Annotated in this window: 46 protein-coding genes and 1 pseudogene (1 of these 47 cut by a window edge); 15 read left to right on the top strand and 32 right to left on the bottom strand. The window is 67.2% G+C overall.

Features of this window, described 5'->3' with window-relative positions:
- Nucleotides 1-127 precede the first annotated feature (127 nt).
- The 11 genes from AOA12_RS22870 to AOA12_RS22360 all read right to left on the bottom strand — a co-directional run bounded on the left by AOA12_RS22870 (nucleotide 128) and on the right by AOA12_RS22360 (nucleotide 9,705).
- The gene (locus AOA12_RS22870) at nucleotides 128-526 is read right to left on the bottom strand and encodes an SOS response-associated peptidase family protein (protein WP_082406579.1); all 399 of its coding nucleotides are present in this window, start codon (nucleotides 524-526) and stop codon (nucleotides 128-130) included.
- Nucleotides 527-552: 26 nt separating this feature from the next.
- Nucleotides 553-1,215, bottom strand: a complete 663-nt coding sequence (locus AOA12_RS22400) for a hypothetical protein (protein WP_054687653.1) — start codon at nucleotides 1,213-1,215, stop codon at nucleotides 553-555.
- Complete coding sequence (locus AOA12_RS22395) at nucleotides 1,212-1,424, bottom strand: hypothetical protein (protein WP_054687650.1); 213 nt, start codon at nucleotides 1,422-1,424, stop codon at nucleotides 1,212-1,214. The genes AOA12_RS22400 and AOA12_RS22395 overlap by 4 nt, the downstream gene beginning before the upstream one ends.
- Nucleotides 1,425-1,427: 3 nt before the next feature.
- Nucleotides 1,428-2,138, bottom strand: coding sequence for a hypothetical protein (locus tag AOA12_RS22390; RefSeq protein ID WP_054687648.1), 711 nt, complete (start codon nucleotides 2,136-2,138; stop codon nucleotides 1,428-1,430).
- Nucleotides 2,128-2,307 (bottom strand): hypothetical protein, encoded by a 180-nt coding sequence (locus AOA12_RS23450; RefSeq protein ID WP_156366718.1) that lies wholly within the window; start codon nucleotides 2,305-2,307, stop codon nucleotides 2,128-2,130. The genes AOA12_RS22390 and AOA12_RS23450 overlap by 11 nt, the downstream gene beginning before the upstream one ends.
- A gap of 23 nt (nucleotides 2,308-2,330) precedes the next feature.
- A complete protein-coding gene (locus AOA12_RS22385; protein WP_054687647.1) occupies nucleotides 2,331-2,579 on the bottom strand; it encodes a hypothetical protein in 249 nt (82 codons plus the stop codon).
- A gap of 10 nt (nucleotides 2,580-2,589) precedes the next feature.
- Nucleotides 2,590-3,072 (bottom strand): helix-turn-helix transcriptional regulator, encoded by a 483-nt coding sequence (locus AOA12_RS22380; protein ID WP_054687645.1) that lies wholly within the window; start codon nucleotides 3,070-3,072, stop codon nucleotides 2,590-2,592.
- Nucleotides 3,073-3,217: 145 nt separating this feature from the next.
- Nucleotides 3,218-3,493 carry a glutaredoxin-like protein NrdH gene (gene nrdH, locus AOA12_RS22375; protein ID WP_269465077.1) on the bottom strand — a complete coding sequence of 92 codons (276 nt, stop codon included), beginning with the start codon at nucleotides 3,491-3,493 and terminating at the stop codon, nucleotides 3,218-3,220.
- Nucleotides 3,494-3,538: 45 nt separating this feature from the next.
- Nucleotides 3,539-4,198: a helix-turn-helix domain-containing protein gene (locus AOA12_RS22370; protein ID WP_054687643.1), complete on the bottom strand. Its 660-nt coding sequence runs from the start codon at nucleotides 4,196-4,198 to the stop codon at nucleotides 3,539-3,541.
- A gap of 27 nt (nucleotides 4,199-4,225) precedes the next feature.
- Nucleotides 4,226-9,244: a telomere-associated protein gene (locus AOA12_RS22365; RefSeq protein ID WP_156366717.1), complete on the bottom strand. Its 5,019-nt coding sequence runs from the start codon at nucleotides 9,242-9,244 to the stop codon at nucleotides 4,226-4,228.
- A gap of 248 nt (nucleotides 9,245-9,492) precedes the next feature.
- Nucleotides 9,493-9,705, bottom strand: coding sequence for a hypothetical protein (locus AOA12_RS22360; RefSeq protein ID WP_054687639.1), 213 nt, complete (start codon nucleotides 9,703-9,705; stop codon nucleotides 9,493-9,495).
- Nucleotides 9,706-10,258: 553 nt separating this feature from the next.
- Here AOA12_RS22360 and AOA12_RS22355 point away from each other — a divergent pair.
- Entirely contained in the window at nucleotides 10,259-11,476 is a 1,218-nt protein-coding gene (locus tag AOA12_RS22355) for a hypothetical protein (RefSeq protein ID WP_156366716.1), read from the top strand.
- Between the two features lie 32 nt (nucleotides 11,477-11,508).
- Here AOA12_RS22355 and AOA12_RS22350 read toward each other — a convergent pair whose 3' ends face one another.
- Together AOA12_RS22350 and AOA12_RS22345 are read right to left on the bottom strand one after the other, a co-directional pair.
- Nucleotides 11,509-12,078 (bottom strand): RES family NAD+ phosphorylase, encoded by a 570-nt coding sequence (locus tag AOA12_RS22350; protein WP_054687635.1) that lies wholly within the window; start codon nucleotides 12,076-12,078, stop codon nucleotides 11,509-11,511.
- Complete coding sequence (locus AOA12_RS22345) at nucleotides 12,078-12,548, bottom strand: hypothetical protein (protein ID WP_054687632.1); 471 nt, start codon at nucleotides 12,546-12,548, stop codon at nucleotides 12,078-12,080. Before AOA12_RS22345 ends, AOA12_RS22350 begins: the two co-directional genes overlap by 1 nt.
- A 337-nt stretch (nucleotides 12,549-12,885) precedes the next feature.
- On the opposite strand from AOA12_RS22345, the gene AOA12_RS22340 reads away from it, so the two are divergent.
- Complete coding sequence (locus AOA12_RS22340) at nucleotides 12,886-13,512, top strand: hypothetical protein (RefSeq protein WP_197281246.1); 627 nt, start codon at nucleotides 12,886-12,888, stop codon at nucleotides 13,510-13,512.
- Between the two features lie 16 nt (nucleotides 13,513-13,528).
- Here the strand turns inward: AOA12_RS22340 and AOA12_RS24215 are convergent.
- Both AOA12_RS24215 and AOA12_RS22335 read right to left on the bottom strand, forming a co-directional pair.
- Nucleotides 13,529-13,678: pseudogene (locus tag AOA12_RS24215) on the bottom strand (transposase); the annotation flags it as partial.
- Between the two features lie 105 nt (nucleotides 13,679-13,783).
- A complete protein-coding gene (locus AOA12_RS22335) occupies nucleotides 13,784-14,077 on the bottom strand; it encodes a hypothetical protein (RefSeq protein ID WP_005055297.1) in 294 nt (97 codons plus the stop codon).
- A gap of 471 nt (nucleotides 14,078-14,548) precedes the next feature.
- On the opposite strand from AOA12_RS22335, the gene AOA12_RS22330 reads away from it, so the two are divergent.
- The 4 genes from AOA12_RS22330 to AOA12_RS22315 are packed head-to-tail and all read left to right on the top strand — an operon-like array spanning nucleotide 14,549 to nucleotide 16,681.
- Nucleotides 14,549-15,442, top strand: a complete 894-nt coding sequence (locus tag AOA12_RS22330; protein WP_054687630.1) for an AraC family transcriptional regulator — start codon at nucleotides 14,549-14,551, stop codon at nucleotides 15,440-15,442.
- On the top strand, nucleotides 15,439-15,894 hold the full coding sequence (locus AOA12_RS22325; RefSeq protein ID WP_054687628.1) for an SRPBCC family protein: 456 nt from the start codon (nucleotides 15,439-15,441) through the stop codon (nucleotides 15,892-15,894). Before AOA12_RS22330 ends, AOA12_RS22325 begins: the two co-directional genes overlap by 4 nt.
- Nucleotides 15,894-16,298, top strand: a complete 405-nt coding sequence (locus AOA12_RS22320; protein ID WP_054687626.1) for a DUF1801 domain-containing protein — start codon at nucleotides 15,894-15,896, stop codon at nucleotides 16,296-16,298. Before AOA12_RS22325 ends, AOA12_RS22320 begins: the two co-directional genes overlap by 1 nt.
- 2 nt (nucleotides 16,299-16,300) lie before the next feature.
- Nucleotides 16,301-16,681 carry a VOC family protein gene (locus AOA12_RS22315; RefSeq protein WP_054687624.1) on the top strand — a complete coding sequence of 127 codons (381 nt, stop codon included), beginning with the start codon at nucleotides 16,301-16,303 and terminating at the stop codon, nucleotides 16,679-16,681.
- A 150-nt stretch (nucleotides 16,682-16,831) separates the two neighbouring features.
- On the opposite strand, the gene AOA12_RS22310 is transcribed toward AOA12_RS22315, so the two are convergent.
- The 17 genes from AOA12_RS22310 to AOA12_RS22240 form a co-directional block, all read right to left on the bottom strand.
- Complete coding sequence (locus AOA12_RS22310) at nucleotides 16,832-17,395, bottom strand: hypothetical protein (RefSeq protein ID WP_153002397.1); 564 nt, start codon at nucleotides 17,393-17,395, stop codon at nucleotides 16,832-16,834.
- Nucleotides 17,396-17,559: 164 nt separating this feature from the next.
- Nucleotides 17,560-18,141: a prepilin peptidase gene (locus AOA12_RS22305; protein ID WP_054687620.1), complete on the bottom strand. Its 582-nt coding sequence runs from the start codon at nucleotides 18,139-18,141 to the stop codon at nucleotides 17,560-17,562.
- 2 nt (nucleotides 18,142-18,143) lie between these two features.
- Nucleotides 18,144-21,554 carry a LysM peptidoglycan-binding domain-containing protein gene (locus AOA12_RS22300; protein ID WP_054687618.1) on the bottom strand — a complete coding sequence of 1,137 codons (3,411 nt, stop codon included), beginning with the start codon at nucleotides 21,552-21,554 and terminating at the stop codon, nucleotides 18,144-18,146.
- 16 nt (nucleotides 21,555-21,570) lie between these two features.
- Complete coding sequence (locus tag AOA12_RS23445) at nucleotides 21,571-21,888, bottom strand: hypothetical protein (RefSeq protein ID WP_156366715.1); 318 nt, start codon at nucleotides 21,886-21,888, stop codon at nucleotides 21,571-21,573.
- Nucleotides 21,889-22,532: 644 nt separating this feature from the next.
- On the bottom strand, nucleotides 22,533-23,159 hold the full coding sequence (locus AOA12_RS23440) for a hypothetical protein (protein ID WP_156366714.1): 627 nt from the start codon (nucleotides 23,157-23,159) through the stop codon (nucleotides 22,533-22,535).
- 11 nt (nucleotides 23,160-23,170) lie between these two features.
- Entirely contained in the window at nucleotides 23,171-23,587 is a 417-nt protein-coding gene (locus AOA12_RS22295; protein WP_054687617.1) for a pilus assembly protein TadG-related protein, read from the bottom strand.
- Nucleotides 23,584-24,018, bottom strand: a complete 435-nt coding sequence (locus tag AOA12_RS22290) for a TadE/TadG family type IV pilus assembly protein (protein ID WP_054687615.1) — start codon at nucleotides 24,016-24,018, stop codon at nucleotides 23,584-23,586. Before AOA12_RS22290 ends, AOA12_RS22295 begins: the two co-directional genes overlap by 4 nt.
- The gene (locus AOA12_RS22285; RefSeq protein ID WP_054687614.1) at nucleotides 24,018-24,359 is read right to left on the bottom strand and encodes a TadE/TadG family type IV pilus assembly protein; all 342 of its coding nucleotides are present in this window, start codon (nucleotides 24,357-24,359) and stop codon (nucleotides 24,018-24,020) included. The genes AOA12_RS22290 and AOA12_RS22285 overlap by 1 nt, the downstream gene beginning before the upstream one ends.
- A 90-nt stretch (nucleotides 24,360-24,449) precedes the next feature.
- Entirely contained in the window at nucleotides 24,450-24,644 is a 195-nt protein-coding gene (locus AOA12_RS22280; RefSeq protein ID WP_054687612.1) for a hypothetical protein, read from the bottom strand.
- A gap of 61 nt (nucleotides 24,645-24,705) precedes the next feature.
- Nucleotides 24,706-25,590, bottom strand: coding sequence for a type II secretion system F family protein (locus AOA12_RS22275; protein ID WP_054687611.1), 885 nt, complete (start codon nucleotides 25,588-25,590; stop codon nucleotides 24,706-24,708).
- A gap of 2 nt (nucleotides 25,591-25,592) precedes the next feature.
- Entirely contained in the window at nucleotides 25,593-26,462 is an 870-nt protein-coding gene (locus AOA12_RS22270) for a type II secretion system F family protein (protein ID WP_054687609.1), read from the bottom strand.
- Nucleotides 26,459-28,042, bottom strand: a complete 1,584-nt coding sequence (locus tag AOA12_RS22265) for a CpaF family protein (protein ID WP_054687607.1) — start codon at nucleotides 28,040-28,042, stop codon at nucleotides 26,459-26,461. Before AOA12_RS22265 ends, AOA12_RS22270 begins: the two co-directional genes overlap by 4 nt.
- Nucleotides 28,039-28,839: a hypothetical protein gene (locus AOA12_RS23770; protein WP_054687605.1), complete on the bottom strand. Its 801-nt coding sequence runs from the start codon at nucleotides 28,837-28,839 to the stop codon at nucleotides 28,039-28,041. Before AOA12_RS23770 ends, AOA12_RS22265 begins: the two co-directional genes overlap by 4 nt.
- Nucleotide 28,840: 1 nt before the next feature.
- Nucleotides 28,841-29,521, bottom strand: coding sequence for an SAF domain-containing protein (locus AOA12_RS22255; RefSeq protein WP_054687603.1), 681 nt, complete (start codon nucleotides 29,519-29,521; stop codon nucleotides 28,841-28,843).
- Nucleotides 29,522-29,536: 15 nt separating this feature from the next.
- Nucleotides 29,537-29,890, bottom strand: a complete 354-nt coding sequence (locus AOA12_RS23995) for a hypothetical protein (protein WP_054687601.1) — start codon at nucleotides 29,888-29,890, stop codon at nucleotides 29,537-29,539.
- Between the two features lie 308 nt (nucleotides 29,891-30,198).
- The gene (locus AOA12_RS22245) at nucleotides 30,199-31,149 is read right to left on the bottom strand and encodes a ParA family protein (protein WP_082406575.1); all 951 of its coding nucleotides are present in this window, start codon (nucleotides 31,147-31,149) and stop codon (nucleotides 30,199-30,201) included.
- A gap of 491 nt (nucleotides 31,150-31,640) precedes the next feature.
- Nucleotides 31,641-32,426, bottom strand: a complete 786-nt coding sequence (locus tag AOA12_RS22240; protein ID WP_156366712.1) for a hypothetical protein — start codon at nucleotides 32,424-32,426, stop codon at nucleotides 31,641-31,643.
- 275 nt (nucleotides 32,427-32,701) lie between these two features.
- Between AOA12_RS22240 and AOA12_RS22230 the strand changes: the two genes are divergently transcribed.
- From AOA12_RS22230 to AOA12_RS22190, 9 genes are all read left to right on the top strand, one after another.
- Nucleotides 32,702-32,935 (top strand): hypothetical protein, encoded by a 234-nt coding sequence (locus tag AOA12_RS22230; protein WP_058632845.1) that lies wholly within the window; start codon nucleotides 32,702-32,704, stop codon nucleotides 32,933-32,935.
- A 3-nt stretch (nucleotides 32,936-32,938) separates the two neighbouring features.
- A complete protein-coding gene (locus AOA12_RS22225; protein ID WP_054687591.1) occupies nucleotides 32,939-33,937 on the top strand; it encodes a conjugal transfer protein in 999 nt (332 codons plus the stop codon).
- An 18-nt stretch (nucleotides 33,938-33,955) separates the two neighbouring features.
- The gene (locus tag AOA12_RS22220) at nucleotides 33,956-34,216 is read left to right on the top strand and encodes a hypothetical protein (protein WP_054687590.1); all 261 of its coding nucleotides are present in this window, start codon (nucleotides 33,956-33,958) and stop codon (nucleotides 34,214-34,216) included.
- A 10-nt stretch (nucleotides 34,217-34,226) separates the two neighbouring features.
- A complete protein-coding gene (locus tag AOA12_RS22215) occupies nucleotides 34,227-34,802 on the top strand; it encodes a hypothetical protein (protein WP_054687588.1) in 576 nt (191 codons plus the stop codon).
- Between the two features lies 1 nt (nucleotide 34,803).
- Nucleotides 34,804-35,019: a hypothetical protein gene (locus tag AOA12_RS22210; RefSeq protein ID WP_054687586.1), complete on the top strand. Its 216-nt coding sequence runs from the start codon at nucleotides 34,804-34,806 to the stop codon at nucleotides 35,017-35,019.
- A gap of 14 nt (nucleotides 35,020-35,033) precedes the next feature.
- Nucleotides 35,034-37,541, top strand: a complete 2,508-nt coding sequence (locus AOA12_RS22205) for an ATP-binding protein (RefSeq protein ID WP_231637277.1) — start codon at nucleotides 35,034-35,036, stop codon at nucleotides 37,539-37,541.
- Between the two features lie 281 nt (nucleotides 37,542-37,822).
- Entirely contained in the window at nucleotides 37,823-39,556 is a 1,734-nt protein-coding gene (locus tag AOA12_RS22200; protein WP_231637276.1) for a hypothetical protein, read from the top strand.
- Nucleotides 39,557-39,565: 9 nt separating this feature from the next.
- The gene (locus AOA12_RS22195; RefSeq protein ID WP_054687579.1) at nucleotides 39,566-40,804 is read left to right on the top strand and encodes a M23 family metallopeptidase; all 1,239 of its coding nucleotides are present in this window, start codon (nucleotides 39,566-39,568) and stop codon (nucleotides 40,802-40,804) included.
- Nucleotides 40,805-40,824: 20 nt separating this feature from the next.
- A protein-coding gene (locus AOA12_RS22190; protein WP_054687578.1) for a hypothetical protein crosses the window boundary here: on the top strand, nucleotides 40,825-40,894 show its 5' portion. 236 nt of this gene lie beyond the right edge of the window; the window shows 70 of its 306 coding nt (coding positions 1-70); the start codon lies at nucleotides 40,825-40,827; the stop codon falls past the right edge of the window.

Below are 40,894 nucleotides of genomic sequence, written 5' to 3'. Positions count from 1 at the left end.
CCGTCGGGGACGGCTTACCGCTGCGCGGCCCGTCCCTGCGATGCCGGCAAGCCGGCCTCACCTCGTGGGACGGCGCCGGTACCCGGCGCCCCGTGCGGGCGAACCGATCCCAGCCTGCCAGCCGGCGCTACTGCGGCAGCGGTTCGAGGAGCTCGGGACCGTTGGCGCGGATCCCGAACGGGCTGACCGCGTCGAACTCGAGGCCGGATGCCTCGGCAACGCCGGCGTGCACGGCCTCGTCGACGAGTGCCTGGTCGCCGATAAGGGACGGGTCGAGCCAATGCAGCCATATGTGCTCGGGGAGGATGACTGGGTTGCGGTCGTGGGTGCCGGCGAGAGTCTGTACGGCATCCGATGTGACGATGGTCGCAGTGAGCACCCAGTCGCCCTTGGGATCGACGACGATGACGGGCACGCCCACCTGGTGCATTTCCTCGAGCAACACGACGGCCGCGCTGGTCTTCCCGGCGCCCTTCTTGGCCAGGATGCCGTTGGAGCTGGTGATGAGCTTGAGGGGAAGGTCCACGCCCTCGGCGACTTACAGGCCGGCGGTCATGGCGTCTCGTCCGGGTCGGGCTTGCGATAGCGGATCTCGTGGCCATCCGCGCTGAATGTGATGCCCGGCTCGAGCGGAGGCCGGAGCTCGGGGATGGGCTCGAAGTCGTGGGGCGTGAAGTTGCACTCGAGGGTGCCGGCGTCGATGCGCTGCTCGAGGTAGTGCTGCAGTCGCGCTGTGGCGGTGGGTGAGGCGTCGAGGATGCGGGTGGAGATATCGGCGAGCGGCTCGGTCCTGGACTGCGGCATGAGCCCGAAGATCCCGAAGGTGATCTCCGGGTCGTGGTTCCACAGCTGGATCGAGAGCGTCCCGGATCTGCTGAACGGACTGATGTACCAGGTAGCGACCGTGACCTGGTCGAGGCGGACGGTGGCGGTCGGCTCGGGCGCACGCAGGAACCGCTTCGTGGAGAGGGTGAGGTTGTGGTCGTCGTCGACGGTGACCGCGCCGCCGGCAGCCCAGATCGGATCCGCGCGCTGCATGATCGCGCCAGCGAGGGCGATGAGAGCTCCGAGGGCCGCGGTCGCGGCGATGACGATGCCGGGGGCCAGGAGCGCATCGAGCCACGGTGTGCCGGTGAGAGGGGCGAAGATCGCGCCGGTAGCGGCGAGCGTAGCGAGCATGGCGATGCCCATCACGAGGACCATTCGTTCGATCATGGCTGCTCCTCTCGGCCGACCGCCTCGGCTTCGACGCCGGTGGCGAGGATCCGCAGCGCGTTGGCCTGCTGCGCGGGTGTCATCGTGATCGTGGCGTCGACGACATTGTGGATGCTCAGGCTGTACTCCCCTGCCCTGTCGAGCGCGATCGTGGCCACGGCGAGCAGCTCGGGGTCCTCGGGGAGAGAGATGGGGATTTGTCCGAGCATCGGTCAGGGTCCCTTCTCGGCCGTGGTTTTGCGGACGGTGGTGTGTGACTGCTTCCGCGGCTTGGTGACGGGGATCTTCACCTGGGGGTGGTCGCGAAGATGGTCGAGGGAGGGTCTGGGTGCGTCAGCGAGCCACGCTTGCGTACGGCCCGGGTGGATCTGTCCGCTGGGGATCACGATCCTCCAGTCGCGGACGGCCTCGAGCAGCTCCCCTTTGGCGACTTGGGCGCGGAAGCGATTGCGGAAATCGAGCTGCTCGATGATGACGCCGCTGGCGGCGGTGAGGCGTTCTCCGGAGCGATCGGAGCCGGTACGGGAGATCCGGGGGACGCAGACGCCGCGGTCGCGGAGGAGAACGATCGCGAGGGTATGCGGCTTGAGCCACCCCTGCTTGACCCAGGCGGGGTTGACGGGGGCGCCTCGATCGACGATGTCCCAGAGTGATTCCCGGGCGTGGGCGAGCTCTCGTTGCTCTTGGGTGAACATAGATGCCGGCGGGAGAATGCGCTCCTGGATCTCAGGGAGCCGGCGCGCAGGGATGCCGTGGCGCACCCATCGGCGGACGGTGGAGGGCGAGACGCCGAGCTGGGCCGCGGCGCGCGTCGCGTCGACGCGGCCGCGGCGCCCGAACGCCGCATAGCTGTTGGACAGGACCGTGCCGAGTCGGCCTTCATCCCACGGCCGCTCGGGTTCAGTTGGGTGGTCAGCTCGCATCGTCGGGTGCTTCCTCTGAGTGCGCTCGAGCCAGGTCGTCGGCGGCTCGCGTGAGCAGCGCGGCGGTGATGTCGGGGTCGATGAGCTCGACGTTCTCGGCCACCTCGCGCAGCGAGAAGACGAGCTCGGCAGGCGTCAGCTGCTGCACCCGCTCAGTAAGTTCGCTCACCTTCTCCGCCCTTTCGCTTGTGGTCATGCAGACGACGGCGCCCACGCCCAGCTGTCGGGGTCGGCGCCGCGTGCGAAGTATGCCTGGCCGATCTCCTCGGCAGAGGCTGACAGCTCCAGGCCCGCGTTGTCGGTGAGCGGGTACCACTGTTGGAAGACGAAGCGGATCGCGTCGAGAGTGGATTCGTCGGCTGACACCACTCGAGGGAGTTCGCCGCTCTCGATGGCGATCGCGAGCTCGGCAATGGCTTCTCGCAGAGGCGTTCGAGGCATGGGGCTTCTCCTAGTCGACGTCGAGCTCGCCCGCGAGGGGCTCTGCCGTGAGTTCGTCCACGGTGGTGCCGAGTCGTGTGGCGAATGCCTCGAGCTCGACGCTGCGCCAGCGTGTGCGGCCGGTGAAGCGGGTTCGCAGGGCCTGATCGGATATTCCGGCGAGCTCGGTGAACTCACGGAAGGTCCCGGCCTTGCGGATGCGCTGCAGGATCTTCTTGTTGACGTCGGGAGAGACCTGGATGCGCGTGTAGCCGAGCGCCGGCGGCCGGCCGCTCTTTCCGCGCTGCGCCCGCGCTGCGCGCAGTGCGATCCACCGGTCGACGTCGTCTTCGTCGAAGCCCGGGGATCGCATCCATTCGGGTGTGGTGGGCTGCGGGAAGTCGGGATCGCTCATCTCGCCGGTGCTGGCGAGATTGTGGATGTACTTCACGCTGACGCCGAGCTTGGCCGCGATATCGCGGTAGCCGATGACGTTGATCTTCTTCGCGGTCACGCTCTCACCTCCTGGGTTACTGATCAGGCAGATCAGCATGGTCTCTACCCATCAAATATAGGATGACCTGACCCCATAAATCAACGTCCTGGGACGCGGAGAGGGGCCGCATCCGGTGTGGGATGCGGCCCCTCTCGTGGTGTGATCATGCGAGTCGCGCGGCGAGCTCGTCGATCTTGTCGGGACGGAAGCCCGACCAGTGGTCTTCGTCGGTGATGACGACGGGTGCCTGCAGGTAGCCGAGCGACTTCACGTGCTCGAGCGCCGCGGGGTCTTCGGACAGGTCGAGGATCTCGTAGTCGATGCCCTTGGCGTCCAGCGCCCGGTAGGTCGCGTTGCACTGCACGCAGCTGGGCTTGGTGTAGACCGTGATGCTTGCGGGAGTCGTCTCCTGCATCAATTCTGCGGTGGTTGCGGTCATCGGTGGTTCACCTCCTCTCGTGGTGGTCGTGGTGCTGTCGGTGGTCTAGTGGAAGGCGCGAGGGTCGCCATCGTTGTCGTGGGGTCCGACACCGTCGAAGCCCAGCCCGGTCAGATAGTCGATGTTCCAGTTCTCGACGTATTTGTCGCTCAGAACGTTTTCGAGGAAGTCGAGAGCGCCTCGGTCCCCGCCTTCCATGTAGGCGTGCTGCAGGCCCTCGTATTCCTCGGGGGTGAGCTTCTGTCCGATGTCGCGCATGCGGGAGTAGTCCTTTGGCCCCTGCATGCCGGAGACCTTCACGCGGACGCCGTTCGCGGTGGGCTTCTGGTTGGCGATCGCGCGTCGCACGGCCTGCGCGCGGCCGCGCTTGGTGGTGACTGCTTGACGGGCTTTCGTGGTGAGCTTCTTCATCACGGTTGCGGAGGGGTTGTGCTGCCCCTTGATCCACCGCTGCACGGTCCGCTGAGAGACGCCGAGCCGGCGCGCAGCCTCTTTCGTGGAGATCGAGGTGATCATCCGCTCTGCGCCGCCCTCGGCCTTTACAGAGCGTGTGGTGCTGTACAGGGACCGGAGCATCCGGACGACGCCGGGTGCGCCCTCCCCGGCGCCGGTGGGGGTCGCTTCCTGGCGGGTGAAGGCCTCGAAGACGGCGTTGCGCTGCTTGGCTGCGCGTTCTGCAGCTGTACGTGCGTCGTCAGCGTCCATCGTCGGCTCCTCTCTCGCTGGTCATCGTCAGAACACCTCGAGGTCCAGGTGGTCCTTGCCGTCGTAGCGGCCCTCACCGGTCAGGAACTGCAGGTGCTCGTTGAGGAACGCGAACCCCTCGGGCTTGTATTGACCGAGCCCTCGGCCGAAGTCGCGCGGCCGGCCGGGCCATGCCTTCTCCGGGTCGATCTCGTTGCTGGTGTAGAGGATCGTGTCCTGCTTGACGGCGACGGGCCAGCGACCCGTTTCGGTGCCGATCTGCACGATCCGGCGGATGATGTTGGCGCGGGAGCGAGCCTGGATCAGGTGGTACCGCTCGGGTGCGAATCCGGGGCGCCCCTTCATGTGCTCAAAGCTCGCCATGCGGCCCAGGCCGCGGGTGTAGGTGGGCTTGACGAGCTCGCGCACCGCCTGGTCGTCGGGGTCCGCGGTGTCGAGTGCGGCGCGGGCTTCGGCGATCCGCTCGGCCCAGCTGTCGAGGATCCGGCCGTGGTTGTCCCACACGTACGCTTCGACGATCTCGAGCTCGTAGCCGAGCTCCTGGGCGACAGTGAGGGTCGCGGTGGTCAGCCAGCTCTTCATGCCGGCGATCTCGCCGTCGCGGTTGAACGGATCGATCGGGTTCGGGTGTAGCCACTCGCGGCGCTCGGGGAGGACGACGCGCCAGTAGCCGGGCGTGGTGCTCTTGAACTCGATCCGGGAGCCTTCGGGCAGGTACCGGGGCTCGCCGATGCCGTAGTGCTGGCCGCTGACGCCGGCGAGGTAGGAGCCGCCGCGGTCGAAGGCGTGCACGTAGGTGTGCTCGAGCTCTTCACCCACCGGCTTGCGCTGCCAGTTGATGTCCGACTCGAGGGTTGCGATCTCCGCCGGCCCGACAGGCGTGTGCGGGGTGAACCGCTCGAGGCGCTTCTCCTTGCTGGGAGCGAGATCGAGCATGAGGTCGATGCCGGTGACTGCGGCGCTGACCGCGTAGGGCTTGCCGATCATCTCGGCGTATCGCTGCAGGCGGCGAGCGATCGTGGCGCTGTCCGCGTCGCCGGCGCACAGTGCGGTGAAGTCGTCCTGCAGCGCAGCCATCAACGCGAACCGTCCGCGCAGCCGGTCGTTGCCGGGCATCCACACGCGGGTCATCGGGTTGAGGGCCACCTGGGTGCCGCCGATCTCGTACCCCTCGGCGATCGCGTCGGTGAGGAACGGATGGTCGACGGTGAGCTTGTACAGCTCCTCCGTGCGCTCACGGCCTTCGTGGGAGGTCAGCTGGTCGACGGGGAGGCCGAGCTGGCGCGCCGCGGCATCCGTCACGAGCAGCTGGCCGTCCTCCGACTTCCAGGCGCCCGGGTGCCGGTAGCCGAGCCCGAGGTTGGCGATGACCTTCGCGGCGTCGCCGATGTGCCGGATGGGGAACGGGAGCGGCACGCACTGACCGTCCGGGAGCCAGACGCCGTGCTCGTCGAGCACGCCCACGACGCCGCGGAAACCCGATCCTGGAGCGATCGCTGCGCGCTTGGCGGGGGCGGAGGCCGTCGCGGCCGGTGAGGGCTGCGTCGACGGCCGCTCTGCCGGCTGCGGGTCAGAGGTCAATGGCGACGCGGCGGTCTCGGGGATCTCGAGCAGCGGTTCAGGCGCCGGGGGTGCGTCCTCAGCGGCAGTGTCGTCGAGCAGTGCCCCGAAGTTCACGGGACCGTCGAACAGCGACGGGTCCGGGGAATCGGTGCCGGGATCGGTGTCGTCGTCGCTGCCGTGCTCGCCGAACAGTGCGCTGAGGGGGAGGTCCCACACCTTCATCGGGGGGCCGCCCTGGATCGGGCGGACGGTGTGCTGAGTGCTGCTGTCGCGGTTGGTGAACTCGGGTGTGATCCAGAAGTGCGGGGCGCCGGCAAACGAGGAGCCGATCGAGGTGGTGGTGTCGCTGAATCCCATGCCGGCGCCGGCGGCGACCTTCTTGATGACCTCGAACGTGACCATCGGGAACAGGTAGAGCCGTTCAGTCCCGTCGCTGTGCACCTTGATGGTGCCGACCTTCGGGCCGTTGGGCACGAGGACGTCGTTGGGCTGCTTGCCGCGGCGGCTCCAGCCGAGCTGCTCGGCGTTGTCCGGCGCCTCGCCATCGGTGAGTGAGATGTGCGCAGCCTGGCTGGCGAGCGCTTCGCGCAGCAGTTCCATCGTGAGCAGTGCGACGTCGCCGCTGCCGGGGTCCTGCAGCCGGATCCCCTCATCGATTCCCGCCTCGGCCCAGGCGTAGAACTCGTTGGCTTCGTCGCGGGTGAGCGCCTTGTTCTCGATGAGCATGCGCAGCATCAGAGCGATCCCGTGGACGGAGACCACGGCCGCGGTGATCATGCGGCCGCGTGCACCGTCGTTGTGCGGGACATCGCGCAGGCGTCGCGTCCAGGCGAGGGTGAGGGCGCGCAGGCTGAGCGGCGAGGTGCTGTCGGGGTCGAAGTACTCGGCCTGGATCGTGTCGCGGTGAGCAGCGAGCCATTGCAGCAGCGCAGCGCCGAGGAGTGCCCTCTCCTCGCGGTGGGTCTTCTCCTCGAGCTGCATGAACGTGGCGGTGCTGTCGGGGATCTCGCCCGGGTTCAACGCGATCGTGAACAGGCGCTGGAGTGCGGAGCCGGTGATGCCGATCTGGCCGGTAGCGATGACGGACGCGTTGATGCGGCCCTGCGCGGTCACTCCCCCACGGGCCTTACCGGCGACGTGGCCGCCGCCGTCGAACAGTGCCCGGACGAGGTTCTCGAGGCGCGCCTCGGCCTTCTTCGCGTCGATGTCGACGAAGTCGTCGGCGAGGACGGGCATGTAGTCGGCGGAGCGGACGACCCGCATCAGGCCGATGCCGGACTGAGATCCGCCGGCGGCGGTGGCGGAGAGGATCGTCTTGGGCGAGCCTTCCTGCTGCACAAGGCCAGGCGCGAAGTAGTGCATGCCGAGTCGGGCGAGCGTGGACTTTCCGGATCCGGCGGCGCCGTTGAGGTAGCAGACGTGGGGCACGGGCGCGAACGGCGCCCGCCACACCAGGCCCAGCACGGGAGCCATCGCCCGGGCGGGCAGCTTCTCGCGCAGTGGGACGGTGCTTCCCTCCCACGCGGCCCGCAGAGCCTTTGCATCCGTGGTGGGCTCAGCGACCCGCAGATGCTCGATGCCGCCAACCATGCGTGTCCGCAGCGGCATCGACCCCTGCGCGGTGATCGCTCCGTCTGCGTGGACGAAGTAGCTTCCCGACTCCCCCTCACGCCACCCAGTGGTGGTGTAGACGCGCTCTCGCGCGTACGGGGCGGGGCGGGCGTTGTGCAGGGCGTCCCACGCCAGCTCGCGGCCGCGGCGGGACGTGTTCTCGAGCATCCCGACCCACGGCAGCGCGTCAGCCCACGTCCCCCGCTGCAGCTGCTCCTCATCCCAGGTGACCACCTGGGACTCGATCTTGTTGCTGCCGTTCTCTTCGTAGACCGGGTTCCCCTCCTCATCGCGGACCCAGCGGGAGAACCGGACGGTCATCTCGTGGGTGGCTCGGGTGATCTCCGACTCCTGGCCGTTGTCCTCGAACGCGACCGAGAGGATGTCGCCCCAGCCGTCGATGACGCGGTTGAACCGGCGGCGGGTCCCGTCGCCGTCGCGCTCCCACTTGATCTCGACGGTCTGCCCCTTGCGGACGGTAAACTCGCGGCCGCGGTTGGGTGTGTCGTCGTCGCCGGGGATGAACGTGTTGCCCGTGAACGCGGGCGGGTCGCCGGCCTCGTGCTCGCGGTCGCCGCCAAACTGCACTCGCCGGTCAGCGGGCTTGAGCCGCTCGGTGATGCTGGTCGGCACGCGGACACCCGTGAGGTCGTAGGCTTCCTGCGCGGTGCGGGCGGCCTGGTCGACGAGGTTCTCCGCCTCTTGCATCACGGTGCGGCTGAGGGGATCCGTGGCCCCGGTCGCCGTCACCACTTCGCCGACGCTCGCAGCGACCCGGCGATAGCGGAGCAGCGCCTCCTTCGCCCACGCAGCGATGTCCTCGTCGTGCTGCGCGGGTTCCTCGCCCGACGCGACCAGATCCTGGTGTGCGCGGATCTCCGCACTGCACACGGCGATCGCTTCGATCCCCTTCACCGTGTCAGCGATCAGCTGGAGCAGCACGGCATTGCCGACCGAGATCTCCTCCAGGTCCTCGACACCCAGGCCGGCCTCGAGGTGATCGGTGAGATCGCCCTTGTCAACATCGATCGCCGGCCGGTAGAGGGTCACCGTCGCGCCGACCTCGCCGAGCATGTGGTGCAGCTGCGCGGCCCGCTTGTAGCCGGCGCTATCCCGATCGGCGACCACGTTGACCGTGGCCCCGGTGAACACGTCGGCGAGCTCACGGGGGAACGACCCGGACCCCTGGGCGTTCGTGGTCGCGACCAGGCCGCGGGCTGCAGCGTTGTCGGCGTCCTTCTCCCCCTCGACGATCCACACAGGCTGGTCGGTGGCGATCGCACGCAGCACGTCGGCGTGCTGGTACAGGACGGGGGTGAATCCGGTCGGCTTCTTGGTGACCCAGCGGCCGGCCGCCGAGCGGAAGCGCTGACGGAACCGCTTGTGCACGGCGCCGTCGACCACGGCCTGCTCGCGGATGACCTCTTCGACCACGGTTCCGGCTGCGTCGGCGTACGGGTAGGTCGTCACCTGTTCCCATTTCGCCCCGGCGAGCTCGTCGACGTCGACGAGGCCGGTGATGCGGCGCGGCACCCGGTGCGCGGGCTCGAACTTCGGCTTGCCCTTCGCGGGCCGCGGAGCGTCCTTCTCGGGGAGAGGGGCGTCGAACAGATCGGTGGCGGACAGGCCGATCGCGCTGGCGACGTCGCGGTAGTCGGCGTGGCACGTGAAGCAGTTGAGCAGGACCGCCTCGCGGCGCCGGTCGAACTTCACACTCAGCGAGCGGTGAGTGTCGCCGTGCACCGGGCACAGCGCCATGAACTTGTCGCCCCGGATCGACTCGGGCTTGAACCCGCCGGCGTCGAGAGCGTTCCACACTCGATCGACCGCCGACCCGGCAGCCCCAACAACAGGAGAGTCAGTCAGCGTCACGTGCCCGACCCTCCCGTGAAGACCACGGGAGGAGAGACACGAGACACAGCCGCAGGCTGAAGCTGCTTCAGAAAAAGACGAACTTCGGGTACCATGACGTGCAACACCTCCTTTCGGTGCGATTCAGTTCCCTGTGGGGGCCAACCCAGGAACTACAACTTCAGATCTCGGACCACCTGCTCGCCAAAGCTTCGGGTCCGAACCAGACTCCCGAAGATCCCCGGTCGCCAAACCGGGGATCTTCCTCGTTATGCGGTGCGCGGCATCGGCAGCTCCTGTCGCGACTCGTCGGCGCGACGACGCTGTTCGGCCGCCGCAAGTTCTTCGTGGATGTACTCCGGGATCGGAAGGTCGTAGAGCTCTGCAAGCTGCATCGTGACCCAGCTGCCGAGCGGGATGCCGAGTTCCTCAGCCTTGCGCTCGTACAGGTTGTGATGGTCGATCGGCACGCGGACGAGCATCTGTGCTCGTTCCCCGCGAACTCGGCGCCCAGGCCGTGCTGCTCTTGCCGCTGACATGCGTCATTCATAGCACGGAACAGATACAGATACCGCAAGCCACACTCGGCGCGTTGGCGTGTCGGATCGGTCAGCTCGTCCATGACCGTCATAGGTGCAACTTCCGACGTTATCCGGACATCGGGTGCCGAAAGTTTTTCAGTCCTCCAGTGCCATCGCTCCTCGGAGCTTGTGCCGTTGGGGCGTTTGGGGGTTAACACGTATATGTGTTGAGTTTCCGGTAACGGTTACGGTTGCGACGCCCAAGGGGGTGATAAATCCGAGGTCAGATGGATGATTCAAGTTTTGTGAGCCTGTCTTCCGGCGCGGGATGGGTCGGTAACATCCGCGTGATTCCGGGGGTGGCGGGCGCCAGAAAATCGGTAACACGCCCCTTATTTCGCCCCAGATGGCCCGGTTGGAGGTGTCTGTCTCTGTCAGAGTGGGCGGCGTGGAGGTCGTGAGCGTCGAGGATCTGGTGCCGAGGGCACTTACCGCGCTGCGCGGATCTCCCGCCGTGGAGCGGCTCGTGGGCGCGATGATGTTCTCGTTGTGGCGGCCGTTCCCGAAGCCGATCTATCTCTACGGTGATGCGCCGGACAAGGTGATGGCGGCGTTCGCTCTCGCCGAGCTCGGAGGGCGACCGTGGAGTGAGCTGCGCGCGGACGGGATCCCGTTCGAGATGCGCAAGGGCGAGTGGTTCGTCATCGAGCACCCGATGGTGCTGGAGGATCTGGTCCCTGCTCATCGCCCGACCCTGTTGAAGAGAGAGCTGCGGAAGATCCTGGATGGCCTCGAGCTGAGCGGCGCGATGGGACGGAGTGGGGAGCTGGCGGAGGGTGTGCCGCCGGCGACGATCATCACCGGCGATCGCGCGATGCTTCCCGACTTCCGGGACCGGGTCTTCTCGCTCGAGCTCTCCCCGGACCTCGAACGGAGCCAGTACAGCGCGATCGTGTCCGGCGAGACCGCACACGCTCGCGTCGAGCTCGGCCGGAGGATCCGGGAATGGATGCGCGGTGCCGGCGCACCATCGATGGACGACTACCTCGACATGTGGGTCGGGCTGCATCGTGTACCAGAGACCGACCGGTCGTCCGTCGCCGCGTGTCGCTTCGGGCTGCGGCTGCTGGACCAGTTCCTCGACGCCCACCAGATGCCCTTCGATGCCTGGCCGTGGACTCGGGAGTCGCCGCGGCCGCCATCGACGAGCGACGCTCTCGAGACGCGCGCTCGCCCTGGCGGCCAGGTCGAACGCTCCGCGACTCGGCGGCCGGCACGGCCGACCACTACGGCAGTGGAGCGTCGCGCGAAGCCGGCGCGGGCGCCATCGCCGTCGACGACCGCCGCCGCGGATCCTCACCTGGTCGACGCGCTCGTGGGCTCCGTCCGTCATGCAATCGACGAAGGGCGCGCGCACGTGTACGACTCGCACGGCTCGTTCTCGGAGGAGAGCTCCAAGAGCGGCCGCCGGGTCGGGATTCTCACCAATGGCCGGCTACTGCTGCTGTGCGCGCCTGCGCGCACACTCCTGGCTGCAGATCTCGCCGTCGACGAGCGACCCTCCTTGCCACAGCTCTCGGCCGCCCTCGAGCTCGTCGGCCTGGTGGGAAAAGACGAAGCAGGCAAGCTGACCCGTTCCCACGTCCACGAGGGGAAGACGGTGAAGGTCTGGGATGTCGCCCCGGACGAGTTCTGGTCATACGACTCAGACGACCCGCGCGCCCACTCGTAGGGTCCTCACCCTCACCCGAGGTGTCGCTCGAGCTACGGAAGCGGCTTGCTCAGAGCGCGCGCGGCTTCGATGACCGAGATCGAGCTGAGAGTGAGCGGTTGAACGCTCTGGAGTGTGAGCGGGGCGGGTTCTGCGGGCGTCGCCCACAACATGACGTTCCGCCACGACGGGCGGTGGTACGACCACCAGCTCACGCCCGCCCACCGTCGTCTTCCGTCGTGGTGGGTCTCGGCGAACAGCGCCGCGGCCTTGCTCTGAGTGAATGCCTTGTTGCGGATGACGACCTGGCTGGGTCGCATCCCGAGGTGCTGCAGGTTCGTCGTGTCGTCGAAGTCGAAGATCGACAGGTCGTCGTCGACGGAGAACGTCGCAAGCGCGCGGCGCAGCCCGCTCGGGTGCTCGAGCATGTCAGCTGACCAGGTGGCGAGGTTGCCCAGGGTCTCCCCCACGGCGCCCTCAGCTGCTGGCGAGAGGTACCAGGCGTCGTAGAGCGCCGGGTTGTCCCATCGGCCGGCGCCTTGCGGCTTGTGCAGGTAGGTGGCGTGGCCGGACTTTCCGGGAGCAGCTGCGGGGTCGTGCAGGAAGACGCGGTGCAGCAGCATCAGGCGTAGCCGCCGGCGAGCTCCTGGTCGAGCGCGTCGATCACAGGCGCAGAGCCGGTCGTCCTGAGCACGTCGATCGGCCGCGCGCCGTCGAGGAAGGCGTTGCTGCCGTTGAGCCACGAACCGATCACGGACGGCTTCCACAGCAGACCCGCACGAGCGATGACGTGGTCGAGGTCGACGATCACTCGAGCGTTCTCCGAGTTCGGGCGCTCGGATCCGTCGATCCACCGCGTGGGCTGCGACGGGGACACCTCGAGCATCGACGCGAGTTGCGCCTTGCTTCCCAGCGCGGCCGCGACCGCGCTGGCACGGTCAGCGATCTGGATCGCGACGACGTAGTTGGACCGCTTCGCCGCCGCATCCCGCAGCGCGGCGCCGGCCTTGCTCGTGGGATTCTTGGCGATCGACTTTCCGGCAGAGATCTTGCCGGTGCCCGCCGATCGTGCAGTGAAGGTTCGCTTGGCCATACCCCCACGATACGCCCAATTCTCATATTGGGCATCGATCGAGGAATCTAGGGAAGTCTAGCGATTCACTAGATTCCGCTAGATATCGGTAGAGGTGGTGGCGTCAGCTGTAGGGATCTTTCTGAAATGTCCATTTCGCAATTGAAATGTCCACGCGATGTCCATATGGACATTTCGGACGCCGGCCGACCGTCGCGATCATGTGGGCGGCGGTTTCACAGCGCCTCAGCTTCTCTGCTGGATCGCGGCTAGCGCCCGGGTATTGTCGGCACGATGCCGTTGCCGCGTATCCGTTGTTGAAGGGGTGAGTATGTCTGCTGTTGTTGCGCGACTTGACGTGGACCTCACGGATATTGAGTGCATTGTGAAGGTCACGCGGCCACTGGTCGGAGTACCGGACTCCGTGAACTGGACGGAGTTGCCGTCGGGCGTCGCGAAGATCTCCGCTGACGCGACGTTGTACATCTTCGATGACGACGACGAGGGGGAGCCGGAGCGTCGTGTCATCGCGCGCGCTACTGCGTACACCGTCGACCTCGACCGGGTGGGTGACGTCGTTGACGTGTTCGATCAAGTAGGCGGCGAAGCATTCGAGATCACCGAGTCGATTCTCGGTGATGAGAACGTCTTCGAGTGGCTCGACTCCCGCGATCCGCTGGTTGGCGAGCAGGTGTCGCAGCTCGTGATCGTCGAGGGCGTCTTTGTGGAGCCACCGTACCGGGGTCAGCGCCTTGGTCCACGTCTGCTCACGACGCTGGTGGAGACGGTGACCGGCACGGGGAGGGAGACTCTCATCGTTCTCCGCGCGCAACCGGTGCCGTGGGAGCACCTGTCCGAGATCGAGTTTCGGCGCTCCCGAAAGAAGGTCGCTGCGTCGTACGAAAGCGTCGGGTTTGCGCACTTCCGGGACAACATCTATTGGCGTCACAACGCGTTCGTCGGGACCGAGAACCTCGAGGCGTGAGTCACGCCCCCGGTTATTTGGGAACCTTTAGGTCGACCTCCCCGGCCAGGTGGCGAGCGTCGTCGGGCGGGTCCAGTTGCGGCGGGCGGTGCGCTCCGTGGTGAGATCGTGCGGAGCGGCAACGATCCGCACGGTCGCTTCCCGCGTCGATCAGATCCGACGAGCCCTCACTGACTATCACCACGATGGCTCACCAACGTCTACGACGAAGACAACCCGGCCGGATCCTCCACCACACCAGGGGACAGGACCATCAATCAAGAAGGGTTTCTCATGCAGTCAGCGCCTCGAGGATGAGACCGCGCACGTGATCAAAGTCGAGGTCGGCCGGAAGCTGGAGCCACGCGTTCTTCTGACCCTTGTAGTGTGTCCCGACGCCGGCGTCAACGAGAGCCGCCGTGCGCATTGGGTCAAGCTTCACCACCACCTGCCCGCCGCTGGTCATGGCGCGCACGGCGCCACTGCTGCTTCCCGAGACGATGAGACTGCCGCGGTGGTTCCGTGACACACCGTCAAGCGCAGTCATCTCGTGAGCGATCGTGTCGAACACTTCATCCCCAGTCATCACGGTTCTCCCTTCATGCGCGGTCGACGACCCCAAAGCGATCCCTACAGGTGGCCCTCAGAAGAAGTGTCCCACGCAGGCTCCTTCACGCGGAAGACCACGGCGCGCAACGCTTCGGGCGCAGAGCTGCGGATCAAGGCCGCCGGGTTACCGGCTCGCAAAACGTTGGAGGACTTCGATTGGGATGCGCAGCGGAGGGCGCTCGCAGACCAGTTCTGACGACCAACAGCAGTTCATCGTCAGCCGGTTCCTACAGATGTCACGCTCCGAGTTGTCCATTTCGCAGGGGAGATGTCTACGCGATGTCCATATGGACCTTTCGGGGCATTGGGGCGAGTCGCTTCGGTGGGATTCGCAAAAAACGTCGAGACGCCGACTGACCGGCGCTCGTAGATTCGAAGCGTGTCCTCAGTCGTCCTTCCACTCACCGCTCAGCGGCATGCGGAACGTGTGAGCCGGGCACTTCACTGGATGGAGGAGCGTCTCGAGGAGCCGGTGACCCTCGCCGAGATCGCGGCGGTCGCTGGTCTTTCGCCGCATCACTTTCACCGCGTCTTCCGTGCGGTCGTGGGTGAGAACCCGAAAGCGCACCTGCGCCGGTTGCGGCTTGAGCGAGCGGTCTACCGACTCAAAGTCAGTACGGACACGGTGCTGCACATCGCGTTGGAATCCGGGTTCGCAACGCCCGAGACCTTCACACGCGCGTTCGTGCAGCGGTTCGAGATCAGTCCATCGGAGTATCGGAGGATGCTGCGCGCGTACCGCGAGCACGCGGACCTGGCGCAGCAGAGCACGACGTTTGCGGGCTTCGCAGAAGAGACGCCGCTGACACTCCGTTATGACCTCGATGCCGTCCCGGTACGGGTTGAGAGCACCCCCGAGCGGCACCTGCTCGTCCTCCGTCATCGCGGGTACAACGGCCTCGGCATCGGGCACCCATCGGTCGAGCCGTGGCAGCAGCTGAGGGCCTTCGCGATAGAGCACGGCATCGCCCACTCCTCCGACCTCCTCGTGGGCATCACCCCAGATGACCCTTACGTGGTGGACAACGAGCAGATCCGCTTCGACGCTGGCATCCCCATTGCCGCACCGATAGATCCACCCCACCCCTTCACCTACCGCCAGATGCCGGCGCAGGTGTGCGTCGCGCATCGGCACACCGGCGGTGCAGAGCAGATCGCGAAGACCTTCGCGGCTATCGGGGTGCAATGGATGCCCTCAGAAGGGTGGCGGTTGCGCTGCGCACCGCCCTTCGAGATCCATCACGTCGACCAGCGCGCGAACGACGCCGTTCGCGTCAGCTGGACAGACGCCTATGTGCCTCTTGATCACCACCCCGACCATCACCCAGGAGAAGGCCCATGATCGCTTTCGAGTTCACCGAGCACATCGACAGATCGCAACAGGAAGTGTTCGCAGTGCTGGCAGATCCCACAAGGGCGGTCGACTACGTCGACGGTGTCGTGAAGAGCGTGAAGGTGACGGATGGCCCGCTCGCTGTGGGGTCCGTCATCGAGGAGACGCGCCGAGTGAAGAGCAAGGAGGCGACGGGGCAGCTGCAGATCGTGGCTCTCGAGCCGCCCACCGCTTTTGCGGTCGCCAGCGAGGCGGAGGGCATCACCGCGACCTACGTCTACCGGCTGCACCCGGCCGGCACCGGCACGCGGATCGAGTGGACGTGCGAGCTCGCCGCCGGCGGACTGCGGCGGATGATGCTGCCCCTGGTGGCCGCGATCACAAAGAAGGAGGACGGCGACCATCTGGCCCGACTCAAGGCATACATCGAATCGCAGCGAGCAACGGAGACCGCCTCGTGATGCCTTCCGACACCAGCGTCGACGAGGCGCTGGACCGGGCAACCGGGCCACGACGCGGCGAGGTAACCGAACTCCTCGAGCTCTTCGAGCACGTTGCACAGCGCCCGCCGGTGGTGTGGGCGGAACGGATCGTCGGGTTCGGCCAATACGCCTACGCGTACGACAGCGGGCGAGAGGGCATCGCGCCTGAGATCGCCTTCGCTTCCGGGTCCAAGCACACGCTCTACCTGGTCGAGGGGTTTGCCGAGCGGTGGCCCGACCTGCTCGAACGGCTCGGTCCACACCGCACGAGCAGCGCGTGCCTCTACCTCACCCGGTTGTCGGCGGTGGACCAAGATGTGCTGCGGGAACTACTCGATCGCTCCCTCGCCGTCATTCGAGACGTGCACGGCGACGGCAAATGAGCATGGCGTCTCTCGTCCAAGTAGCCCAGCGCGCGGTCGATCTGGAACGCGCCACAGCCTTCTATTCCGCACTGCTCGGCTCCGCCCCTGTGGCCCGCTTCGATCCGCCCGGTTTGGTGTTCTTCGATCTCGACGGCGTCCGTTTGCTACTCGAGAGCGCGGCACCGTCAGCGCTGCTCTACCTCCGCGTCGATGATCTGGAGTCGGCCGTCGACCGAGCCGGCGACGTCGAAATCGTATCCCCAGGGCGGCCGATCTTCACTCACACCACAGATGAGCTCGGACCAGCAGGGCGAGAAGAATGGCAAGCATTCATTCGCGACCCCGAAGGAAACCTCGTAGGTCTAGTGGCATTCAGAGAGCCGGCGGAAACCAAGTACTGACGGCTTCGATGAAGTTGGTTGCGGCATCATGCGCTGGCCAATCAAGATGGACATCTTCCCTCGGCGAAAACTCGCCGGTACGTGGACATTTCTTGAGTCAATAGCCGGTAGTGATGCAGGCTCGATGGACAGGTGGAGCCGTTTCCTACATCAGCCCCTCCGGATCGACTCGGCCGGGATCCACGCGAACGCACTGTGCCGTGAGGTGGTGATGCGCTCGAGCTCGGCAGCACGGCCCTCCCCCGCGGCGAGGGCACCGATGGGTTCGTGGGTGATCGCCAGGAGCAGGCCGCCGGCGGCGTCGAGCATGTCCGCGAACCCTTCGCGCACGTCGATGGAGTACTCGTCGAGGAACAGGGGGCTGATCGTGAGCTCGTCGGTGTCGAGGGAAACGGTGAGGTCCTCCCGGGCGGCCGCGTGGAACCGGATTTCGCCGGCGCGGTCGTACCCCTCCAGGAGCAGCTGCTCCACCGTCGTGATGAGCCGGCCGTCGCGTCGGCTGAGGTAGAACACGTCGCAGGACGGGCTCACGATCACGAGAGGGATGGGGGTCTCCTCGAGCTGCTCGCGCCGCCCACCCCACCAGGTGCGTGACGGGGTGGCCTTGACGGTGGTGATGACAGCGCCGGCGGCCGTCCACGTGCCCGGTGGCACGACGAGGAGACCGCCGTGCTGCAGGTTGGAGGTCCCGCACGTGGCGTGCACGGCCGTCACCAGGACGCCTCCGGTTGGCTGCGGGTAGACAGAAAGACGAAACGCACCATCGCCGAGCTGTCGCCCGCATGCCGCGCAGTCGCCACCAGGGAGCACTGCCCCCTCGAGGATGCTGACGATCTCTTCGCCGAGCTCGCGCGTGACGGCGGTGTCGGGGATGAGCCTCATACCGTCGCGGCGATCCCGGCGATGAGCGCGCCGGCGATCATGTACGGGCCGAAGGGGACACGGCCGCCGCGGCGGCGGGCGAGGATCACGAGCGTGTGAGGCAGCGCGAGCAGGTAAGCGAGGATCGTCGCGGGGATCAGGAGCGGGAGACCGAACCAGGCCAGCCAGGCGCCGAGCGCGCCGGCGAGCTTGACGTCTCCGAACCCCACTGCGCCGGCGAGCCCGAGGGCGAAGTACACGCACCACAGAATGACGCCGCCGGCCACGGCGAGACCTACCCGACCCCAGTCGCCCGTGAACGCCCCCAGGACGGCCAGAGCGGCCCCTACGACGCCGTAGAGCGGGAAGACGATCGCGTTGGGCAACCGATGCTCCCGGAAGTCCCACACGGCCAGCCAGACACCGAACGCGGCGACCACGGCCGCGAGCACCCACTGCACCATCCCGACGCCTCCGAGCGCTCCCGCGGCCGCGAAGGCGGCGCCGGCGACCAGCGCGACGGAGATCCTGCCGGCGACCTGGGTCCAGGAGGCCGGCAGGATCTCCACCGGTCGGGAGTACTCGGGCGTCGCGGTCATGCTCAGCTCGCGTCTCGCCGCCGGATCGAGGCGATGAGCTCCTGCGTCTCGGGCTCGGCCTCGTAGCCGTCCTCGAAGCTGTCCAAGTGGCTCTCCAGCTGCTTCACGAGCCGCTCGACACCAGTCGAGTCGCCGGCTTGGTGCTCGGCCTTGAGGGCATCGCGCCAGAAGATCTCGTTGACCGGGTCCACCATCCGGCCGACCGCGGCCGCGAGACGGGCGTTGGCGCAGTCACCAGCTCGCAGCGACCTGGTCGCGAGTTCGTGCGCAGCATCGCCGACCGCGGCGATGATCTCGTAGCGGATCGGCTCGGCCCAGCCGTAGAACTTCTCCTTGACGCCTTCGAACGGCTGCCCCTTCACCAGACGCAGCGCCTGGGTGAGGTTCGCGGTCGGGGCGGAAGCCGGGTCCTCGCCGACGAGATCGAGCCACAGCTGCCAGTCGGTGCGGACCTCCTCGCGCAACCGGTAGCCCTCGGCACCCACGCGCGGCAGGTACTGCTCGCCGGCGGGAGAGACTCCGAGCCAGGACCGGGCGCGCGAGGTGTGGGAGTTGCGGGTCTGCTGCGCGGCGCCGCCGTGCGGGTCCTTCCCCGGCCACAGCGCACCGTGCACCTGAACGGCCGTCGCCCGCGGGTTCAGGGCGAGGAACGCGATCAGCTCGGTCGCTCGCTGCACGACCGACTGGTTCGTCTTCGACGTCGCCGGCGTCTTGGGAGCCGGACCCTGGGCGCCCACGATCTGCACCGGCCCGAGGATCTGCACGTACGGCGCACCTCGCAGAGGAACGATCGGCCGAACAGGACCGGCCGGCTCCTTCGTCGCGGCCTCCGGCGCGTGCTCGGGTGCCTCGGCCGCGACGTCGGCATCGGTCTCGTCGACGGCCACCCCGACCGCCGCCTCGACGGTCTCGTCGACGGCTGCCTCGTCGGCCTCCTCAACGGTCTCGTCGACGGCTGCCTCGTCGGCCTCCTCGGCATTTTCGTCGACGGGCGTCGCGACGACGTCGACGGACTTGGCCGGCAGCAGGGAGTGCAGGATGCTCTTCCACTCGTCGGCGTCGCCGTCCTCCACGCGGATGTCTTCCTCGACGTCGCGGAGGGTGGTGTCAGCCGGCGGCAAGTCGTCGAGGGTGACCTCGTCGACGGGCGCCCACTCGCTGTCGTTGGTGACGACCTGGTCGCTGCTGTCGAGCAGCTGCAGGATGCTGGCGTACTCCTCCGCGTTGACGATCTGCGGGGTGAGGGGCAGCGTGTGCTCGGCGGCGGGGATCTGCAGCTGGGCGGTGTGGTCGTCGTCGAGGTGCATGGTCCAGTCGCCGGCGAGCTCACCGGCAGTGATCGCGGCGATCCCGACTCGGGGAAGCCTGGTGACCAGATCCGCGAGTTCAGCCCGAGCCTGCTCATCAGGCATGGCGCCCAGGATGACGATCTCCGGCGTCCACGACTCCGCTTCCAGACCCGCCGATCGTGCCTGCTCGATCGAGTCCACCCCCAGCTCCTCGAGAGCTCGTTCGGTCTCCGTGGCCTGCGCGCGCAGGGTGTGCAGCAGCGCGTCGACGTTGTCGACGTGCCGGAACCTGCCAGTGTCCAGCGCCTCCGGGAGCTCCGGCGCGATCCCGACGAGCGTGATGCGCAGATCCTCCGCCCACTGGCTCGTCGCCAGTTCCACGGCCAGCCCGGTGAGAGCGCCGCGGACGGACTCGTCGGAGCCGATCATGTTCAACGCGCCGATGTGCTCAAGGTCGACCATCACGTGGGCGTCGCCGAGGTCCTGGCCGAGCGTGACGAGCGCCGGGTATGGGGCACTGGGAACCCGCTCGAGCGGGGGTAGTTCTTCGGGGTCGACCGACCAGGCCATCTTGTCGTCGCTGACCTCGACGAACGGCGCCGGCAGCTCCGCCGGGGCATCCAGGTAGAGCGCGATCTCGACGTCGGACAGCCGCAGCGCGTACACGGGCGGCAGCGCGTTCCCGGTCTCCTGAGCCCACGCCGCCAGGTGCCGCAGCGCATGGTCGACGTGATCCATCCCCAGCGGGTTCTCCACGGCGCGCAGAGCGAGCTCCATGTCGCTGGCAGCGCCCTCCGGCATCGAGATGCGCTGACCCGGCTTGCGGTCACGGCGCTGCTTCATGCGCCGCACACCGAGGAACACCAGCAGACCGGCGGCTGCGAGAGCCCCGAGACCGCCGGCGGTGCGCACGTTGAAGATCTCGTCGATCCAATCGGTGTCAGCCGCGTCGTCCGCCGCCTGCTCGGCCGCGGGTGCCTGCTCGGCCGCGGGTGCCTGCTCTGCCGGCTCCTGCCCGGTCGTCGCGTCGTCTGCGGCGCCGGGGGCGGTGGTGGCACCGGGGATCGCGCCGACAGCGCCCCCGGCGAGCTCGTCGACGTCGGCCTGCGCCCCTGCGCCTTCATCGACGTGCGAGGACGCGCCCGCGTCCGCTCCCGTCTCCGAGGTGCCGGCCCCGGGCGCGACATCCTCAACGCCACCCGTCTCTACGGGCGGCGCGACCGGGACGGTGGCCTCCACGGTGACGGGCACGTCGACGACCCACCCGGGGTAGATCAGGTCGGGGTCGGTGAGGTGGCGCCCATCCGGCTGCACATCGTCCTTCGTGGCGTCGAAGATCTCCGGGTACCGGTTGCCGTCTCCGAGCTCTTGCTCGGCGATCGCCCACAGGGTGTCACCGGAGACGACGGTCACTTCCTTCTCGACGGTTGTGGTCTCCACCGCGGTCTCCGCTGTGCTCGAGGCGCCGCTGGGCGCATCAGAGGGCAGGGTGAGGACCCAGCCGGCGTTGAGCCAGTTCTCGGGAGTGAGGGACCAGCCGTCCGCCTGCTCGACCCCGTAGTTGAGGTCCGCGATCTCTTTCCACCGCTCCCCCGACCCGAGGGTCTGCTGCGCGATGCGCCACAGAGAGTCACCGTCCTGCACCGTGTAGGTCGGCGCCTCGGCCGCGACGGCCGTGTCCGTGTGGGCTTCGACGGCCGCAGCGGGGGTGATCGTGGAGGACACGGCCGCCGCGGCGGCAGTCGGCTCGGCGGCGGATGCGCTGCTGGGGGTGGCGATGGCGGGCGAGACGCCGGCGAACATGACGACCACCGCGGCGATCAGGAACCCGGCGCCCTGCTGTTGCAGCCGAAGCCCGGGCAGCCGCGGTGCCGGCACCCGGCGCAGCTGGGCGGGCAGTTCGACGAGGAACCCGATTGCGAAGGTGCCCCACAGGATCCACGCGACGATCGGCAGCAGCGTGCCCATGAAGAACTTGCCGCCGTAGTCCGGGACGGATGTGAGCCGCATGACCTCGTCCCAGCTGGGGATCGGGTTTCCGGCGAACACGATCAGCCCAACCGGGATCCCGACCAGCAGGACCAGCAGGGCGATCAGTGATCCGAGACCTTTGAGGATGCGCATGATTGATCCCTCCTGCTCAGCCGTTGGGGTTGGGGACATTGACGGACTGCAGCTCATTGATCTCGAGCTGTGAGGTGCTTGTCGTCGTCAGGGGGATGGTTCCGGACTGGCCGCCCGCCGTCCAGGTGAAGCTCCACTGGGCGGTGGCGGTGACCGTGTAGCGGTCTCCTGGTTGGCTCGAACTTGTGCGTGTGTAGCGGTGACCGCAGGTCGGCGAGTCGGCGACCCCGTACGAGGTGGCGTACGGAGTGCCCGTCCCGACGCAGGCTTTGCTGGTTCCGTCGCCCATGTTCCAGACGACGGACGTGACTTGCACCGAGCCGGTAACACTCACTGGGCCGACCGTCTCCGAGACTCCGAATGGTCCCCAGGTACTCGGGCCAGGGTTGTTAACCCAGAGCCAGACGGGAACCCCCACATAGGATCTCCGGTGACCCCACTCCGGGTTCACTTGAGGGGCCATTCCGATTTCAAACGGTTGGATCCCCAGACGCTGAGCGACGGCATTCGCTGCTTGTGCGGGAGAGATCGCCACGACACCGGGCGGCGGATCGAGAAGCCATTGGCCATAGCCATAGCAGCCGCGGGGGTCGGTGCAGAGCGCGCCAACGAGGCAGGAGTACCACGCTCCCTGTCCCTCGACTCTGCCGGGAGGAGGAGCACTCTGCGGGTCGTCGAGAGACCAGTAGCACTGCCGGTCGTTTGACCAGTAGTCACGCCCGTTGGACGAGCACGGAACGACCTGGTCCTCCTCTTCGCCGGTTCCCTTGTGGATGCACTCGGTGGGACCTGGAGTGAAGTTAACTCCGTCGATGGGTCCTCCGCCTCCGGGGGATCCTCCGCCGGAATCGTCAACGGTGCAGGTGTAGCCAGTCCGAGGGTCACCCGTACAGACGGTGCCTGCCCATGCAGCAGTGGGCAGTGCTACGAGCATCCCCACTCCGAAAACGGTAGCGAGGATCGAAACCGCGATCTTCTTCATCCGCCGCATTGGTCGCTCACTGAGTACTCGATATTGGAGACCAACCACCGAGCCTCGGTGGGGTTGAACAACACGGTGTAGCTTGCCCAGACGACCGTCACACCCTGCTTCGGGACCACCGTTCCGGCGGCGTCTTTGGTGATGACATTGGTCGTGTCCAGGCAGCCCGCGATTAGGGCGCTGCCAAACGGGACCTGCGTTCCATCCTGCAGAGTGAGCGGTCCAGCAGAGCGTTCTCTCGAGACGAAGGTGCTGGAGCCCGAAACTGTTTGCTTTGCATCCGCCGCGGCCTTGGCTGAGTCCGCGAGATCCGCCGCGGCCTGCTGGAATGCAACTTGGTCAATGAGGTCCTGGGCGGCCGCTTCGCCGGGCCAGTCCGTCAGCAGAGAGACCTCGAGTGAGACATAAGCCTGAGTCGTGTTCTCGGCTGCTGTTGTGGCGTCGTTTTCGTCGGACGGCGCGGCGACCGTGGGTGTGGGCGTCGGTGTTGCTGATGGCGTTGAACTCGCGCTCGTAGAGGGTGACCATGTGGGATCAGCGTTTGGCGTGCAGCCCACGAGCGCGATGCCAGCTGCAGCAACGACAGCGACAGCGGCCACCCGCATACGTGAGGTTGTCATCATGAGCAGCTCTCCTAGTTGGTAATCAATTGAGCAGACGCCTTAGCGCCCGCGGCAAGGGTGTTCACGCCAAGGAGGCTGATGAACTTGGTGGCATAGGTGGTCGTCACAGTCACGGTGACAACGTCATCGTTTACTACGACGGTCCCGGTCATTCCGGACGCGGCAATATAGGCCTCGGCGGCAGTCTCGGCTCGCGAGGAATCCACTGAAAGCGAGCCCGACTGCAATGTGTCGGAGCTGATCGCGTTGATTGCAGCTCGGGTCGCGGCGGAGGCCACGGCTTGAGCTTCCTCAGCGGCTGTGTACTTACCAGCGCTGTCAACCACCAGCCCGACCACCGCCATGAGTACTACGACGAGAAGGACGAAGTATGCGGCGAGCGAACCCTCCTCGGGGTTCTTTCGAAGCCGTGTAAGGAGAGTTCTCATCGTCGCTCCCTGTATGGATCTACGGGCGAGCTTGCCGTTGCGGTCATCTGTTTACTGCCGGGCAGCCCCGGCAGTGCGATATCGGATAGTTCGACGTCGCACGTGATGGTGGACGACACCATGCCCACCTGGCCAAGAGGCACATTCATGCCGCTCGTGTCGACCGTGACGGTCAGTGAGCTGCAGTAGATGCCCGAGGAGTTGAGAGCAGCGTTGGCGGTGTCATGGGCACTGGCCTGCGCTTCGCCGTCAGTGCGCGCAAGAGAAGCCTCACGCGCAGCTGCGCTGACAGCCGACTGGACGGTCATGTTGGCCAGAGCAAGGCGGCCAAAGCCAACACAGGCAAGGGCGAACATGAGTACGAGGCCGGCGAGGAGCACGAGCTCGGCCGAGGCGGAGCCCCGATCGCTGTGCCAGTAGATGCGACGCATCAGTTCACCCATCTCTCGACGGGGGCGACGGCGGTGCGGGTGATGACGCTGTTGAACAGCGACTCGAAGATCGAGTTGGTACGGGCGGTGACGGTGACGGTGACCTCGGTAGCTGAGCGGTCCACTGCCACTGTTGTGTCGTGGAGGTTCTTCGCGTTGCTGGCGATGAAGTCTTCCGCGGCCTGCTCGCCTTGTTCGGCGGTGGCCCCATAGACGCGGGCCTCGTTGACGGCAATGTTGGCTGCGGCCTGTGCGGCGTTGCCGGCGTCGTAGTAGATCCCGCCGATGATGATCGCGAAGATCATGAGCCCGAACAGCGGGAAGATGATCGCCAACTCCACGTTGGCATCACCTCGCTCCCGATCACCGCGAAGTCGTGCGGCGATCGGGAGGAGGCGGTGACGGAGTCGACGGATCATCGTTTGTCAGGATCAGAACGGGTCGGTGATCTCGGCCAGGCGGTCCGCGAACCAGCCGGAAACTACTCCGTAGACGATGCCCGCGATCACGATGACCGCGAGGATCGTGAGGACCCAGCCGACCATCTGGTCGCCCTGCTCGCGACGCTCACGGAGGTCGTCGGTGTAGATCCGGAGCATCACGGCCATGCGCGTGAGTGCGGTCATGGTGCCTTCCTTTCTCTCGGTGTTGATGGGCATAGGTGCGATTTTCAGTTGGAATCGGACATTACGTCGAAGTGAGGTTGAACAGGAGGGGGGTGAAGATGATGCCGACCGCGATGAACGCCACGATGAAGCCGGCGAAGGAGCTGAACTGGTCGCTCAGCTTGTTCGCCTGGGTCTGTTCCTCGTTGAGAAGCTTCACTCGCATGCCCTTCCCGGTGGACCTCAGTGTCTCATATATGGAAGAACCGCTCTCGTCCGCTGATCGGGAGATTCGTGCGACCTCGGCGAGCTCGGGAACCCCGGTGGCGTCGGCGAAATTGTTCAGCGCTTCCCAGGAGGGCGTGCCGGCGAATCGTGCCCGGCGGAGCTCTTCTCGGATGCGGACGAACACCCAGCTGTCTCCGATCGTGGCCGCGTTCTCGAGTGCTCGGGTGACGGGTGCGTTGCGCCGGCGCTCGGTGGCGACGAGCTCGAGGTAGATGGCGACGCCTCGAGCGAACTCCTGACGGGCGACGGTGGCTTTCTTCTTGAGGTCACGGTCGGCTCCGGTCCACCCGAGGATGGCCAGCGGGATGCCGGAGAGCGCGGCGACGCCGGCGAAGAAGGGGAAGCCGATCATGTTCAGGACGATGCCGGCGAACGAGGGCGCGATCAGCAGCAGGAGGGCGTCGCGTGCCTTCTGGTACAGGTAGTTGTTCACCGGGGTGCCCACGAGCTCGAGGTCCTTGGTGGGGATCGTGAAGCCGGGGAGATCTGGCAGGCGGGAGTGCACCCAGGAGCCGACGCGGGTTTCCAGGTCGGTGCCGGAGTGGTCCGCGATGGTGCTGGTGGTGCCCATCCGTTCCATGACCGCTGACAGCTTGGACTGGCGGGGAAGGAGGGTCGCGATGATGAGCGCGAGGCCGGCGCCGAGGAGGGCTCCGGGGATGAGGGTGATGTACCACACGGTCAGCTCCTGCCGTTGAGGATGCGGGGCATCGGTCGGGGGCGGAGCCACTGCTTGAGGAAGATGATCGCGGTGACGTAGATGGCCACCCAGAACAGCAGCACGATCTGCCCGAACGGCGTCCCGTAGAACGCGAAGAAGGACGATCCGCCCAGCAGCGGCAGCCCGACGAACATGCCGATGACGATGATGGTGATCAGCCGGATGGTCTGCTGCGGCTTGGCGCGGTCGGCCAGGACTTGGCGGCGCGCCTTGACTTCGTCGAAGACGTCATCGGCCAGGTCCTGCAGTGCCTTGGTGAGACCGGGTCCGCGCTCTTTCGCGGCCAGCTGCAGATGGGCGACGATCAGGTCCCCGGTCGCGTCGTTGAGGTCGGTGGCCAGGCCGCGGAGGGCGTCTTCGATCGTCCACCTCGAGGTGAGACGCGCGGCGAGCCGTTCGATCGCCGGCTGGATCGCGGGCGGCGCGGTGCGCACGGATGCGGGCAGCGCGACCTCGAGGCCGGTGCCGGCGCCGCCGATGATGCCGGCGAGGTTGCGGGTGTAGATCTCCAGCGCCTGGAGCTTGTCGATGTCCTCGGTGTCGGACCTGCTGCCCACCAACAGTGGCAGGACGATCGCCAGAGCCGGCCCGACCAGGATCGTGATGGGCCACCCCGAGATCAGCCAGAGCACGATCCCTACGACCAGGCCGATCCCCGCGGCGATCAGAACCCGCGGAGTGATGATGTCGCGGCGCCGAGTCCAGGTCCGCTGCAGACGGCCCGGGGGCCGGCCAGCGGGGTCGTCCTGCGAGGGGAAGATCCCGATCAGGATGACGAGCAGGCCGAGCAGCGCGATCCCGACTGTCAGGCCGATCGCTGTCGCGTTCATGCCGCCGTCCCCTCGATGCCGCGGAAGAAGTCGGTGTCGATCCCAGCCTCGGCGAGGATCTCCCGCATCTCGGGTGTCGGCATCGCCTGGAGCACCTGTCGGCGTGATCGGCTGAGACCGAAGATCGTGTTGGCGATCGGGCGGTCCTCTTCGCCGGGGGTGATCTCGGCGATCTCGGTGACCAGGTGCTGGACACTGCCGTTGGGCATGCGAACCTGCGCGACCTGGACGATGAAGTCGATGTGGCGGCCGATCTGCCGGTAGGCGTACTCCGGGGATGCCCCTCCGACGCCCTTGATGGCGAGGTCGGCGAGACGTTCGATGGTGTCGGTCGCGGACATGGCGTGCACGGTGCTGATCGATCCGACACCGGCCTGCATGGCCTGGAACATCGCGTCGACCTCACCGCCTCGGACTTCGCCGACGACGATGCGCTGCGAGTCGAGGCGCAGGCTGGATTCGAGCAGCTGCACGAGCGTGATCTCGCCGGGCTGGCTGCCGTCCGCCGCCCGCTCCCCCAGTCCGGGCCGGTACTGCAGCGGGGTGACGATGTGGTGGCGATCGCCCATCCGGTCCAGGTGCAGCTCGCGTTCCTTCTCGATCGTCACGATCTCTTCCATCGGGTCGATCTCGTTGCACAGCGCCCGCACGAGGGTGGTCTTGCCTGCGCCCGGGTTCCCGGCGACCACGATCGAGCGCCCCGCGCGGACGATCGCGCGCAGCAGGTCCGCCATCGGAGGTGTCATCGAGCCGAGCTCGAGCAGCTGGTCGAGGCCGATGTCGACGAAGCGGTGGATGCGCATGACGACCTTGGGGCGGGGCGAGATCGGCGGGTGGACGGCCTCGAGGCGGCCGATGCCGCCGGGAAGGTCCATCGACAGGATCGGGTGGGCGCTGGAGAACGGTCGGGCGTCCTCGCCTTGGCGCATCGCGATCAGGCGGATCTCTTCGATCAGATCCTGGTCGGTCGGGGTGATCGGCGGCATCAGCACCTTCCGGCCGTCCGCGTACTTCACGTAGACGCGGTCGTTGCCGTAGATGTCGACGTTCTTCACCGTGGGGTCGTCGACGAGCGGCTGGAATCGTCCCAGCCCGTACAGTCCGTCGATCACTGCTCGAGCGAGACGCTGCTGCATGGCTGCCGACCAGGCGTTGCGGTCGCCGGTCTCCGCGGTCACCGCGTTCATCCGGTCGCGGATCACGTCCAGTGCGTGGCTCTGCGCGATCGCCCGCTGGTCCTGCTCGGTCATCGTGGGGTTGACCGCGACCGAGCGATCGAGCAGCTCGGCGACCTCTTTGCGGAGGCTTTGCAGCAGGGTCCAGTCAACCTGCTCGTCGTCGTCCTCGTAGCGGGGAGCCTGCGGCGCCGGCGCGGGAGTCGGTGACGGTGCGGGCTGCGGCGCCTGAGCGGGGCCTCGGCGGGAGTACTGGGCTCCGCCCGCGTCTGCGAGCAGGTGCCCGGCGGCCCCGCGCGCGGGGGGTGGTGTCCCCGGGATCGCTGCCGGGTCGGGCTGCGTGAGGAACATCGGCAGATCGGTGAGCGATGGCTGCTGCGGTGTGGGCTGTTCAGGATTCGTCATCCGAGAGTCTCCTGTCGAGTGGGGCGCGCGCCGATCAGTTCCTGACGCTTGAGGATGCGGGCGCGGATCAGATCCGCCGCGGTGGTGATCGAGCGCGTGTACGAGTTGCGGGTGAGCTTCCTGCTCGGTTCGGCGCCGGCGTAGTAGACGGCGGCCGAGCGCGGGTCGTGGGCGATCTCGGCCGAGACGTCGACGTTCGTCAGCTTGACGATGTCGGCCCGAGGCCATGTCTCCAGCGGGGTGTCGACGAGCAGCAGCTCGAGATACTCCCGGTGCCCTGCCTGGGCGAGGAGATCCCGCAGCTCGGTCAGCTGCGCCGCGGTGGTGTAGATGTCAGGAAGGGTCGGCCGCAGGAGCACCTGGACGCTGTCGGCGATCTGCAGGAGAGACGATCGCGGGTCGCGTACGGAGACCCGGCCGACGTCGAGGATCACATCCATGCCGGCGCTGTCGAGAGTGCTGAGCGTGGCGCCGAGCTCGCTCCACAACGCCGTCGTCGACTGGGCGGCGACGATGCTGGACAGCCCGAGGATCACGCTGCGGTCGGGCGCGAGCTCGATCCGCTGCTCCATCACTTCCGCGGCGGTCAGCGCGTTGTTCTGCTGCGCGATCGCGAGCGCGGTCAGCCCGCGGTCTCGGCCGAACTGTCCACGGAGGTATCCGGGGAGGATGCTCGAGGTCTTCGCGGTGTCGACTTCGACCAGCAGCGCCGGGCGGTGCCAGGCGAAGGTCATCGCCAGCGCTGTGGTGGTCACTCCGGGGGCGCCGGAGAAGCTCGCCAGAGCGATCACCGCCATGTCACTGCCCTCCGTCGAGAACCAGGGCCACGCGCCCAGTCGCTGCTCGGGCGGCGAGATCTGCTGCCTGCGCTCTGGGGACGATGACGTTCACGACCCACTGCTGGTTGTCGGTGTCACGGACGACCGAGAACACCGTTGCGGGGAACGTCTGCGGGGTGTCGGCGGGCGGGTCGCCCTGAGCGACCGGGGTGTCGACGATGCGGACCTGGTCGCCGGCGGCAAGCGGGTAGGAGGGCATCTGTGCGCCGGTGAGGGTGAATCCGACCAGTGACTGCCCGTCCTCGATCGCCAGGGTGGTGCCCAGGACGCGGGGGGTGATCAGAGAGCCGGCGGGCAGATCGACCGTCGCGATCTTCCCGATGACGTCGGTGGACTGCTCGACGGTGTAGGCGTCGGTGTTCTGCCGTCCGTCGAGTTCGAGCGTGGTGAGGTCCTGACTGTCGATCGTCTCGCCTCGTGTGATCTCCCCCGAGGTGACGAACACGGTGGTGGTGACGCGGGCCGAGGAGGCGTACCACCAGCTGCCCAGCGCGCCGACGATGACGAGCGCGACTCCCGCAGCGATCACTGCGGGTCGACGGCGTGACCGCGTGGGAGGCGGCGTCAGCTGCTCCCCCTTCGGCTTCTTCTCCGCCGGCTCGGGCTTCTGCCGACGCTTCGGCTCGGTTTCGGTCACCATGTCTGGACTCCTTGGCTACTTCGTGGACAGGAACGCCTCGTAGGCGGCTACGAACAGAGCGTTGCGACTGGGTGCGCCGAGCTCTTTCCACAGACCGTCGAGGATGGCCTTGTTCTTCTTGTTGACGCGGATGATGAACGTCTCGGTTCGCTCCCCGTCCGTCTTGTGCGTGACGACCCTGGGCATGTCGAATAGGGATCGTCCGCCCTCGGTGGCCGTGGCACCGGCCACGCTGCGGCGTAGGCGGTCGGGGAGCTCGTCGATGTGCGTCTCGATCGCCGTGAAGAGGATGATCGGGTGGCTGAGCCCCGTCTCCTCCTTGTAGGCGTTGAGCTTGTTCATCAAGCTCTCGCGCAGCGTGACGTTCACAGGCTGATTCACCAGGTCCCTCTCTCCGTCTGATGAGGTGGTCTCCTCGGCCGGCGTCGGCGTCGACGCTGCCTCGGGGGCGCTGGGGGGTGGGGTGCTCCTCACCCGCCGCTTGCTCTTCGCGGATGGGGTGGCCGGTGCGTCCGCCGGCTTCGGGGAAGGCTCCACGATCGACACGGGCTCAGCGGGTGCCGGTTCCGGGACAGGGTCGGGAACCGTCTCCGGTGCGAGCTCGGCGACAGGCTTGAGGAGACCGGCGAACGCGGATGCCTTGTGCTGCGCCTTGCGGGGCTGACCGAGATCCGACATCACGCCACCTCCCCCGCCGGTGAGCTCTCATGTGCTGCGAGTGCCTGCAGGATCTCTCCCGTGAGCTCGACGTAGTCCTCGGCAAGCGAACCTGCGCTGTCGCTGATCCGCTGGCTAGGAGTCTCCTCGACGGTCTCCCCCGCCTTCCGCGCCTTGAGAGCCTTCGCCCAGGCGAACGGGTCCTGCTCCTCAGCGTCGCGAGCCAACTCGATCGCGAGCTGGCCGCGATCGCGACTGTCGACGCCGGAGGTCTGGGAGAACCGGATAGACGTGGTGAAGACGGGAGCGAGGTCGCCCATGATCTCCCTGATCTCCTCGTGCTTCCGGGCCTTCATCCGCTTGGCGCGGCTGTCGATGGGGAACAGCACCGCGCCTAGGGGCATGATGGTCGGGTTCTTGGGTTGGGTGGCGATCACCTCACGCGCCAGCTGCTCGAGACCGTTGAGGCTGCCCGAGTCGGGCTGCGTGGGGATCAAGATCCAGCGGGCGGCGACCAGCGCCTGAGTCTGAATCGCGGTATCCCCCGGCGGGCAGTCGATCAACACGATGTCGTACTGGTCTGCGATCTCGGCGAGCTTGTCCGCCAGGCCAAAGCTGGGATCCTCGTTGCGACGCTGCCGACCAGTCAGCGTGTCCGCGAGGAGAGCGGTCTGCTCCCCCGCCGGCACGACGTCGAGGTTCTCGCGGATGCCCTTCGCCGGCGCCAGTGGGTTCCCGCTGTTCAGCGCGAAGAACAGCGCTGCACCGTGGTCGTTGTAGTCCGTGTGCCGGTACCCCAGGTCGTCGCCCAGGTTCCCCTGCTGATCGAGATCGATCGCAAGCACTTTGTAGCCGGCCTGCGCCAGCACACCCGCAAGGTTCGAGGTGATGGAGGTCTTCCCCACGCCGCCCTTGCGGTTCATCACGGCGATCACTCGCCGGAGTCGTGATCTCTTGTCTGCGCTCAGCATGGCATCCGCCCGATGCCATACCTACGCGAAGGTGTCTGCTGCATGGCCGAGATTGTAACGCATATGAGATAGCAACTACAAGCGATATCACAGCAAGATTGCACGCAGTTTGCAAGGGAGATTGCAAGCACACCGACACACACCATAACTAGCAACGTAGACAGCAAGACTGCACGCTACTGAAATGCAAGCAAGTACAGAACAGCAACCACGTTGATAGCTATGTGCAAGCCACATATGCACAACATATGCAGATAGACGGCAGAGAGGAGCAACGAGCAGTGCCAGAACGGTTGCAACGAGGATGCAACGAGAGTTGGCACGGGGCAAGAGGGTGTGGCGGAGGGCCGGGGAGTGGGGGGTGTGAGCATCCCGCCCCCAGTGTTCCCTCGGCGGCGCCAAAACGACTCAGCGCCCCCCGGGGGCCGATCCCGGGGGGCGCTGAGAGCTAAGAACCCGTCTAGCGGGCGTTCTACGGCGTTCTCAAGCCGTTACCAGGCGCCGTGGGTACGGACGTGGGCCTGGACCGCCTCGACGAGCTTGAGGCGGATTCTGTGGACGCGTCGGGTGAGGCTCCCTCTAGCGATGCCGAGCTCATCGGCGAGGGTGTCGCGGACAGCCTCGCGTTCGTCCCGTTCGGCGAGGTCGTGTCGGGCAAGGAGGCGGACCTGGTCGGGGGAGAGGGTGTCGGTGTCGATCGCCCAGGACAGGAGGGTGACGAGGTCGTGCAGGGAGTCTTCACCCCATTCGGGCTCGATGCCGTGGCTGCCGCCGTTGTCGTGCACGGCCTGGGTCAGGTAGTCATCGTCGACGGGGAGGTCCTGAGAGCCGGCGTCGAGTGAGCCGTTGATGATGTTCAGAGCGTTCAGGCCGAGGTTGCCCTGGACGTGGTGGGCGTTGGTGAGCCTGTAGGTGGAGATCGACTGCCACATCGCTCCGATCGCCGTGGCGACCGCGTCGACGGAGTCGTGCCCGGTCGAGGAGATGGAGCGCAGCGCCCGGCAGGTGCGTGCGTAGTGGACGGCCTTGGGGAGCATGTGGTGCAGGAGGATCCGCTCGGCAACGTGGTCGCCGTCGTGCGCCGCGACGAGCAGTGCGTGGAGCAGACGATCACGCTCGTCTTCGCCAGCAGCTCGGATCTGAGCGGTGAGCTCGCCGCAGACGACATCGCCGATGCCGGCGATGTGGTGGGGGAGCTGCGTGTAGCTGCGGTCCCATTCAGCGCGCAGCGCGGTGAGGAGTCCGGGTGCTCGTGAGGTGAGCGAGGTTGTGGACATGAGTTTCGGCCTCTCGTGTCGGGGGTGAACACGAGCGACGTTCCTCAGCGGGTCTTGCTCAGACTCTTGGTCGTTTCGGTCCGTTCTCCCGCGACACATCGCTGCCTCGCGCAGAACGCGCGTGAAAAAGCCAGATCGTGACGGAAAAAGACGAAATCTGAGAAAGACGAAAAAAAGATGGGGGAGACCTGTCCGATCCGGCGGTCAATCAAGACCAATGTCTTGTGAGCGCCGGAGTCCGCCGGTGCTAGACGGCGACAGAAAGGGTCGGTTCGGTGGCTCAGGCATCAGCGGCAGACGAGTTTCCCGAGGGCTTCGTGAGCGACGCAGCTCACGCCCTGCGGGCCATTGACGACATCCAGCACGCGGCGGCCGGGCTGTACGAGAGCGCGCTCGACCCGAACGCGCAGGAGCGGATGCGCCGCACCCTCGAGCCCTCCCGACTGGCGCAGGCGGGGCAGGCCGCCAGCCGTGTCGCGCGGCTGCAGATCGCCGCCGAGGGGGTGTGAACGATGGGACTGTTCAGCAAGCGTGAGAAGGAGCTCAAGGCTCCGAAGGATCAGAAGTCGCCCGAGGCCAAGGGCAGCAGCTGGACGCACGGCCGGCAGATGAGCGGCCGGCTGCTGTCGGGGCTTCTGTTCGCGGCGATCGCGTGTGGCCCGATCGCACTGTTCGCGGCCGCGGCCCGACCAGCCGCGATCGCTTCCGCGCCTGCGCAGACGCAGGAGGCAGGGCTGAGCGTCCAGCAGCAGTCCGCAGGCGGGTACGCGCTGGGTTACGTGGGGTCCTGGCTGGGCGCGAGCAAGGAGGCGCCCGGCGACCTCGGCGACTACATCGACCTGGCTACGCTCCGTCAGCTCTCCGAGCAGCCCTGGGAGTACCGCAACCTCGCCGTGGTGTCCATCACCCCCGTCGACGAGACGAGCTTCATCAACGTCGTCGTCGCCGGCAATGTGAAGGAGCTGACCGTCAGCGACTCCAGCGACACGAGCTCGACGACCTGGCCGCGCCGCTACTTCCAGGTGGCGGTGTCGGCCGAGGGAGAGACCCTCCGGGTCGTGGGGCTGCCTGCCCCGGTTGCGGCGCCGGTGGAGGGGAAGACGACCTCCCTGGCGTACGCGCAGACGATCAGCTCGAGCGACCCAGCCGCGGAGACCGTGTCCGCGTTCCTCGGCGCCTACCTGGCCGGCTCGGGGGAACTCGCGAGATTCAGCTCCCCGGGTACCGACTTCACCGCACTCTCGCCTGCCCCCTACGTGAACGTCAGCGTCTTCGACCTGCGCGCCGACGTCGCGCCGGCCAAGACGCCGGGGGACGGCGACGTCGTCAAGGTCCTCGCCACGGTGTCGCTGCTCAGCCCGCTCGAGCAGCAGCTCACCTCCACCTACTCCCTGACTCTCACCGCCCGGGCCGGCCGGTGGGAGGTCAGTGCGATCGATCTTGCACCGCAAGCGACCTCTGAGAAGAAGTCGGCAACCCCCGAGCCGTCGCCGTCCGGCACCGGCAACTAACGAAAGGAAACACCCATCATGGGATTCTTCGACTGGATCAACGGGATCGTCTCAGACGGCACGACCGCATTCCGCGGACTCGTCGTGCTCGTCTCGGCGATCGTGTTCTTCGTCGTCGCCGCAAAGGTGAAGTTCGCCGTCGCGACGACGGTCATCACAGGCCTGCTGTGCGGGTTCGTGATGTTCCTCGCCCTCGGCGGCGGCGAATGGGTCATGACCCTCATCCAGGGCGAGACCGTCAACGCCCTCGGCGCCACGGTCTACCAGCTCGCCGCGTAGGGGGTCCACCGTGGCCGAACGCGACGAAGACAGAGAGGTTGCGCGGTTCTACACGCGCAGCCGCCGGTTCCCGAAGTTCATCGGCCGTCTCCACGACGGCACGAAGATCCCCGGGGGCCCCTACACGCTGACCCAGGGCATCGTTCTCGCGCTCGTCCTGATCGGCGCGCTGCTCACGCAGCGGATGTGGGGGACCGGCTCTCCGCTCGTCGACTTCCCTCTCGCCATTGCCTTCTCCTGGGCGGCGGCATGGGGAGCGGGCAGGATCCCGGCGACCCGCCGAAACATGCTGAACGTCCTGGCCGGCGGGCTGTCAGCCATGACCAAACCCGCCACCGGCAAGTACCGCGGCACCACCATGAAGATCCGACCCCCGCACTACGCCGGCGGAAAGACGACGATCGCCGACACCATCGTCGACGCCCTGCCGCGACCGGAGGTCGCGATCCCGACCCCAACGCCGGAAGCACCCGCAGCGGTGCAGCCGGCCATGCAGCAGCGCTCGGCACCGCTGGCCACTCGCACGCCCGCCCACGCGGTCAGCGGCGTCGAGCGACTGCTGCAGCAAGCACGAGGAGGCAACTGACATGAGCAGCATCGACGTCCCGATCGGCATCCGCGGGCGAGGCCGCGGCTCCTCCATCAAGACCCTCGTGGTCGAGGCGGAGGCCACGCGCGAGCCGATCTACCTGGATCCCGCCGCCACAAGCTACGCAGCCCTCCTCCCCATCCTCGGCGGCACGCCGATCACGGCCTCCCTCGGTGGCGGTCGCGATTTGCTGCTGACCGATCCGACCGGCTGAGAAACGAGATGACGATGCAGATTCCAGCGACAGCAATGACGAGCAACCTGATGTGGACTCGCTCGGGCGTGGTGTGGGCGACGTGGCGGCTGCAGCCGCTGCCGTACGCCTACAGCAGCGACACCAACCAGAAGCTCGTCAAGGCGCACCACCAGGCGCTCTTCCAGGCTCACCGCGGCGAGGGCCTCCTCCTCGGCCTGTGCGCGGATCTCGACCCGGTCGCGGTCGTCGAAAGGATGCTGGACGGCATCCGGATCAGCGACTGCCCCGACCTGGCAGAGGAGATCGAGCTGACCTTGGACTCGCTCGAGCAGATCCGGTTGGGTACCCGTGCCTTCTGGCTCGCGGTTCCCCTCGCCGCTGGCGCGTGGAAGGCCCGCGCGATGTCCGCGCTGCGCGCAGCTGATACGAAGCTGCGCGACACGCTCGCACTGCCCCGCCAGCTGCCCAGCGACGGCGAGATCGCCGCGGCCGCCCGGGCGGCCAAGGAGATCGAGGTGCGCATCCCGGCCGCGTTCCAGCCGACGCGCGCGACTCCCGCCGAGCAGATCTGGATCGCGCTGCACTCCCAGCAGCGCGGACTCGCAGCCGACATGGCCGCGCCCGTTCCGCCGGCCAAGGGCGCAGCCCCCGACGATATCGCCCACTTCCAGATGCCGTCCGCGATGCCCAACCCGTGGATCGACGAGGGCGGGCAGAGCGACCTCTCCAAGGGTCAGCAGTTCGTCCCGTTCAAGCGCCGCTACGTGAAGATCCACAGCCCGTACGCGGACGCCTCGTCCTACCAGGTGGTCCAGTCCCTCGTCGCCACGCCCAAGATGGGCTGGGTGTCACCGGGTGTCGAGTGGCTCTCCCACGTCGACCAGTTCCCCGTCGACGTCGACTGGGCGGTGCGGTTCACCGTCACAGGCGCGGAGGAGGTCAAGCGCCGCAACAAGAAGGCCGAGTCGGCGCTCGAGGAGCAGTACAAGCACCAGGAAGGTACCGCGACGATCACCGGCGGCGGATCCGACCTGGGCGAGATCGCTGAGACCCTCGCGGCCTACCACGCCTCCCTCAACCGTTCCGACAAGGAGGTTGAGGTGCAGGGCACTGTGCTGTTCGCGGTGGGCGCTGACACCGCCGAGCTCGCGCAGGCCAGAGCCCGCTTCGTCGCCGAGGAGTACAAGAGCTCGGACTTCATTCTCGAGGCGCCGCTGGGTGGGCAGGAAGACCTGTGGTGGTCGATGATTCCCGGCACCGCGACAAGCCGCCTCTCCCGCGAGCTCACGCAGATCACCACCGGCAGGGAGTTCGCCACCGGGGTCCCGCTGGCCAGCAACGAGCTGGGCGATGAGCGCGGCGCGCGCTTCGGGGAGAACATCTCCACCGCCCGCCACACGCCGATCCTCCGCGACGCTGACGGCAGCATCCAGGCCGACACCAGCGCCAGCTTCGGGGTCGTCGCCGAGCTCGGCGCCGGAAAGAGCGTGCTCCTCAAGTGCGACATGGGCGACACGGTCGACCGCAACGGCCGCGTCGTGGCGATCGACCGTACCGAGGCGAAGGAGTACGCGGCGTTCGCGAAGAGCCTGCGCCCTGACACCACCACGATCGTCGACCTGATGACGCCGGAGTCCTCGCTGGATCCGCTGCGCATGTTCGGCCCGCTCGTCGGTGCCCGCATGGTGCAGTCTCTCTTCGCGGTGATGCTCGGCATCCGCGCCCGCGACGCCCGCGGGGTCGCCTTGTCCCGGCTCATGGAGCCGGAGTACGTCGCCGCGCACGACATCACCAGCCTCGGCCGGCTCCGCGCGCACTTGAAGACCATCACCTCGGCCGAGAGCGACGAGCTGTCCGGACTGATCGGCCTGGTCGCGTCAAAGGACATCGGCGAGGTCCTCTTCAACGACACGCTGCCCGCCGTCGACCTGAAATCGCGCGCGCTGGTCTTCCTCACCCACGGCCTCTCGCTCCCCGACAAGACCGAGCTCGAGCACGCTCACCTGTTCGAGGAGATGCCGCTCGAGAAGATCTACGGCCGCGCCATGTACGCGATGCTCATGGGCGTCACGCGCGAGGTGTGCTTCATGAACCCCGGCGAGCTCGCCGGCGCCTACTTCGACGAATGCCACCACATCACCGCCTCCCCCGAGGGAGAGCGCGATCTGCGCATCGGCATCCGGGACGGCCGCAAGCACCGCGCGTTCTTCGCTCTCGGGTCCCACGACCCCGAGGACTTCGGCGAGACCCAGACCCGCGGTCTGCTCAAGACCCGATACGTCATGCGACAGACCGACAAGGATCTCGCCCGCCGCGCAATCGAGTGGCTGACAGGTGAACCGGCCGACGCGCACATGGTGAAGGTCGTCACCGAGGACCTCTCCCCGCTGGGCTCTGACGGGAGAGTCGCCCCCGATCGCCGCGGCGAGGGGCTGATCCGCGACCAGCGCGGCCGGATCGGGAAGTTCCGTCGCACCCTCCCCGAGCGCCCGGACCGGCGTGAAGCCGTGCTGTCGACGCCCTCCCTGGTGACGCCGTGATCGTCTTCTACCGGCACACCTTCGAAAGCCTCGGCGGCGCGTTCTGGCGCGTCAGGTTCTGGGTCAAAGAGCACCCGTGGTGGAGCCGGATCATCGCCGTCATCCTGATCGACGTCTTCCTGGTGTGCTTCGGCAACACGTACTGGGCGTTCGCGGACGGCGGCGGCGCAGCCCCGTACATCCTCGGCGGCGACATCACCGACAGCGGGGGAGTGCCCCTCTCGTCCTACTCGATGCTCCCGATCGACCGTGGCGACTGGAACCCCGCCAACTGGGGGAAGGTGTTCATCGCGTCGTGGCTGGATCCCATCTGGACCGGACACCTCGGGCTGCTCTCGTGGATGATCTGGTTCTGCAACTGGCTGCTGTCTTTCGAATGGGTCAGCGTGGTCAGCGCCCCGTTCGGAGCTCTGGCGGACCTTCTGCAGCAGTTCCTCGAGAAGATCAACTGGATCCCCTTCGCGCTGGCGATCGCCGGCGGGGTCGCGGGCCTCGCGATCATGGTCGGCCGGCATGCGCGTGGCTGGTCGGAGATCTTCATCTCCGCAACATGCGCCGTGCTGGCGACCGGGATGCTCGCCAACCCGATCGCCACGCTGACCGCGGCCGGCGGCGCGATGGATACCGCCCAGCAGTACGGGGGAGAGATCGCGGCCGCGGTCGTCAGCGAGGACCTCAACAACACCACCCTGGACTCGGACAACATGCTGTCCGCAGCAGTCACCTCGCAGCTGGTGGACATCTTCGTGAAGATCCCCGCGCAGACTGTCGCGTTCGGTCACGCCCTGGAGGGGGAGTGCGCCACGGCCTTCACCGACCAGATGATCTCCTCGCCGCCCATCAACACCGGCGGCAACGAGGTCCGCGACGCGGTCAACAATTGCGACGAGGCCGCGAAGAAGTACAACCAGAACCCGAACTTCGGCATGGTCGCCACCGCCGCGCTGATGACGCCCGGCGCCCTGGTGCTGTTCGTGATCCCCCTCACGTTCGGTGTGCTCTTTCTCGTCACCGTGCTCGGCTTCCTGATCGCCGCGCTCAAGACGATGTGGAACGTCTACCTCGGCATCCTGCCGATCGACCGGTACCCCCTGTGGAAGTCCCTCGCCGACACCTTCATGGGCTTGGTCGCGATCGTGTTCATGGCGGTGGTGATGGCCGCGACTCTGAAACTTACCGTCGCAGCGATCACGGGTCTCAGCGCCCTCGGTGTTCCGCTGATGGCGCAGATGACCTTTGCGTCTCTGGTCATGTGCGTCCTGATCTTCCTCGTCGTCCGTGCGAAGCGGATGGCGAAGAAGGCGGGCCGATCGCTCGCGCAGCAGCTGTCCCAGTACGGGTTCACCAAGGGCGGCCGCGCCGAACGCGACGGCGTGAAGACGATCGCCGCCATGAGCGCCGTCTCCACGGTCGCCGCCGCGGCGCTGCGGCGACCCGACAACACCGTCGACGCGCGCTCCCTCACCCTGGTCGGGCAGGGTGCCGGCGGCGCGACCGCCGACATCGGCACACTGGCCGCCACGCGGGCGCCAGCAGCCCCACAGGCGCCTCCCCGGCCCTCCGGCGGTTCAGGAGGACGTCCGGCCCTCCCCAGCCCGCGAACGGGCTCAGGCGGCGGCTCGGCGGCCGGAAAGACGGCAGATCTGGTATTCACCGGCGTCCGCATCGGGAAGGGCGTCGCTGCGGGTGGTGTCGCCGGCGGGGTCGGCGCAGCTGCGCTCGAGGTCGGCGGTCGGGTCGCCAGCAAGGGCGCCTCGAAGGCGATCGAGCACGGCACGCGACGCGGGGAGCAGCCGTCTGCGTCGTCGGCGCAGTCCTCTGCTCCTGTGCGGGTCGTCGAAGCGCCACGAGCTCCTTCCCGGCCGCGGCGCATCGTCGTGGACGGCGCCGGGGTGGGGCACATTCAGACTCGATCGTCAGAGTCCGGGGTCGATATCTCGTCGTTGCCGCCGCGTGCGCCGCGCTCTCCCCGGTCGGTCGAGCTGCGGGAGCGCCTCGCGCTCGAGCAGAGGTGATCCGCGATCGTGACCGATCTGCTCGAGCGACCCGCCGAAACGTCGCCGCTCACCGACCCCGTTGACGAGGAGACCCGCACCGGCCGCTGGAAGTGGGTGGTCGCCGTGATCGCCGTGATCCTCGTGCCGATCATGGTCTTCGCCGCCTACACGATGTTCCTGATGTCGATGCTCGGCAGCGGCGGCGGAACCGCGTCGAGCTGCACCGTGAGCGCCGGCGGAGTCGCCACCGAGCTCACCGTCACGACCAGCGGCGGATCGACGCGGACGCTGACCGCCACCGAGCTCGGCCACGCAGCGACGATCCTCGCCGTGGCACGCTCTCTTGGCGTCTCCGAGCGAGGGCAGCAGATCGCGATGATGACGGCCCTGCAGGAGTCGGGCTTGAAGATGTACGCGAACAGCAGCGTGCCGGCATCCCTGGACTACCCCCACGACGCGGTCGGCAGCGACCACGACTCCGTCAACTTCTTCCAGCAGCGCGTGTCCGGGTGGGGCTCGGTCAAGGACCTGATGGACCCCACCTACGCCGCCAGAGCGTTCTTCGGCGGCCCTGACGGGCCGAACGAGGGCAGCCCCCGCGGTCTGCTCGACATCCCGGGGTGGGAGAGCATGAGCCTGGGCGAGGCGGCGCAGACCGTACAGGTGTCCGCTTTCCCCGACGCCTACGACAAATGGGAGGGCGCCGCCCAGCAGATCATCTCCTCAGTCGGCGGCTCGGTCAGCTGCGACAGCAGCGTCCTGGTGGGGCAGGCCGCGTACCCCCTCTCGCCCGGCTTCAACATGACCTCCGGGTACGGGCCTCGCGACATCGACGTGCCCAACGCCTCAACCTGGCACGTCGCAATCGACCTGCAGCACTGGCCGAACCCCTGCGGCGACCCCGTCTACGCGATCCTCCCCGGCACGGTCGTCCTCAGCAGCGACCTGTGGCTGTCGGTCAAGCACCCGGACGGGTTCATCGTCAGCTACCTGCACATGTACAAGAGCCAGCGCCTCGTCGACGTGGGCGATCAGATCACCGCAGGCCAGCAGATCGGCGTGACCGGGAACGTCCCTCCCTCGGGCGGTTGCCACCTGGACTTGCGGATCAACAAGAACGGCACCACCAACCCCGCCGTCGCCGGACTGCAGGAGGCGCCCGCGCTCGGCGCGCCGGCCCAGTACGCAGGCTATGTCAACCCAGAAGAGTTCCTCCGCCTCTACGGCATCGAGATCTGCCCGCCGGACAGCTGCCGGCGGCCCTGACCACACACGAAGGAGACACCATGAGCGAGAACCGCAACTCGGAACTGTCCGACGACACTCTGACCCTGGTCTTGATCGGAGCGTTCGCGC

This window comes from Microbacterium sp. No. 7 (assembly GCF_001314225.1).
In the GTDB taxonomy this organism is placed as follows: Bacteria; Actinomycetota; Actinomycetes; order Actinomycetales; family Microbacteriaceae; genus Microbacterium.
This window is presented reverse-complemented; position numbering and strand designations above follow the sequence as displayed.

Bases quoted from the DNA above. Each gene is read 5' to 3' on its own strand.
- AOA12_RS22390 (WP_054687648.1), bottom strand. From the start codon at position 2,138: ATGCGAGCTGACCACCCAACTGAACCCGAGCGGCCGTGGGATGAAGGC.
- nrdH (WP_269465077.1), bottom strand. From the start codon at position 3,493: ATGACCGCAACCACCGCAGAATTGATGCAGGAGACGACTCCCGCAAGC.
- AOA12_RS22280 (WP_054687612.1), bottom strand. From the start codon at position 24,644: ATGACCGCACTCACGCGCATGGCCGTGATGCTCCGGATCTACACCGAC.
- AOA12_RS22210 (WP_054687586.1), top strand. From the start codon at position 34,804: ATGAGCAGCATCGACGTCCCGATCGGCATCCGCGGGCGAGGCCGCGGC.
- AOA12_RS22325 (WP_054687628.1), top strand. From the start codon at position 15,439: ATGATCGCTTTCGAGTTCACCGAGCACATCGACAGATCGCAACAGGAA.
- AOA12_RS23440 (WP_156366714.1), bottom strand. From the start codon at position 23,159: ATGATGACAACCTCACGTATGCGGGTGGCCGCTGTCGCTGTCGTTGCT.
- AOA12_RS22345 (WP_054687632.1), bottom strand. From the start codon at position 12,548: ATGGCCAAGCGAACCTTCACTGCACGATCGGCGGGCACCGGCAAGATC.
- AOA12_RS22220 (WP_054687590.1), top strand. From the start codon at position 33,956: ATGGGATTCTTCGACTGGATCAACGGGATCGTCTCAGACGGCACGACC.
- AOA12_RS22270 (WP_054687609.1), bottom strand. From the start codon at position 26,462: ATGAACGCGACAGCGATCGGCCTGACAGTCGGGATCGCGCTGCTCGGC.
- AOA12_RS23770 (WP_054687605.1), bottom strand. From the start codon at position 28,839: ATGGCGGTGATCGCTCTGGCGAGCTTCTCCGGCGCCCCCGGAGTGACC.
- AOA12_RS22290 (WP_054687615.1), bottom strand. From the start codon at position 24,018: ATGCGTCGCATCTACTGGCACAGCGATCGGGGCTCCGCCTCGGCCGAG.
- AOA12_RS22330 (WP_054687630.1), top strand. From the start codon at position 14,549: ATGGAGGAGCGTCTCGAGGAGCCGGTGACCCTCGCCGAGATCGCGGCG.
- AOA12_RS22305 (WP_054687620.1), bottom strand. From the start codon at position 18,141: ATGACCGCGACGCCCGAGTACTCCCGACCGGTGGAGATCCTGCCGGCC.
- AOA12_RS22295 (WP_054687617.1), bottom strand. From the start codon at position 23,587: ATGAGAACTCTCCTTACACGGCTTCGAAAGAACCCCGAGGAGGGTTCG.
- AOA12_RS22265 (WP_054687607.1), bottom strand. From the start codon at position 28,042: ATGACGAATCCTGAACAGCCCACACCGCAGCAGCCATCGCTCACCGAT.
- AOA12_RS22350 (WP_054687635.1), bottom strand. From the start codon at position 12,078: ATGCTGCTGCACCGCGTCTTCCTGCACGACCCCGCAGCTGCTCCCGGA.
- AOA12_RS22225 (WP_054687591.1), top strand. From the start codon at position 32,939: ATGGGACTGTTCAGCAAGCGTGAGAAGGAGCTCAAGGCTCCGAAGGAT.
- AOA12_RS22240 (WP_156366712.1), bottom strand. From the start codon at position 32,426: ATGTCCACAACCTCGCTCACCTCACGAGCACCCGGACTCCTCACCGCG.
- AOA12_RS22245 (WP_082406575.1), bottom strand. From the start codon at position 31,149: ATGCTGAGCGCAGACAAGAGATCACGACTCCGGCGAGTGATCGCCGTG.
- AOA12_RS22385 (WP_054687647.1), bottom strand. From the start codon at position 2,579: ATGCCTCGAACGCCTCTGCGAGAAGCCATTGCCGAGCTCGCGATCGCC.
- AOA12_RS22315 (WP_054687624.1), top strand. From the start codon at position 16,301: ATGGCGTCTCTCGTCCAAGTAGCCCAGCGCGCGGTCGATCTGGAACGC.
- AOA12_RS22205 (WP_231637277.1), top strand. From the start codon at position 35,034: ATGCAGATTCCAGCGACAGCAATGACGAGCAACCTGATGTGGACTCGC.
- AOA12_RS22255 (WP_054687603.1), bottom strand. From the start codon at position 29,521: ATGGTGACCGAAACCGAGCCGAAGCGTCGGCAGAAGCCCGAGCCGGCG.
- AOA12_RS22400 (WP_054687653.1), bottom strand. From the start codon at position 1,215: ATGATCGAACGAATGGTCCTCGTGATGGGCATCGCCATGCTCGCTACG.
- AOA12_RS22360 (WP_054687639.1), bottom strand. From the start codon at position 9,705: ATGCTCGTCCGCGTGCCGATCGACCATCACAACCTGTACGAGCGCAAG.
- AOA12_RS22320 (WP_054687626.1), top strand. From the start codon at position 15,894: ATGCCTTCCGACACCAGCGTCGACGAGGCGCTGGACCGGGCAACCGGG.
- AOA12_RS22370 (WP_054687643.1), bottom strand. From the start codon at position 4,198: ATGGACGCTGACGACGCACGTACAGCTGCAGAACGCGCAGCCAAGCAG.
- AOA12_RS22300 (WP_054687618.1), bottom strand. From the start codon at position 21,554: ATGCGCATCCTCAAAGGTCTCGGATCACTGATCGCCCTGCTGGTCCTG.
- AOA12_RS22335 (WP_005055297.1), bottom strand. From the start codon at position 14,077: ATGACTGGGGATGAAGTGTTCGACACGATCGCTCACGAGATGACTGCG.
- AOA12_RS22395 (WP_054687650.1), bottom strand. From the start codon at position 1,424: ATGCTCGGACAAATCCCCATCTCTCTCCCCGAGGACCCCGAGCTGCTC.